The organism is Gelidibacter sp. (assembly GCF_053579655.1).
On record NZ_JBMDWE010000014.1, the window covers coordinates 1 to 57,671 of the forward strand.

The 57,671-nt window shown below is 37.5% G+C and carries 56 protein-coding genes, 2 pseudogenes and 1 riboswitch (1 of these 59 running past the window's edge); of the genes and pseudogenes, 21 read left to right on the plus strand and 37 right to left on the minus strand.

Annotated elements, in window-relative coordinates; all coding sequences use genetic code 11:
- The 7 genes from ACOH2D_RS08720 to ACOH2D_RS08750 all read left to right on the plus strand — a co-directional run.
- A partial coding sequence (locus ACOH2D_RS08720; protein WP_449534984.1) for a type 1 glutamine amidotransferase domain-containing protein occupies positions 1-550 on the plus strand: 550 nt, incomplete at its 5' end.
- A gap of 185 nt (positions 551-735) precedes the next feature.
- Positions 736-1,293, plus strand: a complete 558-nt coding sequence (locus tag ACOH2D_RS08725) for a Crp/Fnr family transcriptional regulator (RefSeq protein ID WP_449534985.1) — start codon at positions 736-738, stop codon at positions 1,291-1,293.
- A gap of 388 nt (positions 1,294-1,681) precedes the next feature.
- Positions 1,682-3,055, plus strand: a complete 1,374-nt coding sequence (locus ACOH2D_RS08730) for a TolC family protein (RefSeq protein WP_449534986.1) — start codon at positions 1,682-1,684, stop codon at positions 3,053-3,055.
- A 19-nt stretch (positions 3,056-3,074) separates the two neighbouring features.
- Positions 3,075-4,034 (plus strand): HlyD family secretion protein, encoded by a 960-nt coding sequence (locus tag ACOH2D_RS08735; protein ID WP_449534987.1) that lies wholly within the window; start codon positions 3,075-3,077, stop codon positions 4,032-4,034.
- Between the two features lie 3 nt (positions 4,035-4,037).
- Positions 4,038-5,207: an ABC transporter permease gene (locus ACOH2D_RS08740; protein WP_449534988.1), complete on the plus strand. Its 1,170-nt coding sequence runs from the start codon at positions 4,038-4,040 to the stop codon at positions 5,205-5,207.
- 56 nt (positions 5,208-5,263) lie between these two features.
- Positions 5,264-5,821, plus strand: a complete 558-nt coding sequence (locus ACOH2D_RS08745; protein WP_348037294.1) for an REP-associated tyrosine transposase — start codon at positions 5,264-5,266, stop codon at positions 5,819-5,821.
- 205 nt (positions 5,822-6,026) lie between these two features.
- Positions 6,027-6,123, plus strand: a riboswitch (SAM-I-IV-variant riboswitch).
- Positions 6,124-6,176: 53 nt separating this feature from the next.
- Complete coding sequence (locus tag ACOH2D_RS08750) at positions 6,177-7,469, plus strand: Na+/H+ antiporter NhaC family protein (protein ID WP_348037292.1); 1,293 nt, start codon at positions 6,177-6,179, stop codon at positions 7,467-7,469.
- Between the two features lie 1,025 nt (positions 7,470-8,494).
- On the opposite strand, the gene ACOH2D_RS08755 is transcribed toward ACOH2D_RS08750, so the two are convergent.
- From ACOH2D_RS08755 to ACOH2D_RS08765, 3 genes are all read right to left on the minus strand, one after another.
- The gene (locus tag ACOH2D_RS08755) at positions 8,495-9,187 is read right to left on the minus strand and encodes a hypothetical protein (RefSeq protein ID WP_449534989.1); all 693 of its coding nucleotides are present in this window, start codon (positions 9,185-9,187) and stop codon (positions 8,495-8,497) included.
- Positions 9,188-9,371: 184 nt separating this feature from the next.
- Positions 9,372-11,867: an ABC transporter permease gene (locus ACOH2D_RS08760; protein WP_449535034.1), complete on the minus strand. Its 2,496-nt coding sequence runs from the start codon at positions 11,865-11,867 to the stop codon at positions 9,372-9,374.
- 41 nt (positions 11,868-11,908) lie between these two features.
- The gene (locus tag ACOH2D_RS08765; RefSeq protein ID WP_348037286.1) at positions 11,909-12,598 is read right to left on the minus strand and encodes an ABC transporter ATP-binding protein; all 690 of its coding nucleotides are present in this window, start codon (positions 12,596-12,598) and stop codon (positions 11,909-11,911) included.
- Between the two features lie 25 nt (positions 12,599-12,623).
- On the opposite strand from ACOH2D_RS08765, the gene ACOH2D_RS08770 reads away from it, so the two are divergent.
- A complete protein-coding gene (locus ACOH2D_RS08770; protein ID WP_348037284.1) occupies positions 12,624-13,367 on the plus strand; it encodes an arylesterase in 744 nt (247 codons plus the stop codon).
- An 809-nt stretch (positions 13,368-14,176) separates the two neighbouring features.
- Here ACOH2D_RS08770 and ACOH2D_RS08775 read toward each other — a convergent pair.
- The 13 genes from ACOH2D_RS08775 to ACOH2D_RS08835 all read right to left on the minus strand — a co-directional run bounded on the left by ACOH2D_RS08775 (position 14,177) and on the right by ACOH2D_RS08835 (position 30,306).
- A complete protein-coding gene (locus tag ACOH2D_RS08775) occupies positions 14,177-14,947 on the minus strand; it encodes a 3-hydroxybutyrate dehydrogenase (protein ID WP_449534990.1) in 771 nt (256 codons plus the stop codon).
- A complete protein-coding gene (locus ACOH2D_RS08780; protein WP_449534991.1) occupies positions 14,940-15,722 on the minus strand; it encodes an alpha/beta fold hydrolase in 783 nt (260 codons plus the stop codon). The genes ACOH2D_RS08775 and ACOH2D_RS08780 overlap by 8 nt, the downstream gene beginning before the upstream one ends.
- 29 nt (positions 15,723-15,751) lie before the next feature.
- Positions 15,752-18,220 (minus strand): TonB-dependent receptor, encoded by a 2,469-nt coding sequence (locus tag ACOH2D_RS08785; RefSeq protein ID WP_449534992.1) that lies wholly within the window; start codon positions 18,218-18,220, stop codon positions 15,752-15,754.
- A gap of 157 nt (positions 18,221-18,377) precedes the next feature.
- Positions 18,378-19,793, minus strand: coding sequence for a hypothetical protein (locus ACOH2D_RS08790; RefSeq protein WP_449534993.1), 1,416 nt, complete (start codon positions 19,791-19,793; stop codon positions 18,378-18,380).
- On the minus strand, positions 19,790-20,734 hold the full coding sequence (locus tag ACOH2D_RS08795) for an alpha/beta fold hydrolase (RefSeq protein WP_449534994.1): 945 nt from the start codon (positions 20,732-20,734) through the stop codon (positions 19,790-19,792). The genes ACOH2D_RS08790 and ACOH2D_RS08795 overlap by 4 nt, the downstream gene beginning before the upstream one ends.
- A complete protein-coding gene (locus ACOH2D_RS08800; protein ID WP_449534995.1) occupies positions 20,734-22,236 on the minus strand; it encodes a class I adenylate-forming enzyme family protein in 1,503 nt (500 codons plus the stop codon). The genes ACOH2D_RS08795 and ACOH2D_RS08800 overlap by 1 nt, the downstream gene beginning before the upstream one ends.
- Entirely contained in the window at positions 22,211-23,719 is a 1,509-nt protein-coding gene (locus ACOH2D_RS08805; protein WP_449534996.1) for a sodium:solute symporter family transporter, read from the minus strand. Before ACOH2D_RS08805 ends, ACOH2D_RS08800 begins: the two co-directional genes overlap by 26 nt.
- A gap of 371 nt (positions 23,720-24,090) precedes the next feature.
- The gene (locus ACOH2D_RS08810; protein ID WP_449534997.1) at positions 24,091-24,963 is read right to left on the minus strand and encodes a PTS sugar transporter subunit IIC; all 873 of its coding nucleotides are present in this window, start codon (positions 24,961-24,963) and stop codon (positions 24,091-24,093) included.
- Positions 24,964-25,844: 881 nt separating this feature from the next.
- The gene (locus ACOH2D_RS08815) at positions 25,845-27,191 is read right to left on the minus strand and encodes a coiled-coil domain-containing protein (RefSeq protein ID WP_348036241.1); all 1,347 of its coding nucleotides are present in this window, start codon (positions 27,189-27,191) and stop codon (positions 25,845-25,847) included.
- Positions 27,192-27,593: 402 nt separating this feature from the next.
- Positions 27,594-27,998 carry a hypothetical protein gene (locus ACOH2D_RS08820; RefSeq protein ID WP_348036240.1) on the minus strand — a complete coding sequence of 135 codons (405 nt, stop codon included), beginning with the start codon at positions 27,996-27,998 and terminating at the stop codon, positions 27,594-27,596.
- Between the two features lie 64 nt (positions 27,999-28,062).
- Complete coding sequence (locus ACOH2D_RS08825; protein ID WP_348036239.1) at positions 28,063-28,725, minus strand: CPBP family intramembrane glutamic endopeptidase; 663 nt, start codon at positions 28,723-28,725, stop codon at positions 28,063-28,065.
- 125 nt (positions 28,726-28,850) lie between these two features.
- Positions 28,851-29,687, minus strand: a complete 837-nt coding sequence (locus ACOH2D_RS08830) for a LytR/AlgR family response regulator transcription factor (protein ID WP_449534998.1) — start codon at positions 29,685-29,687, stop codon at positions 28,851-28,853.
- Positions 29,688-30,168: 481 nt separating this feature from the next.
- Complete coding sequence (locus ACOH2D_RS08835) at positions 30,169-30,306, minus strand: hypothetical protein (protein WP_348036236.1); 138 nt, start codon at positions 30,304-30,306, stop codon at positions 30,169-30,171.
- A 65-nt stretch (positions 30,307-30,371) separates the two neighbouring features.
- Here ACOH2D_RS08835 and ACOH2D_RS08840 point away from each other — a divergent pair, with 65 nt between their 5' ends.
- Positions 30,372-30,941 carry a Crp/Fnr family transcriptional regulator gene (locus ACOH2D_RS08840; protein WP_348036235.1) on the plus strand — a complete coding sequence of 190 codons (570 nt, stop codon included), beginning with the start codon at positions 30,372-30,374 and terminating at the stop codon, positions 30,939-30,941.
- A 541-nt stretch (positions 30,942-31,482) separates the two neighbouring features.
- On the plus strand, positions 31,483-32,223 hold the full coding sequence (locus ACOH2D_RS08845; protein WP_348036234.1) for an acyl-CoA desaturase: 741 nt from the start codon (positions 31,483-31,485) through the stop codon (positions 32,221-32,223).
- A 124-nt stretch (positions 32,224-32,347) separates the two neighbouring features.
- On the opposite strand, the gene ACOH2D_RS08850 is transcribed toward ACOH2D_RS08845, so the two are convergent.
- The 5 genes and pseudogenes from ACOH2D_RS08850 to ACOH2D_RS08870 all read right to left on the minus strand — a co-directional run bounded on the left by ACOH2D_RS08850 (position 32,348) and on the right by ACOH2D_RS08870 (position 37,921).
- Positions 32,348-33,304 (minus strand): WaaS/CpsH family glycosyltransferase, encoded by a 957-nt coding sequence (locus ACOH2D_RS08850; RefSeq protein ID WP_348036233.1) that lies wholly within the window; start codon positions 33,302-33,304, stop codon positions 32,348-32,350.
- Positions 33,305-33,487: 183 nt separating this feature from the next.
- On the minus strand, positions 33,488-34,801 hold the full coding sequence (locus ACOH2D_RS08855) for a DEAD/DEAH box helicase (RefSeq protein ID WP_348036232.1): 1,314 nt from the start codon (positions 34,799-34,801) through the stop codon (positions 33,488-33,490).
- A gap of 5 nt (positions 34,802-34,806) precedes the next feature.
- A complete protein-coding gene (locus ACOH2D_RS08860; RefSeq protein WP_449534999.1) occupies positions 34,807-36,147 on the minus strand; it encodes a DEAD/DEAH box helicase in 1,341 nt (446 codons plus the stop codon).
- A 199-nt stretch (positions 36,148-36,346) separates the two neighbouring features.
- Positions 36,347-36,846 (minus strand): annotated as a pseudogene (locus tag ACOH2D_RS08865) (CIA30 family protein).
- A gap of 61 nt (positions 36,847-36,907) precedes the next feature.
- Positions 36,908-37,921 (minus strand): LLM class flavin-dependent oxidoreductase, encoded by a 1,014-nt coding sequence (locus ACOH2D_RS08870; RefSeq protein WP_449535000.1) that lies wholly within the window; start codon positions 37,919-37,921, stop codon positions 36,908-36,910.
- A gap of 410 nt (positions 37,922-38,331) precedes the next feature.
- Here ACOH2D_RS08870 and ACOH2D_RS08875 point away from each other — a divergent pair, with 410 nt between their 5' ends.
- On the plus strand, positions 38,332-38,553 hold the full coding sequence (locus ACOH2D_RS08875) for a CDGSH iron-sulfur domain-containing protein (protein WP_348036228.1): 222 nt from the start codon (positions 38,332-38,334) through the stop codon (positions 38,551-38,553).
- A 207-nt stretch (positions 38,554-38,760) separates the two neighbouring features.
- On the opposite strand, the gene ACOH2D_RS08880 is transcribed toward ACOH2D_RS08875, so the two are convergent.
- Positions 38,761-39,132 (minus strand): hypothetical protein, encoded by a 372-nt coding sequence (locus tag ACOH2D_RS08880; RefSeq protein ID WP_348036227.1) that lies wholly within the window; start codon positions 39,130-39,132, stop codon positions 38,761-38,763.
- Between the two features lie 200 nt (positions 39,133-39,332).
- Between ACOH2D_RS08880 and ACOH2D_RS08885 the strand changes: the two genes are divergently transcribed.
- Positions 39,333-39,482: a hypothetical protein gene (locus ACOH2D_RS08885; RefSeq protein ID WP_348036226.1), complete on the plus strand. Its 150-nt coding sequence runs from the start codon at positions 39,333-39,335 to the stop codon at positions 39,480-39,482.
- 171 nt (positions 39,483-39,653) lie between these two features.
- Here ACOH2D_RS08885 and ACOH2D_RS08890 read toward each other — a convergent pair whose 3' ends face one another.
- Positions 39,654-40,097: a GNAT family N-acetyltransferase gene (locus tag ACOH2D_RS08890; protein ID WP_449535001.1), complete on the minus strand. Its 444-nt coding sequence runs from the start codon at positions 40,095-40,097 to the stop codon at positions 39,654-39,656.
- 253 nt (positions 40,098-40,350) lie between these two features.
- Between ACOH2D_RS08890 and ACOH2D_RS08895 the strand changes: the two genes are divergently transcribed.
- A complete protein-coding gene (locus ACOH2D_RS08895) occupies positions 40,351-40,587 on the plus strand; it encodes a YtxH domain-containing protein (RefSeq protein ID WP_348036224.1) in 237 nt (78 codons plus the stop codon).
- Positions 40,588-40,652: 65 nt separating this feature from the next.
- On the opposite strand, the gene ACOH2D_RS08900 is transcribed toward ACOH2D_RS08895, so the two are convergent.
- From ACOH2D_RS08900 to ACOH2D_RS08925, 6 genes are all read right to left on the minus strand, one after another.
- Positions 40,653-41,273 (minus strand): hypothetical protein, encoded by a 621-nt coding sequence (locus tag ACOH2D_RS08900; RefSeq protein WP_348036223.1) that lies wholly within the window; start codon positions 41,271-41,273, stop codon positions 40,653-40,655.
- A 141-nt stretch (positions 41,274-41,414) separates the two neighbouring features.
- The gene (locus tag ACOH2D_RS08905; protein WP_449535002.1) at positions 41,415-42,353 is read right to left on the minus strand and encodes a pyridoxal-phosphate dependent enzyme; all 939 of its coding nucleotides are present in this window, start codon (positions 42,351-42,353) and stop codon (positions 41,415-41,417) included.
- Between the two features lie 30 nt (positions 42,354-42,383).
- On the minus strand, positions 42,384-43,301 hold the full coding sequence (locus ACOH2D_RS08910; RefSeq protein WP_348036220.1) for an EamA family transporter: 918 nt from the start codon (positions 43,299-43,301) through the stop codon (positions 42,384-42,386).
- A 101-nt stretch (positions 43,302-43,402) separates the two neighbouring features.
- Positions 43,403-44,455 (minus strand): NAD(P)-dependent alcohol dehydrogenase, encoded by a 1,053-nt coding sequence (locus ACOH2D_RS08915; protein ID WP_449535003.1) that lies wholly within the window; start codon positions 44,453-44,455, stop codon positions 43,403-43,405.
- 352 nt (positions 44,456-44,807) lie between these two features.
- Positions 44,808-45,227, minus strand: a complete 420-nt coding sequence (locus ACOH2D_RS08920; protein WP_348036218.1) for an OsmC family protein — start codon at positions 45,225-45,227, stop codon at positions 44,808-44,810.
- A 100-nt stretch (positions 45,228-45,327) separates the two neighbouring features.
- Positions 45,328-46,425, minus strand: coding sequence for an alkene reductase (locus tag ACOH2D_RS08925; protein ID WP_449535004.1), 1,098 nt, complete (start codon positions 46,423-46,425; stop codon positions 45,328-45,330).
- Between the two features lie 459 nt (positions 46,426-46,884).
- Here ACOH2D_RS08925 and ACOH2D_RS08930 point away from each other — a divergent pair, with 459 nt between their 5' ends.
- The 4 genes from ACOH2D_RS08930 to ACOH2D_RS08945 all read left to right on the plus strand — a co-directional run bounded on the left by ACOH2D_RS08930 (position 46,885) and on the right by ACOH2D_RS08945 (position 50,078).
- Positions 46,885-47,718: an OmpA/MotB family protein gene (locus ACOH2D_RS08930; RefSeq protein ID WP_348036215.1), complete on the plus strand. Its 834-nt coding sequence runs from the start codon at positions 46,885-46,887 to the stop codon at positions 47,716-47,718.
- Positions 47,719-47,842: 124 nt separating this feature from the next.
- Entirely contained in the window at positions 47,843-49,138 is a 1,296-nt protein-coding gene (locus ACOH2D_RS08935) for a phosphoribosylamine--glycine ligase (protein ID WP_449535005.1), read from the plus strand.
- 6 nt (positions 49,139-49,144) lie between these two features.
- A complete protein-coding gene (locus ACOH2D_RS08940) occupies positions 49,145-49,609 on the plus strand; it encodes a hypothetical protein (protein WP_449535006.1) in 465 nt (154 codons plus the stop codon).
- Between the two features lie 172 nt (positions 49,610-49,781).
- The gene (locus ACOH2D_RS08945; RefSeq protein WP_348036212.1) at positions 49,782-50,078 is read left to right on the plus strand and encodes a DUF3817 domain-containing protein; all 297 of its coding nucleotides are present in this window, start codon (positions 49,782-49,784) and stop codon (positions 50,076-50,078) included.
- A gap of 493 nt (positions 50,079-50,571) precedes the next feature.
- Here the strand turns inward: ACOH2D_RS08945 and ACOH2D_RS08950 are convergent, their stop codons facing one another.
- The 5 genes and pseudogenes from ACOH2D_RS08950 to ACOH2D_RS08970 all read right to left on the minus strand — a co-directional run bounded on the left by ACOH2D_RS08950 (position 50,572) and on the right by ACOH2D_RS08970 (position 53,457).
- A complete protein-coding gene (locus ACOH2D_RS08950; RefSeq protein ID WP_449535007.1) occupies positions 50,572-50,775 on the minus strand; it encodes a hypothetical protein in 204 nt (67 codons plus the stop codon).
- 95 nt (positions 50,776-50,870) lie between these two features.
- The gene (locus ACOH2D_RS08955) at positions 50,871-51,563 is read right to left on the minus strand and encodes a YiaD family glycine zipper/OmpA-like lipoprotein (RefSeq protein ID WP_348037670.1); all 693 of its coding nucleotides are present in this window, start codon (positions 51,561-51,563) and stop codon (positions 50,871-50,873) included.
- Positions 51,564-51,573: 10 nt separating this feature from the next.
- Positions 51,574-52,056, minus strand: a complete 483-nt coding sequence (locus ACOH2D_RS08960; RefSeq protein ID WP_348037668.1) for a lipocalin family protein — start codon at positions 52,054-52,056, stop codon at positions 51,574-51,576.
- Positions 52,057-52,158: 102 nt separating this feature from the next.
- Positions 52,159-52,544: pseudogene (locus ACOH2D_RS08965) on the minus strand (acyl-CoA thioesterase).
- A 25-nt stretch (positions 52,545-52,569) separates the two neighbouring features.
- Positions 52,570-53,457, minus strand: coding sequence for a DUF72 domain-containing protein (locus tag ACOH2D_RS08970; protein ID WP_449535008.1), 888 nt, complete (start codon positions 53,455-53,457; stop codon positions 52,570-52,572).
- A 183-nt stretch (positions 53,458-53,640) separates the two neighbouring features.
- Here ACOH2D_RS08970 and ACOH2D_RS08975 point away from each other — a divergent pair, with 183 nt between their 5' ends.
- A complete protein-coding gene (locus ACOH2D_RS08975; RefSeq protein WP_449535009.1) occupies positions 53,641-54,054 on the plus strand; it encodes a glyoxalase in 414 nt (137 codons plus the stop codon).
- Positions 54,051-54,497: a transcription elongation factor gene (locus ACOH2D_RS08980; RefSeq protein WP_449535010.1), complete on the plus strand. Its 447-nt coding sequence runs from the start codon at positions 54,051-54,053 to the stop codon at positions 54,495-54,497. Before ACOH2D_RS08975 ends, ACOH2D_RS08980 begins: the two co-directional genes overlap by 4 nt.
- Here ACOH2D_RS08980 and ACOH2D_RS08985 read toward each other — a convergent pair.
- From ACOH2D_RS08985 to corA, 3 genes are all read right to left on the minus strand, one after another.
- A complete protein-coding gene (locus ACOH2D_RS08985; protein WP_449535011.1) occupies positions 54,490-55,173 on the minus strand; it encodes a DUF2461 domain-containing protein in 684 nt (227 codons plus the stop codon). The two genes, ACOH2D_RS08980 and ACOH2D_RS08985, sit on opposite strands and share 8 nt — an antisense overlap.
- A gap of 107 nt (positions 55,174-55,280) precedes the next feature.
- On the minus strand, positions 55,281-55,763 hold the full coding sequence (locus tag ACOH2D_RS08990) for a Dps family protein (protein ID WP_449535012.1): 483 nt from the start codon (positions 55,761-55,763) through the stop codon (positions 55,281-55,283).
- A 117-nt stretch (positions 55,764-55,880) separates the two neighbouring features.
- Positions 55,881-56,948, minus strand: a complete 1,068-nt coding sequence (corA, locus tag ACOH2D_RS08995; protein WP_348037655.1) for a magnesium/cobalt transporter CorA — start codon at positions 56,946-56,948, stop codon at positions 55,881-55,883.
- 205 nt (positions 56,949-57,153) lie between these two features.
- On the opposite strand from corA, the gene ACOH2D_RS09000 reads away from it, so the two are divergent.
- Both ACOH2D_RS09000 and ACOH2D_RS09005 read left to right on the plus strand, forming a co-directional pair.
- Complete coding sequence (locus ACOH2D_RS09000; protein ID WP_348037653.1) at positions 57,154-57,381, plus strand: hypothetical protein; 228 nt, start codon at positions 57,154-57,156, stop codon at positions 57,379-57,381.
- Positions 57,382-57,474: 93 nt separating this feature from the next.
- A protein-coding gene (locus tag ACOH2D_RS09005) for a hypothetical protein (RefSeq protein ID WP_449535013.1) crosses the window boundary here: on the plus strand, positions 57,475-57,671 show its beginning. It continues 223 nt past the right edge of the window; 197 of the gene's 420 nt are visible here — the first part of the coding sequence; its start codon is at positions 57,475-57,477; its stop codon lies off the right edge, out of view.

Here is a 57,671-nt window from a genome sequence, read left to right on the forward strand (position 1 = left end):
TGCTACGCCAAAAGGTGGCGCTGCACCTATTGATCCAAGTAGCGCTACGCCAGATGCTGCAACAGAAGCAACTAAGCGTTTCAACGAAGACGGTGAAGCCAAGGCATTAATAGCGAACACCAAAGTATTGGCAGATATGAATCCCGACGATTTTGATGCGGTATTTTATCCAGGTGGTCACGGACCGTTATGGGATTTAGCAAACGATAAAAATTCGATTGCCTTGATCGAGAAGTTCAACAGTCAAAACAAACCTATTGCTTTTGTTTGTCACGCTCCAGCAGCCTTAAAAGGGGTTAAAGGCACCGATAAAAATCCATTAGTGAAAGGTAAAAAAGTGACTGGATTTTCTAATAAAGAAGAAGCGGCGGTCGGATTAACGGAAGTTGTGCCTTTATTAGTCGAAGATATGCTCATTGAGAATGGTGCTTTTTATTCCAATGTTGATAATTGGCAACCTTATGTCATTCAAGACGGCAATTTAATCACAGGTCAAAATCCTGCCTCTTCTGAGTTGGTTGCCGAAAAATTATTGGAGAACTTGAATTAATTTAAAATTACAACTATTTAAAAGGCTGTTCGATATGGGCAGCCTTTTTCCGTTTTAAACATCCTTTAAAAGCAGGCTTTCCATTGGAATTTGAAATTTACATTTTGGAATTTCATTAGTAATGCACTCTAGTTTTTTACCTATATTGTAAAAAACTTCAACAGTTCCACAATAGCCACGAATTTATGAATATTACCGACTTCCTAAGCACTTTAGTCCCATTCACAACAGAAGAATTAAACGACATCATTTCTCATTTCAAGAAGGAATCTGTGGCAAATAATCAGATTTTAGTTCCTCAAGGCGAAGTCTGTAAATCCCTCTATTTTGTTGAACAAGGCATGGGCAGAAGTTACTATCTCAATGAAAACGGCAAGGATATTACGCAATGGTTTTTTGGGGTTGGAAAATTCATGTCCAGCGTCGATAGCTTTTTTCAGCAAACACCGAGTTTATACTATCTGGAGGTGCTACAAGATTCGGTGTTATACAGTATTTCAAAGGAAGACCTCGATCAGCTCTTCGCCAAATACCATAAAATGGAAAAATTGGGTCGACTTGTTACTGTTGAAATGCTTACAAAATTGGGCAATAAACTCAATGCCATTCAGTTTCAAACAGCTAAGGAACGATACGATTATATGCTTACCGAATTCCCAGATATTGCCTACCAAGTGCCGTTAGGTCATATCGCGTCTTACTTAGGAATGACTCAAGAAACCTTAAGTAGGATCAGAAAATAATTCCCAAGCACCAAATTATAAATTTCCAACGCCACAACCTAAATATCATTACTTCTCTGTGAATCCCTGTGTTTTCTCGGCAAAACTCTGTGCTACAACGTCACACTAATCCCTAATTCCTACTACTACCCTTTTGTTAATTACCCAAGATGTTTCACGCAGATTACGCTGATTCTTGAAATCAATTTTCAAATGTTTTTGAATAACCTTTCATAGCTACCAATTCTTCCAAATCATAACTTCAAAAATCGTTAATCTTCAATCACATTTCCTAACTACTCACCACCCACTACCCTCTTAAAATCCATTTCCCTATTTTTTGACCTATGTCAAAATAAATCGTCCCTTTTAGTAATATCTTTGCCTTGTATTTATAAAACTATCTACAATGAACCTAAACAAAGTAGCCCTAAAAATGCTTCTGATCGTCATTACCATCTCCATGCCGACTGTAATCACAGCCCAGCAATTGGATCCGGTGTTGACCGATTTAATTCATAAAGGACTGAACAAAAGCCATCAATTAAATAGCAATCGGATGGATGCCGAACAGGCAAGAGTAGATCAGCAATTGGCTAAATCGGTATTCTTGCCGAAAATCACTTTAAATGGAAGTTTTACCAGACTGAACGATGATATTACCTTTGATGAGGATACTCAAAACTTATTGATCGCCACTCAAAAACTGGTCATTAAGGATGCCATAGGCTTGCCGTTCAACGCTCCTTTTCCTGATAATATTCCATTAACGGATGTTCCAAATCTGCAGAACAAAAACATTTTGAAATCGTCCGTCGATTTGGATTGGGTGTTATTCAGCGGACTAGAAGCCACTAACGCCTTGAAAGCAAGTCAGCATAAAGAAACCTCACTGAACTACGTCGGCCTAGCAGAAAAAGATAAAATAGCCTTGAAAATTATCGAAGCTTATGATAAATTAGCATTGGTCCAGGCCTCTAAAAAAGTGTTGTCCACTTCAGAAGACTACTTAAACGAACAAGTATTCTATGTAAAAAAAGCCATTGAAAACGGATTAGCCACACCCATAAGTCGGAAGAAAATCGAATTGGCACAACAGCAATTAGCAGCGAAACAATTGGAATTCGAACACAACAATATTTTGCTGATTGAGGTGCTCCACCAACTTACTGGAGAACCAAAAGAGAATCTGAGATTGCTGGAGCCTCAGCTGCAATCCTTCTCAGTTGCTGAATCTGCCACTGCCGAAAAACGCAACGAAGTTAAAGCCTTGGAAGAAGCTGAAAAAGCAACCCTCTATCAAGCCAAAATGGCGAAAAGTAATTTTATTCCGAAAGTGGCGGTCAAAGGCCATTATGAATTTATTGAGGATGATTTATCACTGTTAGATCCCAAATGGTTTATTGGCGCTGGTATCCGATGGAACATTTTTGACGGAAATCAATCCCATTTAAAAAGTAAAAAAGCGCACTTAGAAAGTCAGAAATACAGAGATCAGATTGAAGATGCCGAAGAAATGATTGCGCTGAGCGTCATTAAAGCGGAATTGTCCTACCAATCGGCACAACAAAACACCAAAATAGTTGAAAAGGAAATTGAGCTTGCCAACGACACCTATGAGCTGGTCAACAAACAATATAAAAACGACCTGGCGTCCATCAATGATGTGCTTGATGCATTGAATGATGTTGAAAAAGCTAACTTTAAATTACAGGAATTCTATTTTAACCAACGCCGTGCTGTGGCCGAATTGCTGCACGCTAAAGGAATTCTGACTTACTAATTCTACAAAATAATACAACATGAAAACATATACTCACCTCGTTTTATCTGCCTTTGCTCTGCTCTCATTAAATGCTTGTAAAAACGAACAGATCACACCTAACCGTGGAAAAGTGAAATTTGAAACCATTTCCGTCAGCAGTAAATTGGGCGGACGGATTGCTGAAATCTATGTCGAAGAAGGCCAACAAGTCAAAAAAGGCGATACGCTAGCGTTAGTGGACATTCCCGAAGTGAGCGCAAAAATGATGCAAGCCGAAGGAGCCATTACTGCTGCCCAAGGTCAATTGAACATGGCCTATAATGGTGCAACCGCAGAACAATTGAGCCAGATTGACGGCCAATTAAATTCAGCAAAAGCACAAATGGAATTTGCCCAGGAATCATACAACAGACTTCAAAACATGTTTCAGGATTCTTTGGTAAGCCAACAGCAATTTGATGAAGTAAAAATGAAACTCAACATGGCAAAAGCCCAAGTTTCAGGACTGCAAGCCAAACGTGATGAAGTCAAAAAAGGAACCCGTTCTGAACAAATAGACCAAGCCAAAGGCCAATTGGACCGTGCACTGGGTGCTAAAAAAGAAGTCCTTTCGGCATCCGATGAGCAATATGTTATAGCGCCTGCGGATATGTCGGTAGAGACCATCAGCTTAGCTGAAGGTGAATTGCTTACACCTGGTTACACGCTATTTAATGGCTATAAAAGCAACAGTGTTTATTTCAGATTTACCATTCCGGAATCAAAAATATATGATTATGAAGTGGGCAAAGCCCTGACCTTGGTCAATCCATATACCAAAGAAGAGATACCTGCTAAAATTGTTGCCATTAAACAATTGGCCCAATATGCGGATATCACGAGTACATCGCCTTTATATGAGCTCTCTGAGTCCATTTATGAATTGAAAGTCGTGCCAACAGGAGATGTGTCAAAGCAAAAATTTTATACCAACGCGACGATTCTTATAAAACAATAACCCATGAAAAATTTCATAAGCTTAGTTAAGGTAGAATTCAAGCGTATTTTTTCAAATGGCGTCTTGATGGCTATCTTTTTTGGCGCCCCAATTGGCTATGGTATTTTGTTTGGTTATGTGTACCAACAAGCAAAAGTCAAGAACTTACCCATTGTTATTGTCGATCAGGATCGCACCCCGACCACCGACAAAATCATTGATGCTTTTGAAGATAATGAAGGCTTGAAAGTGGTAGACGTTCGGTCAACGCCTGGTAATATCGTCGCCGAAATGCCTACTGAGCAATACGCCGCAGTCATTACTTTGCCTGTAGGATTTGAAAAAGATGTGTTACAAAAAAGACATCCTGAAATTCGTGTAGATTTGAATATGGCGAATATTTTAAATGCGAATACCGCCAGTAATAATATCAATGTCGTGTTGATGACCATGAATGCTGGCTTCGAAATGGAAGGCCTTAAAAAACAGGGTATGCATCCCGATCAAGCCAAAGCGTCTTACGAAAGTTTTAAAATTAACTTCAACAAACTCTACAACTCAGCGGGCAACTATGTCACGTTTATGTTACCGGGTATTTTGGCGGCGATTATGCAACAGATCATATTTTTAGCCATGGCCTTGGCGTTTTCAAGAGATTATGAAGATGGATATTTTGCGACGCTGGTGCAAAACAAAAGGTCGTCGTTGTATCTTATTTTATTGAAGGCCACCCCATTTTTGATCATGCTACCATTCATGTGGTTGATTGTTGCGTCATTCTTCTCTTATTTCAAGATAACTGCCGACATTTTAAATTTCCCGATGTTAGTATTAACCGTGCTTTTAACCTTGGCGTCCATATGCATTGGGATGCTATTCTCGATCGCCATTCCGAGCCAATTGAAAGCCACCGAATTATTAATGGTCATCTCCACGCCTGCCTTTATCTTAAGTGGATTTACCTGGCCAACAGAAGCGATTCCTTCGCTAATTACCAATGTGGCACAATTCATTCCAGTAACTCAGTTCTTAAGCGGATTTCGAAAAGTCGCCTTTTATGGTGGCGATTTAGCGTCGATATCTCATGAAATAGGCATTTTGTCGTTAATCATTGGCGTTGCATTTATAGCAATGGTCATATTGCTGCAATTGAAGATTAATAAAACGCTAGCGCGAGCGTGCCGCTCGTGCTAGCGTAAATCCAAAAATCCAAACCAATTTTGTCATATCTTTAGGTTTTACCTAAAGCCATGAGTAGAAAGTATAAGTTTAATAATCCCTCTGCGGCCTATTTTGTGTCGTTTGCCGTAGTCAATTGGGTTGCTGTATTTACGCGTGAAACTCATTTCAAGGTCATCACGGACAGCCTAAGTTTTTGTCGGAACCACAAAGGAATGTTATTATTTGCATACTGTATCATGCCAAATCATGTACATCTTTTGTTTCAGGATAAAAACGAAGATCCGGGTGGATTGTTAAGAGATTTTAAAGGTTTTACTTCCAAGAAAATGATTGCAAATATTAAGGAATATCCTAAGGAGAGCCGACGCGAATGGATGCTAGAGATGTTTAAAAAGGCAGGCGAAAAGAACAGCAATGTCAAAGAATATCAGTTTTGGCAACAAAACAACCAGCCTATAGAGTTATGTAGTACCCCAGTAATAAAGCAAAAGTTTGATTATATCCACAAGAATCCTGTAAAAGCAGGCTTAGTAACTGAACCCTGGGGATGGAAATACAGTAGTGCTCGAAATTATGTCGAACTCGATGCAGTTATTCCAATCGACGAAATTGGGTTTATTGGATGACTTTGTACTTCTTTTAAATTTAGTATTGTTTATAATGGGCACGGGCGGGACGCCCGCGCCAACAGATTTTAGATAATTTATTTTTTATCTATAAAGGCTAGCGCGAGCGTTAATTTATAGCTAGCGCGAGCGTCCCGCTCGTGTTAGCGTAAATAAAAACCTCAACTTTGTCTTTTAATACTATAAAATCCCTTAGTTTTGCACACTTAATTATCAAGAATCTTCAAAAGAGATAGCAACCTGCAAAACGAGCAAGGTGCTGAAATCGATAAGCCAAATACTTTGGAAAAAACGTTGCCTATCTTCCTAAATATTTGCTGCGATACTCTTTTTGTGGTTCTGCAAAACAAGACTCATGACAAAGATTACACCAAGTTTTAAAGCTTTAGTACCTTTTTTTGTATTTATCATCACCTTTTTAAGTGTTGGTACCATTCAAAATGATTTCTATGCGCTCCCTGCTCCTATTGCTGTCATTGCAGGGATTATTGTAGCGTTTGTGATGTTTAAACAATCCATAAACTCAAAGATCGATATACTTTTAGAAGGCTGTGGCGACAGTAAAATCCTGACCATGTGCTTGATTTACCTATTGGCCGGTGCGTTTGCCACCGTCACAAATGCCACTGGCAGCGTAGATACCATTGTGCACTTGGGATTGGATCTCATTAATATCCAATACATTTATGTGGGCGTTTTTGTAATTGCCGCTTTTTTATCGGTATCTACCGGAACTTCAGTGGGATCTATTGTAGCCCTGATACCCATTGTTATAGGTTTCGGCGAGGCTGCCGATTTTTCGCTTGGTATTCTATGCGGCGCACTATTGGGCGGCGCTATGTTTGGTGATAATTTATCGGTCATCTCCGACACCACCATTGCAGCCACACAATCTTTGGGGGTAAATATGAGCGATAAATTTAAAGCGAACATTAAGATAGCCGCACCCGCAGCACTGGCCACGATTGGCATTCTCATTTATCAGGGTTTACATTTGGAAACGGATACTTCAGAAACAGTGACCTATACCTATTCTATTCTAAAAATTGTGCCGTATTTGATAGTGATTACATTATCCGTCATCGGGATAAATGTATTTGCGACTTTGGTCTTAGGTGTTATTTCGGCAGGCTTATTAGGTTTGTTCTATGGCGACTTTTCAGTTATTGAATTTACACAATTAGCTTACACAGGATTTACCAGCATGACCGAAATATTTCTTCTTTCTTTATTAACTGGCGGCTTGGCAGCTTTAGTGGCTTATAATGGAGGTATTGAATTTATTTTAACCAAAATAAAAACCTTGATAAAGAACAAGAAGTCCGCACAATTAGGGGTTGCAGCTCTGGTTTCTAGCATTAATATGGCCATTGCCAATAATACCGTGTCTATCATTATTTCCGGTTCTATTGCAAAATCCATAAATGACGAATACGGATTGGAAAATAAACGCACCGCCTCTATTCTAGATATTTTTGCCTGTATTACCCAAGGTCTTTTACCTTATGGCGCGCAAGTATTAATGATTTTAAGTTTTGCCAAAGGAAACCTCAGCTACTTTGATTTGGTGGGAAATGCGTGGTATTTGGTATTGCTTTTGGTCTCTACTATCCTGTTTATTGCGTTTAAAAAAGAGGTTCAAGTTTAAAAACTAACACGAGTCGAAAACTCCAGCCAACTTATGGTTTTTATAGATGCTTTATAGAACAGACTAAGAAAATTATTTCGTAAATTGACTTATTAATATTCAAATTTAACTATGGTAAATTCAATATATCCATTACTTCTACAATCCCCAACAGGCACACCGAATTCTGCAGATGATATTCCTCTTGATTTTACAACACCATTTGATGTGATTGTCTTTATTATTCTGCCAATTGTTATTATCATCTTATATTTTTATTGGAGACGGACGAAGAATAATGGACGAAAATAGAGAAAAACATATTTTTTTTTATTACAAGATTTTGACATGGCGTTGACACCAAGAAGACCAGGATTAAGAAAAAGTTCGGCGTCATGTTAACAGCAACACCTTTCGAATCATACGAGCCACAGCGGGCGCTAACTAAAAGAATACTGCCATCTCAAAGAATAATTTAAAAACCAAAATATTAATCATAATAAGTAAATTATCATGAAAAATTTTCATCCTTTTTTTACCATCGGAACAGTAGGAATTATTATAAGCTCATGTCTACATATGTTTTTAGCATTGGGAATATTATTAACCTCAATTCACACGACGTTTTTTGTGCTGTATACTGTTTTCCTAACCTTTCTAATACTCGGAGTTATTCTAACTGTTAAAGAGCAAAAAACACTAGTTTAATTTACAGGAAGCATTCTTTACCTCACATTATCGTTGAGCCTTTCTGAAAATCGCTCATACTAACCGATATTAATATTATGCCACCCTGTGGCTAATAAAATTCCTTATTGCTTTGGCTTTGTATGTGGCGGAACGCTGTGGCTGATTTTATGAGTTAGTTGGTTTCATATAGATATATCGCTAATAGTGCACGAGTATAACGATGGTTATTCTTAGTTAGAAAAGGTCAGAAAAGCATATTTAACTTTCCTAGGTATTTATCTGTTTTATCTACTTCCAAAGTGCTTTATTAGCCACTTCAAGAAAGAAAATCAAATTTACCCATCCTCAACATTCCCCTATTCCGCTTCCTCCCAAAGCAATTTTCTAGCCGTCCCATAATTCCCCAATTGATAAACGCTAACGCCCGTGGCTTGAAACTTCGTAGCGCGAAAAGTGTTCTGTTCTAAACTATCTAACAAAGTGGTTTTAGCAACCCCCAAGCTGATGTGCGGATTAAAATTATCATAGCTGTAGTGACTGACAAACTTGGGTACATAGTCTATGGTAAATTGATCTATCGGCGTGCCATCGGCATTTTGCACATAGGCTTCTTGAGTGCCTTTGGTAATGATATATGGTTCTAAAAGAGCGATGGTCTTTTTGTGAAGAGTCATAAGCGCTTTACTTTTCTCAATGCCTATGGACGCGAAACTTTCGGTCTTGTCCTTATTGTATTGCAGTTCATTCGCGAACAAGCTGTCCTTTTTTATCGTTTTATAGAGGCCGGTTAATAATTGCTCTACTTTAGGTAAATCACTTTCTACAATATAGCACTGCAACAACGTGATGTGCGGGATATGATTCTCGTCCAGCGTCAAATTATCAGGATTCTTTTCAAGGATCGCACGATTTAATTGAATGGCTTGATCGTAAACATCCGCAGGAAGTGTCAGCAGCACATCGATGGCTAAGACATTTGGTTTCTTTTCATCACAGGAAATGGTCAGCATGAGGATTAAAAAGGTAATTATTAGATTAATTGATTTCATTTTGTTGGTTGTTTGAAATTAGTTTAAGATTTTTTATAGACATTGGAATTGACTTAGGACTGGTTGACCTAGGACATATGACTAATTATTATTTACTTTAAGATACTATTTTGACAAAAAATGAAGGTCATACCTCTTAAGTCTTTTCGTTATAAGTCGGTTTTAACTTGGCGGCCTACTGCAACTACCCTTCACGACGCAACACTTCCAACGGCGAACTTCTTAAAACACTCTGGATATTACTCAGTCCAATGGCTAAAACCAAGATTGTAATCCCCGGTAAAAACACCACAAATGGAATCAACGACGGGATAAAAGGTTCTTTAAATACAAATAAGGCCAAGCCCAAACTGCACAATAAGGCCAGGACAATCCCAACCAAACTTCCTAATAATCCTAAAAAGACGTATTCAAAAGCGGAGATTGTTAAGATTTGGGAGTTTTTGGCACCCAAAGTTCGGAGCAACACGCTTTCTTTAATGCGTTGGTATTTACTCGTCCGGACGGAACCAATTAAAACGATGATTCCCGTAAGAATGCTGAAAAACGCCATGAAATTGATAACCCACGACACTTGATCCAAGATTTCTTCCACGAGGCTAAACACCTGTCGCAAATCAATAATGGTCACGTTCGGATATTTGGAAACCAAATCCCGCTGCAAGGTTGCGGAGCTAGCTTCGTCGGGTACATTAGTCGTAAAAACGTTGAATTGCGGGGCGTGCTCAAGTACGCCGTCAGGAAAGACGACGGTAAAGTTGATCTGCATTTGGGCCCAATCGACCTTACGAATACTACCTACCGTGGTCGGCATCAACACGCCTTGCACATTGAACACCACCGGATCGCCCACTTTGAGTTTGGCATCTGCCGCGAGATTATCAGAAATCGAAATGACCACTGGATCGCCAGGTTTTAAACGCGGAGTCCACTTCCCATCTATCAACTCTTCCGAATCGGTCAACGCATCCCGATAAGTGGTTCTAAATTCATGATTCAAGATCCAACCCCGCACTTGTCGCGTGCTGTCCTGACGCAGCTCATTGACCGTCGTTCCGTTGATGCTCTGCATCCGCATGGTAACCATCGGAATATTATTGAGCACAGGCAAGTGATTGGCAACAATACTTTGAGCCACGGCCGCGGTCTGTTGCGGTTGTACATCCAAGATGATGATATTGGCTTTTTCAGAACTTTCGGATAATTCTGTTTTTGCCAGCAGCATATCCTTGGTAAAATACAAGGTGCTGATTAAAAAAGTTCCCAGACCAATGGCCACAATTAATACCACCGTTTGATTGTTTGGTCGGAACAGGTTAAGCAAACTTTGGCGTGCCGTAAAACTCCAGTGTTTTGGAAAAAAGCGTTTAATGGCGCTTATAGATCCAATAGCGACGGCGGCTAGAATAGCAAAAGTCAGCGCGGTTGCCACGACAAATACCAAGGCATATAGGGCATTCCCAATCAGCCAGAGCGCAAATAAAAACAGAAACACTAAAATCCCTATAAAGACTAAAACGCATATCATTTTTGGTTCTTGAGCCTCGTTGTCATCCACCCGTAGCACATCTAAAGGCGAAACATACCAAGTACGCAATAAAGGCAAGAGCGCAAATAAAACAGACATAAACAAACCGAGGAATACCCCAATGAAAATAGGCTGTGCGGTAATCGTAATCTGTAGTGTAAACGGTAAAAAGTCTTTCAAAAGATATGGGAACAACTCTTGAACGCCAACACCAATCAGCGATCCGATAAGACCACCCACAATTCCAATCCCTGCTACTTGAATCCCGAAAATCAGGAAACTTTGCAATCGGGACGCGCCCATACATTTTAAAACCGCAATGGCGCGTAGTTTTTCTTTGATATAAATATGCACTGAACTGGCGATACCGATACAACCTAACAACAACGCAATAAAAGCGGCCAGATTTAAGAACTTGCCCACATTGTCATAACGTTTGCCCAAGCTTTTGGTGGCGTTGAGGTGTGTATTTAAATTGGCATTATCGACATCCAATAAGGGTTGCACCTTGTCTTCAAGACGTTTTAAGTTAACGGTATCCGATACCTTATAGAAATACTGATATTCGTTGCGACTTCCAAACTGCAACAATTGCGTGGCATCGAGCAAACGCTTCGGAATAATAACGGGCGGTGCCACAGAACTCGAAATCGCTGAAGTGCCTGGAATCGATTTTAAAGCGCCGGCAATGGGAAGCGTCAACTCCCCTATTTTTATGGAATCGCCTGGCTGGACATCAAATTGCAACATCAAGGTCGCATCCACCAAAGCACCTCCTGAGGCTTGATAGGTTTTTGCTACGGCGGATGGATTGGTGTCCATCTTCCCATAAAACGGAAAGTTACCTTCCAAGCCACGCACCTGCACTAACTTGGTGCCGCCATTTTTTGGAAAAGCAATCATGGACACAAAGTTGACTTCAGAAGCGGCAGGCCTTAACGAATCGATGATGGCTTGTCCACGCGCTGTCGGTACTTGTCTGGAATTGATGATGTAATCTGCACCCATCAAGGTTTTGGATTGGCGCTGGATGTTATCTTTTAAATTCGTGCTGAATAATTGGATGGATACCACAGCCGCAATGCCCAGAATAATCGAGGCCATAAATAAGAGCAGCCGGACTTTGCTGGCTTTGGCATCGCGCCAAGCCATTTTAAAGAGCCAAGGTATTTGTAAGGAAGGATTAGAGTTCTTCACAGTACAGAAGTCAGTTCATTAGTTACTATTTTTCCGCCTTTAAGTTTCAGGATCTGTTGCGTCCTATTGGCCAATTCTAAATCGTGGGTAATGATGACCAAAGTGGTGCCGTTTTCTTTGTTGAGATCTAACAAGAGCTGAATGACCTTTTCGCCGGTTTCCTGATCTAAATTGCCCGTAGGTTCATCCGCAAATAAGATTGACGGCGAATTTGCAAAAGCGCGCGCTAAGGCCACACGCTGCTGCTCGCCACCCGAAAGTTGCGACGGATAATGATGCTCGCGATCTTTCAAGCCTACTTTTTCCAATAGGATTCTGCTTTTCTTAGTCGCGTCTTTAGCGCCTTGCAATTCGAGCGGCACACTAACATTTTCCAATGCCGTCAGCGTAGGTAATAATTGAAAATTCTGAAATATAAATCCGACTTCCTTATTGCGTAATTGGGCACGTTGGTCTTCATTTAAGCTCTGCAAATCCTGTCCGCATAACTCGACACTACCTGAATTTGGCTGATCTAATCCGGCACATAGGCCCAGCAAGGTGGTCTTCCCACTTCCTGACGGGCCGACGATAGAAAAGGTTTGGCCTTTTTCAACCTCAAAAGAGATGTCGTGTAAGACGGTTAATTGTTTGTTACCACTGAGATATGTCTTTTCCAACCCGGTAATCTTTAATATCTTTGACATGTAATTTTAATTTAAAAAGCGACTTATGTCCAAGGCTGAAAATAATCAATTGCATTCATATCTACCAACCGCAACCGTGCCTAAACTCTTAAAGTTTTGTTATATTATATTACCGCTATTTCTTTACTCCTGCGGCGATACGAAAACTGAAAAACCAACTGAAAACCAACAAGCTGTGGAACAAACCGAAGAAGCTGTAACTCCAGAAACCAAAAACAAAACTATTTTGTGCTTTGGCGATAGCATTACTGCTGGCTATGGATTAGACGATACTACCGAAGCCTTCCCTGCGCTTTTACAACAAAAGATTGATTCCTCACACTTGAATTATACGGTGGTTAATTCGGGCGTCAGTGGGGAAACCACGGCTGGCGGGAAAAGCCGCATTGACTGGATCATGAAACAACCCGTGGACATCTTCTTGTTGGAACTTGGCGCGAATGATGGGTTGCGTGGGGTGGCCTTGTCTGAAACGCGCGCTAATTTGCAGGCGATTATTGATGTGGTTAAAGAAAAAAGTCCGAAGACCACCATTATTCTTGCTGGTATGGAATTGCCTCCTAACATGGGGCAAGCCTATACCAATGAATTTAGACAGCTTTTTGCGGATTTAGCGAAAAAGAATAACTTAAAATTCATCCCTTTTCTGTTGAAAGATGTCGGGGGGATTCCGACGTTAAATCAAGGCGATGGAATTCATCCGAATGTTGAAGGGCATAAGATTGTGGCGGAGACGGTTTGGGAGACTTTGAAACCTTTGCTAAATTGAGACTTTAGGATTGGAGATTAACTACCCGCCCGAACGTGCCTTTTCGGTACGGGCGGGTTGTTGACTTGCCCGAACGTACTTTTTTGTACGGGCGGGTTTTTGAAGTTTGGATTTGGACTGGGTGTTAGTGATGGAGGTAATAAGTTTTCGGGTTCTTTAAAGCTGTGACTTAGAAGTTATGACACAAAGTTGCACAAAGGAAACCCAAAGTTCCGCGAAGAGTGGATTAATTATATTTATAAAACAACTCGATTCTAGCTCTATTTTTAAAAATAGCCGAGTCAAAAAGCTCCTGCCTTCGGTAACTGAACTTGTCGAAGTGAAGGTGGATTTAAGCTCAGAATAGAGCTTAAAGACGGAAGGGTTTTAAATTATAATTTCACACTTCAGAAAATTTTAAAAACCACCTCGTCTTCTGCTTTTTTCCTGAAGCAGAAGCCACTCCTCCTTCAAAAGGAGGAGAAGTTTGGTTTGAATCTCTATTTTTGAATGTTGCCAAATCACAAAGCTCCTTCCCTTATTTTCAAGGGAAGGTGGATTTAAGCTCAGAATAGAGCTTAAAGACGGAAGGGTTTTAAATTATAATTTCACACTTCAGAAAATTTTAAAAACCACCTCGTCTTCTGCTTCTTTCCTGAAACAGAAGCCACTCCTCCTTCAAAAGGAGGAGAAGTTTGGTTTGAGCTTTATTTTTAAATATAGCAAAAGACGGAAGGGTTATAACCAAAAAACTCCCCAAAGCTATCGCTTCAGGGAGTCTCTATTAAATAATTCAATTTCTCTTTTAATACTCAAATTCGGCTCAGCCGTTATTGCGCACTCCAGCCGCCATCCAAAGCAAATGAGGTTCCTGTGATGGTTGTTGAGGTATCTTTTGCTAATAATAGCGCCATGTCGGCAATAGCTTTTACGGGCACAAATTGCTTGACGGCCTGTTTGGAGAGCATCACTTTTTCAACGACCTCTGCTTCGGTCATATGATGGGCTTTGGCTTGGTCTTTAATCTGACCTTCCACCAAAGGCGTTTTTACATAACCTGGGCAAATAGCATTACAAGTAATATTATACGGTGCACCTTCTAATGCCAATGTTTTGGTCATTCCTATTACGCCATGTTTTGCGGTTACATACGCCGATTTAAATTCGGAAGCGCGCAAACCGTGAACGGAGGAAATGTTGATAATACGTCCGAAGTTCTGTTTTTTCATCTGTTTCCAAGCTGCTTTCGAGGCATAAAAAAAAGCATTCATATTGATGGCGATGATGTTTTCGTATTTATCATTTGGAAAATCTTCAATAGGCGACACAAACTGGATCCCTGCATTGTTGACTAAAACGTGAAGATCCCCAAACGTTGCAATGGTTTCCGCGACTAGACCTTCAACAGCTTCTGATTGTAATAAGTTCGCCTTGGAAAAAGCTACTTTTACGTTGTTCTCCTCTCCTATTGATTTAGCAATCTCGTCGCCATTGGATTCCAAGCCATGAAACATAATGTTATAACCTTCCTTCGCAAATTGTGTGGCTATAGCCAACCCAATACCGCTGGTGCTTCCTGTAATTAAAACCGTTTTATTCATCTTCTAAAAATTTTTCAAGTGCAACATTAAATGCATCTGGCTGATCAATGACCACACCGTGCCTGGAGTTTTCAATGATGGTTAATTTGGCATTTGGCATCCGATTCACATAGGCTTGTTTAAAGGCCACAGGTGTATAATCCATATCGGAACCGATGACAAGGGTTCTTGCTTTTATGTTTTCTAAATCATGTCCCAAGCCCCAGTTCATTAAGGTCACGAAGGATTTGTAATAGGCATTGTAATCATTGTCTTTACAGCGCGCTTCAAAGGCATTCCTTAAATCTAATTGATGGTCTTCAGGAAACATATTAAACGAAATTTCCTTGGCCAATGGCTTTAAACCTTTGGTTTCCAAAAATTCGGTCCTGTTTTTTAAAAGCTCTTCGCCAATGCTGCCCATAGCATTAAAATCAGGGGCACTGTTGACAATCACTAGGTTATCGACATATTCTGGATAGCTGGCAGCCATCTGAAACGCTACGGCACCACCCATTGAAAAGCCGATCAATGTTGCTTTCTTGATTTTTAATTGATCTAAAAACGCCTTGACGTCTTCGGTCATCAATTCGACACCATAAGCATCTGCTGGTTTTGAAGAACTGCCATGACCTCTCAAATCTAAAGTTATGACGCGATATCTCTTAGAAAAGAAAGGGACTTGTGAGTCCCAATCTTTTTTTGTTGATCCCAAACCATGAAGCATGAGCAGCACTTTTCCGTCGCCATGATCTTCATAATCAAGTTCAATATTATTAACATGTATTTTTGACATGGTATAGAAACTTAATTGGTTTGTGATATTTATTTCTTAAAGAAGTTGATGTTATACTTTAATTCAAAAGAAACCAATGTGCTTATGACTGGCGAGGCCACAAACTCTCTGATTTCAGCGTTGAATAAGTTGGTAACGTTAACACCTAACGATAAGTTGTCATTAAAGTGATAACCTGCGTTGGCATCTACCGTGAATCCACCTAACTGACCGTAGTTCCATGTTCTTCCAACACGTGCATTTTCAACAATTTCATTGACCCCATCGCCATTCATATCTTGTGTTTTTGCAGCAACATTGATCCCTGAGAAGAAATCATATTTTTGTACATAACGGCCATAAGCAGCTGCATAAAACTTTCCTTTATTGTAATGAAGTCCTAAGCTGAATTTGTTGTTTGGCGTATTGATAGGCAATTCACTTTCTAATACGATACCATCTAAATTTCCATCATTTGCCATATCATTTAAATCAAGTGTACGACCAAAGTAGGAATAGTTAAAAACACCTCTGAAGCTATCATTAAAATAATAATTGAATCCAACATCAAATCCGTAAGTATCCACATGGCCAAAGTTTAAATAGGTTAAGACAAGCGCACCATTACTTCCTGGAACAACATCTCCTATTGGTTTAGCTCCTACATGTGTTACAGGGCTGCTAGCGGCAACGTTAACCAATGGACTGATAAAATTATCAGAGACGTTGTAATAAGCGTTCGTATCAATAAACAATTTGTCAGACAGTTTCCCTTTATATCCAATTTCGTATGAATTGATGGTCTCTACATCCAACCTAGGAATTTTAGTACCGTTAGCCAATGTAAATCCTTCACCATTACCTAATACCAATCCTCCGAATAGTTTTCCTTTTAGATTTAAAATTGATGGCACTGCAATACCTTTTCCATAGGTAATTCTGAAAGTTCCATTATTAACTTTTTTGGTAATCGCTAATTTTGGGATAAAGTTGGTGCCATATAAATCATGATTATCTATACGTCCACCTGCCAAGAATCCCCAACCGGTTTCTTCTAACTTATATTCCAATTGGGTATAAACGCCTGTTTGTCCTAAATCGATTCCGCCTTCATCCAAAAGATACGTCCCTTTGGAGTCTGCCATGTCTTTTTGGTATTGTGCACCTGCCGTTAAATAGAAATCATCCCAATTGTTATTATACTGGGCTTCTGCATTAAATCGTCTAGAATCATCCACAAACAATGCGCCTCGCTGCAATGCGATCCCATTGCCCTGACCTTGGCCTAATTGAAACCATTGTTCCAAATATGAACGCTCACTTGCCTCTTGCTCAGAAAAACCATTGTTTATAAACGACACATAATTCTGTGTACGCTGGTTCATAGCATAAGTGTCATCGGTTTTACTCCAGGTGTAGTAAGTATTTGCGAAAAAGTTTTTAGAAACAAATTTTAATTGCGCTTCCGTAATTCTCCAATCCTTAATTTGATTGCGACCCGCACTGGTTACTCCAATATTGCTACTGTTACTGTGACCATAATATCCGGTAAGCTCAGAACCTTCGGTTGGTTTATAGTTTAAGGTAGCACCATATTTTTGCGAGGTAAAATCACGATCTAAATCCAACTCCTTGTAACCTTTTGTCCCTACATAAACTGAATCCGTATAATCGAATTCAGTCCCTTGAGCTCTTTCAAAGTGAACTTTGTAGGCAAACTTATCATCAATGATTTGAGCATGTCTGACACGTCCTGTGAATACATTTTGATTTCCTGCGCCTATTGCAAACGTTGTTCCTTCAGAAGTTCTTGGGTTTTTAGTGATTGTACTTACCAATCCGTTATGTGCATTCGGCCCGTATAGTGTTCCGTTTGGACCAAGAAGGATTTCAACACGTTCAATATCATCCTTAGAAATGGTGGTAAAAGAACCCATAGGTAATCCCGTGGCAATCAATGTAGATAAACGATCATCCGTAACTTGTAAATTCTTTGAATTGAATGCTGAGTTAAAACCTCTAATATTGATACCAGTACCTAAAACACCAGCTCTCACAAAATCAACCCCTTTTTGTCTTGCAGCCAACTCGCCAATGTTGAAGCTTGGGAATTCTTCAATATCTCGCGCAGTAATAACGTTTACCGTCGCTGGTACATCTGTAATTTTCTGTGGTTTTTTATTGGCCGTTAAGATCACTTCATCCAAAACGGTATCTGAATCTTTTAACGACGCATCTAGCTTTGTCGTCTGGCCAGAATTTACCATAACACTTTTGGTCGACGTTTCGTAACCAATGTAGGACACCGCCACATTATAAGTGCCAGCAGCAACGCTTTCAATAGAATAGCGACCGTCAAAATCAGTCATGGCGCCTTTATTTAAACTTCTAATAGATACAGTTGCTCCAGATAAAGGCATCCCCTTCGCATCTGTAATTAATCCACTGATACTCCCAGTGTCTTGTGCGTTGACCAAAAAAGAACCGAAAAGAGTTAATAATAAGAGTAGTTTTTTCATAATGAAGAAATATTGATTGAGTTATTTATACGGCAATCTATTATGAATTAGAAGACCATGCTTTGTGAAAACTAAAGCTTTTAAGTGTGACTATTATAGGTGTTTACGAACATGTTGAATCACAATATACTGTTAATCAACAAGTTATACTTAAAAATTATATGTATGACTTTAGTTTTAAAAAAGCCTCAGGTAAATTTTTAGAAAGCTTATCAATGACCTTGATCATCAATTGTTTTTGATTGGTAGTCGCCTGAATCCCTATGATGGGTGCTTTAATTTCATCCAATAATCGCGTGGAATTGATCTTGCCTTCCATATATCTGGACAAGGAAATGCTCCATGAGATATTAGGAACATAGTTGTTTTGCTTTTGACGTTCTTTCTCTTTCTCGATGAGGTCGAATTTAGCAGCTATTGTCAGCACTTCTTCGTAATTTTCCTGGGCGATCAGGGTACTGATATAGGACGTAAAAAAGTGATGCCAACGGTGTTTGAGGACTTCATTTTTGTATTTTCTCAAAAATGTCTTGGCGGTTGCTTCGGCTATACTGTTTTTTTGAAGTTCAGATAAGACGCGGATTTGGTACGAACAATAACCGATTTTTTGATGGTAATTATGGGTTTCCTTATACAGATCCTTGTGCTTTTCCAATAAGGAAAAGGCTTTTTCGGGTTTGTTATTTCGCAATAAAATCGCCACCAAATTATTCAAATACATCAAGGTGTCGTTGTTGTCCTGACGGATGGACAAATAGCCATAAAACTCAGCTTCCTTAAACTCATCCTGTTTGGAATGCAACAAAACCCGATTCGCATAATAATTAGATAATAAACGTCTGGAGTACATGGAACCTTCACTAAAGTAAACATCAATTTGGTCAAAAAGCGCTTTTAATTTTACGTTTTCATTATAATTAGTGTACATAAAAGCCAACAAAACAAAGGCCTGATACCTATTCTTCCCGTTGATGGAATCATCTTTAAAAACCTTTAACAGCCACTTTTCCAAATGCTTGGTTTCGTTGTTGTTTGAGGTATATTGATTGGTAATTTCAGTGGTGGCATCGTAGAGCTTTTCTTTGATCTCATGTACTTTATTATAATGCGCTTTGTAGGTTTTTATAAAGTCGGCCACGATTTGATGATCCTTATACCGCATCCGTACCAAAAGATAGGATTTGTATTCTTTGGCAAGATCATAGAGGTTGTGAAAGCTAAAGTCGATCGTTTTATACGATGCGATATAGTTCAGGAATTGGCGTTCTTCATCGGAAGCAATCGCATCGGTCAGGATTTTTTGGTTTAAAGACATGATCCAATTAATATTGGCGTCCACATCGATACTTTCCAATTTCTTTTCAACCCAATCCTTTATATAGGAATATTTTCGCTTATCGATGCTGGTATCAAAATCTTTAGGCGCGTTTTGAGACAAGGCATTGGCGATGACCAACTGAATGATTTGAAGCTTTTCATCTTCTACAAACTGATATTGCGTTTCGAGGTATTTGGCTTCGTTTGGAAGAATGGATTTACTAAACTCTGTGAATTTTTTAAGCTTTGTTTTCATTTCTCATCTACAAATTTCTGGATGAGGGCGTTAACTTCCTTTGGTTTTTCAAACTGTACAAAATGTCCGGCATCTTTTATAAATTCCAATTTCGAATTTTTAATTTTCTCTAAGGCGATATTTCCAACCGCCACGGTCGTCAAGGTCGGATTAAAATAGCGATTCGGAATCAGCATGTCCTGAACGCCAAAAATGACGAGTGTATGTTGCGAGATATGCTCCAAATCCTTATAAACAGGATCATCGAGCATCCCCGAAACACTTTTTACGATGGCTTCACAATTGGCGTCAAAATCTGACGCTTCCTTGATTTGTTTTCGGTCTTCAATCATCTTGGAAACCTCTTCGGGCTGCACATAAAAATTTAAAGCATAGTTTTTCTCAATCTGCGCATCCGTGGTGTTTTTAACCGAGGCTACGGTAAAAAAGGATTTCATGACCCCAGCACTCGCTTCAGAAAACTGCTCCAATCCAGCAGGTGCCACGAGAATCAGCTTTTGAATATCCTGAGGATAAGTGGTTGCCAACTTAACACTCGCCTGTCCACCCATCGAATGTCCGATCAAAACCACGTTTTTCAACTCCAATTTTTGGATGAACTGATGGATGATTTCTGCAAAATACGAAGCGGTATAATCGGCATCAGGTTTTGATGATTTTCCATAGCCTGGCAAATCCAAAGCGATACAGGTATAATCGTTTTTCAAGACGGCAATGTTTTTTGACCAAGCATCGGAGTTGCTGCTTAAACCATGCACAAACAGCAAGGTTGGCTGTCCTGTTCCTTCTTTTACATAGCTTATTTCCAATCCGTCCAAAGTGGTCGTACAGGTTTTAAATTCGTAGTCTGAAAGCAGTTCTTTCATGGTTTTTTGGTGGTTTTGTGAAAATACAGCCGTTTTAAATAGGATGAAAATGAGTAAAAAGCTAAAGTGTTTCATTAGTCTGATTTTATGGCGTTAAAATAAGTAAAGAGCTTTTTCCGGGATACTTTACCTAAACTTGTGAGTGGGATTTCATCTAAAATAAAAATATATTTGGGATGCTTGAATGCTACTAGATTTATTTTTAAATAGTCTCGGATTTCTGTTACCGAAAGCTGTTTGTTGTCGGTGGCGACAAAGGCGATGCCACATTCTCCCCATTTGTCATCCTTCACACTTAAAACCACAGCTTTAGTAATGTCCTCCAAATTTTCGAGTTGTGTTTCTATTTCCTGCGGATAGATATTCTCGCCTCCAGAAATATACATGTCGTTTTTACGGCCTTTCATATACAGAAAACCTTCCGCATCATAATAGGCGAAATCGCCCGTAAAAAGCCAACCTTTCTTTATTTTAGTGCTCGTTTTAACTGAATTGTTCCAGTAGCCAGGCGTTACGATGTCGCCTTTAATGCACAACTCGCCTACTTCGTCGGCCTTGACAGCTTCTCCGTTTTTATCCACGATTTTTACATCCAAATAAAAGTTGGGCTTCCCGATGGAATTTGGTTTTAATTCGGCCATTTTATGATGCAATGAAGTGATGCTCGGCCCAGCTTCCGTTAAACCATAGCCTGGTCGGATATAAATGTTTTTCTCTTCCTTCCAGTAGGTCACGAGTTCAGACGGTACTTTTTCGCCGCCAGAAATGATATAGCGCAACTTTTTCAGGTTGACGTCCTTAAAAACGGCAGACTTTTGCATCATCAATAACATCGTAGGCAAGGCCATAAACAAGGTGGTTTTGTTGAGTTCCAACAAGCACAATGTTTTATCGGCATCAAATTTTTCCAACATCCCAATGTGCGCACCTTTGTGCAATAAGGGCGTCACAAAAATATTCCAGCCCGACGTGTGATAAGGTGGTAGCACGTTGATTGTGGAATCCCTGAACGTAATCCCCAATTGCATAGAGGTGTTTAAGCTGTTCCAAAATAACATCTTGTTGGTATAGATGACGCCTTTTGGAGTGCCAGTCGTTCCCGAGGTATAGAATATAAACAAGGGATTATCCGCTTTGATCTGAAAGGTTTTAACTGCTGGGGTTTCTGTCTTTTGATAAACCTGCTTTAGGCTATCAAAAGAAACCGTCGTTAGATTTTGAAGTGATAATTCCTCAACTTGGTGGTGATGATTTTCATTGTAGATCAATAAACTTGGCGTACAATCGATGATCAGATTTGCTATTTCCTTTAGAGACAACCGATAATTTAAAGGCACGATCACAATGCCCATCCGTTGGCAAGCCACAAAAAGCACGATATAGTCCAAACTGTGCTCGGCCAAAACAGCGATTCGGTCGCCTTCTTCCAAATGAAGCTCCGCAAACTTATTCGTTAACCGATTGGCATAGCTATTTAAATCACTATACGTATAACTTTGATTCGAGTCATACGATGTAATGGCAATTTTATCTGGCGTATAATCCGCCCATTTAGCTGTCCAATCGAGTGTGTCCAATTTGTTTCTTTTCGTCTAATTTATAAAATATATAACCTACAATAAGCGAAGTTACAATCCCTATCGCTGCAGAAACTCCTGGATTGTTCACAGGTTCTTGCATATAAGGCGTAATCCTTCCGTAATATATACCAAAATGCACGACAATGGCTGTGATGCTCGCAATAAAAACCGAGCGCGTAGACACATGCTTTAAAAATGTTCCGAAAAGCACCGGCACAAAAGCTGCTGCAAAATAGGCATAAACGCCATTTTGGGCGAAAATAGCCACGCTCACCGCTGGATTTTTAATCTGATTCGAACTTAATAAAAAGCTCACAATGGCCAATACCACAATGACCATTTTGTTAATGGTAATGGTTTGTTCCGTAAACTTATTCTTAAACAACGGATTGATGATATCGGAAGTGATCGTGATGGACAAGGACTGAATTAAACTTTCTAAAGTGGATAGTCCCGCCGAAATCAATCCCACAACGATGACCAAGCCTACTCCTACCGAGAATTTGGTAACCACATAGGTTGGAATAATTTCGTCCATTTTTAAGGCTTTTCCGTTGACCATAAAATCAGGGAAACTGAGGCGTGCATACAAGCCAACAATAACCACTAAAAAGAAAATGACCATGAACGCAATCCCACTAAATAAATAGGTATTCACTTTACTCGAATCCTTGAGCAACAAGGATTTTGTAATGATATGCGGCTGACAAACAATGGCCACCCCAATAACAATCTGAGTAAATATAATTTCGAAATAATCACGAAACAGAAAGCTGGACGGATTGGTCGCTTTGGTCAAATTCGGATCAATCGCGTTCAGTTTAGCCATAAAGCCAGTGATGCCATCGGTAAAATATTCTGCGCCAGATCCAATCAAAATAATCGCCACAATGGCCATAATAATCGCCTGAATCGTATTGGTATACACCATGGAATTTGCGCCACCAAACATCATATAGCCAAATACAAAGGCGGTAATGCCCATCAATACATAAAACGGATCGGCATTAAGTGATTTGGAGATGACTTGTGTCAACCCGACGTTAATCAACACAATAAAAGTATTGAGCAAAAGTGCGGCAATAGCGAAGAAAAATGAATAGTTCTTGCTGTCATACCGCTTCCCTATCCACTGCGCCATGGTGGTTGCTTTCACTGCCTTTCCTTGTTTGGCAAAACCTTTAGTAAAAACAATCAACGACACAAATGCCGCAATGGGCATTACCAAACCAAAAGAAATAACCCCTGAAATCCCGTAGAGCGCTATAAACCCCGGGTTGATGATAAAAGTTGCTGCACTGGTCATGGAAGCCGCTAACGACAAACCGACCACCCAAGACGGAAAACCAATGTTACCAACCGCATAATCCTGAATGTTTTTATTTTTCCGAGCACCACGAATGACGAAAAATAAAATGACACCAGCGTAAACCGCTAATAAAACCCACATATAAGTCACTAAAGTATCTGATGCAATCATTGGAATGAAGTTGTTTAAAAACAAATAACAAACTTTAAGTTATTATAGTTCCTATAGTTTGTGATTCTTAGGGTGTGACTATGGATTGGAATTAAGTAAATATATGTAAAACATAGAGATATCAATACTTATAATAACTATGACTACTATATAAACTAATTATAGGGAAGTGAATTTTAGAAAGTTGTTGGTGGAAAAACCAACAAGGGCAAGTTTCTTTTCAAAAACCTCATATTTTCAAATCGCCAGCTTTAATCCAATTCCATTTTTTCATTAAGTAATAAAAGAAATAAGACAATAATGCTGGAAGTAGAAACTGTAATATCACAATATTCAGTATGATGGTAGTGGATGCCATTTCAGATTTCATTTTATGAACCGATTTGACCAACCAATCCACACGTGCCCATCCCCGATTCTAACGCTGTATTTTTCATGTTAAAAAACACAATAGCAATCGGACCAATAATAGCCGAAGCCAATGTAGGCGGAATCCAGATTTTCCAATTCTTATAGATATTGGGCATTTGCAACATGCTTGTTCCTATGCCTTGAGCCAAAAATCCTTTGATGCCGTTATCTTTATAGCTAATGGTTGCAAAACCGATCATTTGGGCACAACAACCAATGGTCGCAGCTCCTGCAGCCAGGCCATCAAGTTCCAACATCAAACACAAAGCTGCCGAAGAAATGGGCAAGGTTAGTGCCATTCCCACCACTACGGCGACAACGATTCCCATGATAATGGGGCGAGACAATGTTGCCAAGGTAATAAGTTCGCCAATACTTTGCATTAAAAACTGGACGGTTGATCCGATAATAACAGCCAATAAAACGCCTGTAAGAACGGTTACAATGGGTGTGACTATAATATCTATTCGGGTTTCGTTGAAAATCAATTTGCCTACTTCCGTGGCCATTATGGCTGCCAAAAAAACCGTTAGCGGCCCGCCCATCTGATAAGCAGCCACGCCCACAACCGCAGATGAAAACAGCACCAATTGTGGCGCTCGCAAACTATAGGCTATCGCAATGGCAATGGCCGGTCCTGTGGCTTGTTGCGCCACTGGCCAAAGGACATCCTTCAAGAAATAAATGTTCAGCTCCTCTCCTATTGTTTTTAATATGGTACCCACCAAAAGCGTCGCAAATAAACCATAAGCCATCGCACCCATGGCCTCTACAAAATATTTTCTTGCAGAAAAATCGACATCTTTACGATGAAGAAAAGCTTTTAAATTCATTTCATTGGTTTCTGTTCCAAATTAACGAAAAAATCACGGAGTAGTTAAGCGCTTATTAGAAAAGCCCTTGAGAAGGGCTTAAATCAGTTGGATTTTTATCAATTTATGAGGTTGTGCAACGGTTACCGGTGTTGTGCATAGTGTTTTCTATCCGTTTTGTTTATAATTCCGTCCAGTTTTAAATCCGCAATAAGTTAGGAAAATCAGTAATAATATTTGAATTAAAAACAGAACATTTGCCAATATTTCAAAATTACTTTCCTTCGGCTCAATTTCAGTTTTATTTTTTCCAGCACTCAAAGGTGGATAAATTGTCCAACTTGAAGTTTGTTGGATTAGAGCGCCTACTATTGAATCAATTCTGATTAACACTAAAATGAGCAGAATTGTAGAATTCATTAGAATTAGATTTGTCGTCAAATTCTTAAAATTCCGTTTTAATGTTCGGAAGAGGTAAACGCCGAAAAAGATTAGAACTGAAAATAATAGCACAAAATGAACATTCGCAATTACAAAATAAGTATCGTGAATGTTTAAATCAAGAGTAGAGTCCGATTTAAATCCGTCATTTCCGAAAAGAACAAAATTCATAATCAGCACGAAGACGATTGTTCCAATTAGCCTATAAATTTCTTTTCTTTTCAAATTTCGGTTTAGTTATATTTAGTCCGCTTTCAATTCAGACGTATTTTTCTCGTTTGCAGAATGTTGGTTTACATTATGAACAACGCTTATGTATATGAGATGCGGCGTGTTTTAGCACGAACCTCTCCAAATAAAAACTGGCTTTGGAAAATCCGCAGGGTTTTCCAAGTGAGGACAGACCAAGCCAAAGCTTATATACCACTGTAGTGCGTAGTTTTTATTACTTATAATTTTCTTCAACTATTAACTATATCACTTTCTATTTCATCAGCTGCTTTTACAATAATATCTTTTGTACTGTCTTTTAATGTTTCAATTATTGTTTTATCATTTTTCTTATCTCTATCAAAAAAGTTCAATATCGGATTGTCTGACTTTTGATAGTTTGAAATTAATTTACCCGGGTTTTCACTTGTTACATTTAAGAAACTGTTTAAAAGTTTTATTCTTAACTCCTCTGACATATCAGAGTCTTCGATATTCTCAATTTGTTTAGAAAGTCCTTCAATTGTCATACTCAATACTTGTTTATGGGAGTATTCTTCTATTAATCTTTTTGATAGGTTTACTTTTTTATTAGCTGAAATTGTAATCCAAATTAATGGAATATACAATGGAAGAAAAGCTAGCATTATTTTTGGTGCTCTTTCAATAGTTTCTGTTAAAGTTGAGTTTTCAGATAAAAAGTAAAAAACACTTATTCCAATTGGCAATAAGGCTGACAATGAAATCCAAAGAATACCATTTTTAAAATTTACTTTGTATTCATTGTATAATTGTTCTTCTTCATTCTTTTTAGTAACAAAAGCAGAACTTAATCCAGCTGTTAAAGCATTTGGAAGTAAAGATTCAATTTGTTTGCTAATCTTATCGTATTCCTTTTTTGAATTTGTCTTTAGACTATCTAAATCATCTTGATTTATCTTAACAAAATTATCATACTGTTCTTTACTTGTTTCTTTCAGCTGCTTCAAATTAATTTCTAAATTTTCAGCTGTTTCGTTAAGTTTGTCATATGACGTTTGCAATTCGCTCTGTAGGCCTTCTACACTGATTATTTCTCCGTCTTCATTTTCATCTTCATAGCCAAGTATTTCGCGATGAAGTTCATCTATTTCAGTTTTTTTGGATAAAATTCCTTTATACGTTGTATTAGCTTTACTAGAGTTTTCTTCTATTTTGATAATTAACTCATCTAATTGTTCTATTTCTTCTTCTATTTCTGGATGTTCTTCTAATACTTCACTTATTCTTGTTATAATAGTTGATAGTTTAATACCATTTTCCAATAATTCACTATTGGCTTCTATTGCCTTTAAGTGATTTGAAGTTATGTCAATTAATTTATTATCAATTTCAGCTTCTATATTGACTAACCTTGAATGTATTTCGTTGGCTTCGTTTAGTCGAGCTTCTGCTTTGTTTCTATATTCAGCAACTTTTCTTGATGCTTGTTTAGCTTCTTTTTCAATGTCTGACGGTTTTTCAGCGACTTGTTTTTCAAGTTCAGAAAGTCTTCCCCAGAGCTTTTTTCTTTCTTCCTCTAGGTATTCAATTTTTTTTGTATTTTTTCCATCAAACATTTTTTTCGGTTTTTAGGGTTACGTACTACAACTTATTTACATCTCTACTAAATCCGTTCCATCCTACTTCAAGAGCAGGATACAAGAATCTTTATTATTCTTACATTTAACACCACTAGCCCACATTTCCAGACAGTACTTACAATCCTCAATATCCGCTAAAAGTACATCAACCGCAATCCCAAACCATGCGGAAACCCGCACCCGCAAAAACTGACAATCAAATCCCTAAGGCAACTCCTACAAACATAATATAATTTTAACATTTCTTAACATTCTTGTTAAAAAAATACAAATCTCCACTAGCGCTCGTTTGCAACGAGTGCTTTCAATCATCAATATCCGCTAAAAGCACATCAACCCCACACCAAAGGAAGGGTTCCGTCAACATTAAAAAACAATTTACCCAGAAACCGCCACTTTCATGACGCTGCCACTAGCAAGTTCATAAAGACCGCTATTGATCTCCTGGTAAAAGCTGATCCCAATCCCCACCACCGTCACATCTAGAGGAATCGTAGCACCCGTGGCCAGGACAATCTCAAGGGCTATCAACGGTGATAGCGCATCACTCAATAGCAAGGGGTCCGAAAGTACAGTCCCACTCATCCCTTCAAATTCGGGAGTGAGGACCTTATAGGAATTTTCAGCAGGGTTATAGGCAAAATCACTCATATAACCTGCCCAGAATACCATCCTAAAATGCGTCGCGCCCTCTATTATTTTAACCGACGTATCGGGGCTAAACGGGTCAAGATCCCAAGCTACTGAATTACGGTCGGGACGGATCACGGGCAGCTGGACCACCCGGAAAAAACGGGAATTATTTTAGTGGGTAACTTCAAGTTACAGGTGTAGTACCTTAGAATCGTTATGCCAAACCAAAGTAAATACAAATTAAAGCAATGGTGTCAAAAAAACCATGTACAGAAACAATAAACCACATATCGTATTTACGCAAATAGAATATCAGGGCTAAGAGTGCTCCGACAATCCCTGTAACAAGTTGCCCTGTAATTCCTTGTTGACTATGCATAAAACCAAAGAAACAAGCAAATAGGACAATATTGAGCACAATGCTGACTTTACTTTCTCCTAGGAATTTCACAAACTGTCGCATAAAATAACCGCGAAAGATAATTTCTTCTCCAAACGCCGTAGCACTCCACACTAATAATAAAGCAACTAAACAGACTGGGAGATTTCCTCTCAATTGATCGAAACTTGAATAATCTATAGGAGTGCCTGTGAGTTTTGTAATTCCAGGAACCAATGCAAAGACATAAAAAGCAAAGAGTCCTAGTGCAACTAATGGAGCAAGTAGGAAGATGTTATTGAATGTGAATTTTTCACGTTGAAATCCAAGTGCTAAAAATGGTTTTCCTTTGTGTTCTATATAATTCGCTAAAATGATTAATATAGAAATAATGATATTTTCTATGTAACTAATTTGTATTGGTCCAAACCATAAAAAGCAGATGCTTGTAAAGGTTATTAAAGGAATTAATGTTTGTCTTAAGGTAATTTTATTCATTGTTTTCTGATTTTAAATTCTAATCGAAATAATGAACAAATTCTCTAAAAACTCCTTTAAATACTTATGTTTTTACTGAATGGTCGTTAATTTATAACTGAATAGTCGATAGTTTTTGGCAGCTTTTATTCAAACCAATCCATAAATGCTTTTCGCTTGTAACGACTGATATTGATTTCAGCAATCGTATCGTTTACAATGGAAGCTTGTAACCTTATACGTAACTTGCCGTTTTCAATTTTTTCAATTTGGTCTACAGCATCTTTGTGAATGATAATTTGCCTATTGGCTCTAAAAAACAATTGATCGTTTATTTTTTCTTCGAGCTCGTTCAATGTAAAATCGGTGTTAATTGTTGTGCCATCACTTTGATCAGTATATACAATTTTGTTTTCGCTGTAAAAGCACGCAATATCTTCATAGGTAAGCTTCGTTATTTTCGCGCCACTTTCAATTATAATTTCAGCATCTTTTATGGATAACTTATATAAATTGTATAGGTCTTGTGCATAGAATAAACCTATGAGAATAAAACTCAATAATAAGGTAATTAGCAATCCGATTAATAAATAATAGAACTCTGTCTGTCCACCAACAACTATATTGAAAATAATATTTACAGGAAAATACATGATTGTAATATATCCTAGGGTAGAAGCCATATACCATATGATAATGACAATTTCTACTTTTTTAGAGAAATACTTTTTCTTGTAAAATTTAAAATTAAGATGTGCTATGATTCCAATGAGAATACATAAAACAATAGACGACAGAAATCCTTCTATAGGAAATCTATACGATTCGCCATCTGGAAAACTTTCGCGCTTAGTTAAATGATTCGTCACTAAAAAGAAAATCATCAATACAATTGCTTTCTGAAACCAACGCCAAGCAGAACTAAAGATAAATGTATGCCATGCTTTTTTTTGTATATCCTTGGTTGGCTGTTTATTATTCATGAATAGCGGTTATTTTTTTGTCAGAAGAAGTTTGAATTAGAATGCTTTTTTACCATTGCAGTTAACTCGTTCAGATTCACGCTTATCCCACTTTATGGGTCACATACAAATCATTTTCAATGCACCCGTAAAAAAATAACTTTCAAATCACCAAACCTAGTTCAACAAACATAATATTATTATAACATTTATTAACATTTCTGTAATCAAATACAAATCCTCTGTCCGCTTGCGCTCGTTTGCAACGAGTGCTTTCAATCATCAAAATTCAAAATCTTAGATCAGGTCCACCGAATCGGAAATCAATATCTCGCGCTCGCCTCACAATCCGGGACCGCCGTTCACGATACGCTTCATGATGCTGGTCATTCGACTACGCCCAAATCATCAGACGGAAGTTTTAGCGCAACGCATAAAAGAATACTGAAACATAACGGCACGTGAAAGGGTGTTAGTGGAAAACACTAGCAATTCCCGAATGTTAAAAAATATTCGCACCAGAGAGCGTTTGTTGGTGGAAAACACCAACCACGACAGATAAAATAAACGGCAGCGAAGCTCTGAAAACAGTCACACCCAAAATCGCGAATCCCGCACTTAACTCATATAATATGCTCATGTAGGATAAAACTAAGACTAAGAATATCCTTATCTTTGTGTGTATAACTATTAGGATTAAAAGATTTGCAACAAATAAAAAACTACCTTGATCAAATAGCAACCATTTCTCAAGCAGACTGGGATTTTTTTACTTCTAAATTAATTCGACGCGTCATTCCAAAGAAAGCTGTTTTTTTAAAGCTTAATGAGGTGGAAAATTATATCTCGTTTATTGAATCGGGCGTGGTTCGTGTGTTTATTCCCAAAGAAGATCCAGATAAAGAAATCACATTTGGCTTTAGTTTCAAGGATCAGTTTATTAGTGCTTATGACTCCTTTCTAACACGAAAACCTTCTGCATATCAACTGCAAGCCCTCACTGAAACCACTATTTTAAGCATCACTTATGATGATTTGCAGGCGGTTTATAAAACAACCCAAATCGGAAATCTTATTGGCCGATTGGCTGTCGAACGGCTCTTTTTGATAAAATCCAGCCGCGAACAAAACCTCTTGAATCTTAACGCAGAAGAACGCTATTTGAAGTTATTTAAGGAGCGTCCTGAACTCCTGAAAGTGATCCCCTTAAAATACATCAGTTCTTATATTGGTGTGACGCCGCAAGCGTTGAGCAGGATTAGGAAGCGGATTTGATGACGAATTAGGGATGAGAAATTAGGGATTAGTAGATGGATTGAAGATTAGCGATTAACGATTGTTGATTTTTGAAGTTTTGATTCGGACAAGTTGGCAAGCTTTGAAAGATTGCAAAAACATGTTAATTATTTGCTATCAACAATCCGAAAATATCTGCGGAAAACCTTTAAGCTATGACGCATTAGTTATGAAGCATCAGTACATGCTATTAAGATTAACGATTGAAGATTAACGATTGTAGATTTTTGAAGTTTTGATTCGGACGAGTTGGTGCACTTTGAAAGATTCCATGTAAAGTATTTGACATCAACAATCCGCGAATATCTGCGAAATCTGCGGGAAACCTTTCTTTTATGCGAAGTAGTTGCATCTACCTAAAAGCTATTACGCAAAGCTCCACAAAGGAGACACAAAGTTTCACTAAATCACTGGATTTTTAATCTTTGCACTTTATAAAATAGCGAAAAACCTCGCTGTTTTATTGACTTAGGTTCATTGTTTGCCCCTGCTTATCACTTTATCTTTGCAAAAAAAAGTTATGATTATTGTTATTTTTGTTTTGGTACTGTGGTATGGAGGCTTGTTTTTCCAATCGTTCTTTTTACATCGTTATGCAGCGCATCAGGTTTTTACCATGTCCAAAACGATGGAACGCATTACCTTTGTCCTGACCTGGATTTTTCAAGGCTCAAGTTATTTAAGCGCTTATGGTTATGGAGTTATGCACCGCATGCACCACGCTTATACCGACACAGAGTTGGATCCGCATTCGCCATCTTATGATGACAATATGTTTGCAATGATGTGGAAAACGAAAACTATTTATCAGGATATCAACACCCAACGCATTGAAGTCGATCAGCGCTTTACCAAAAACGTTCCGCAATGGACAGCTTTTGATAGATTTGCGAGCTCTCGTATTTCACGAGTACTTTGGATGGCCCTTTATGTACTATTCTTTGTTTATTTTGTAACCGCTTGGTGGCAATGGCTATTATTGCCCTTAACCTTTATGATGGCGCCTGTTCATGGCGTAATCATCAACTGGTTTGGACATATCTACGGCTATGTCAATTACCAAATGAAAAACACCAGTAAGAACCTCTTTCGTTTTGACTTTTTAATGATGGGCGAAGGTTATCACAATAACCACCATAAATTCGCAAGTCGCGCCAACTTCGGTGTCAAATGGTATGAGATTGATATGACTTATTTAATCATAAAAGTGTTGGATGCCGTTGGGGTGATTCAGTTGAAGGCAGTTCCTGTTAAGAAATAGAAATATTCATTTTTATCGATTTCCTGTACTTAAAAATCTGCATCTGATGCCTATCTTAAAACGTATTTTAATGTGAATGTATAGGATTTACTTTATATCGCATAGAAAGTACAAGGTCTTTAATTTAAACCACTTCTTTAAATACGGTTTTAACCCAGCTTTCTAAGGTATACTTCTTTAGGATGTCATCAGGGATTGGTGCATAGGATGAATTTAAAAAGCTATTAGGAATAGCTATATTTTGCTCATCAATTATCAAAATATTTTGCGGATTATAAAAGTCATAAGTCGCAATTTCAGAATTGTTTGTAATGATTTTTTTTTGATAACCCATCGCTTCAAAAACTCTAAAGGTCAGTCCTTTGTGCTTTTTTATTACCCCTAAATCGAGCATACAAGCAGATTGTTTTATATAACGTTTTACTGCTTCTAGGGGAATAGGCTTCTCAGTAATTTCTATCAAATCATTGGAAGAAAGGTCCTTGCTCGTTTTTACAATAATTTTAAACTTGTTTTGCTGTTCCTTCAATGTTTTGGCTATTTCAAGTAATATCGGAAATCTTTTTCTGTCATAACTCGTAATGTTAAAGACACTGTATTTTAGAGGTATCTCATCAATAGTTGGAGGCTCTAGTTCATAAATGAAGTTAGTGATGAACTTAAATCCAAATGTTTTGCAATCGTTCGGTTCAAAACTATAAATTTCATCAAACAAATGAATGGTCTTCTTTTTTCTAGGAAAACGGTCTACACCATCAAAAAAATAGGTTTTAAATAATTTTGTTCTAGCCTTTAATTCTGCCAACGTCTTAATCGAAAGCATATCGGGACGAATTATTAAAATGATATCAAAATGGTCATCTTTAATTATCGGTTTAATATAATCTTCTCGGTAATCGAATTTTAAATCTTTTGAAAATTGCTTGTAAAAAAAGTTCTTAATTTTTGTACTTAAGCTATCGTATTTATAGGAAGGAATATGGATATCAGTAACTTCAATATCGCTATATTTTCTGAGTTCGTCCGCAACTTTTACAATATAACCCATATATTCGGGAGCGATAATCAAAGCTTTCTTCATACTTATAAGCAAATATTAACTGAGTTTGTCACGAAATTACATAAGTACGAACTATATCCATGCTTTGATAACAAAATGTTTTATTCGAACAAATTGATAATAGCTCGCTATTCTGATGATGTAATAATTATCGTTGTTAGTGGAAACCACGAAAAATGGCAATTTCATTTTAGACTATAATGTTTACAAAACCCTAATCCGTACTTTTTTCTTCTTCAATCGTGAGTTGTCCAAAGCATTAACGATACGTTTTGATTCCGTTAGCGGCACGGCAACAAAAGCACAATCTTGCTTGAGTTCAATAGTTCCCAATTGCTCCTGGGTAAGACCACCTTGTTTCATAAAAAGACCAACGATATCTCCTTTTGAGATTTTATCCTTACGTCCTCCCGAAATGAATAAGGTTTCCCAAAAAGGTGCTGCACTTGGCGCTTTTGTGGAAATTCTGATAGGTGGAGTTTCTTTTATAAAGTCAGGTAATTGCTCATCACTTCCTTTAAGCACATAAGCAGTTCCTTTCGCATTGACTCGGGCCGTCCGTCCGTTTCTATGGATAAATTCCTCTTTATGGTTGGGCAATTCATAATGAATGATAAAGCTGAGCTCTGGAATATCGATGCCTCTTGCTGCCAGATCGGTTGCTAGAAGTATTTGACTTGTCCCGTTTCTAAAGGTAATAAGCGACCGTTCACGTTCTTGCTGCTCCATTCCTCCCGAAAAACAAGAGTGATTGATTTTGTTTCGCGTGAGATAGTTGCTCACTTTGTCAATGCTCTCTCTTAAATTACAAAACACGATGCCTTGGTGATTGCCAATATGGTGCAGCAACTCCAGTAAAGTTGGCAGCTTGTTTGGCTTTTGTGACACCACCGTTTTGATGGCTAACGTAGATTTCTTCTTTTCTGTGAGATAATCCACAGTCGTCGGTTTATTCAAACGGACAAACCCTGGGATTTTCTCCAGTTGCGTGGCAGACGTTAAAATGCGTTTATTAATGCTTGGCAATTGACCGATAATCGCTTTCATTTCGTCTTCAAAACCATCTTCGAGCGATTTATCAAACTCATCTAAAATAAGGGTTTTGATGCTCGTTTTCGGAAAACGATCGGCTTCAAAATGATCTAAAATACGTCCAGGCGTACCGATTAAAATAGCTGGCACATGCTTGATCTCTATTTTGTCCTTGGACATTGGTCTGCCACCATATACGGCATTCACCTTAAATCCAGAACCCATATCTCTGGCCACTTGCTCAATTTGAATGGCCAATTCGCGCGATGGTACAATTATCAAGGCTTGGACTTCCTTAATATCTGGGTCTAAAACATCCAATAAAGGTAGTAAAAAAGCCAAAGTTTTACCACTCCCCGTTGGCGATAGCAATATGGTATTGGTGGTTGATCCAATGACATCAATGGCTTCCCTTTGCATGGGATGCAAGGTTTGGATATTTAACTTATCTAAAATATCCTGTTGATCTTTAATATTATTTGCCATTGGAATTAATTCTTTTTATGTTTTTTAGAAGGCTCTGGTTTTGCAGTGTCCATGCCTGATTCTATTAAGTAATTGGCCAATATTTTATCGACCAATTCGTCTTTTGTTAAATGATGAAATACCGTTTTTATCTTGGCTTTAAAATCTTCTGAAACCTCACGATTGGGTTTCGTCTTGAATATCTTTTTAGCCCATAAAAGCCCATTATTTTCTTCAATGCTTTGTGCATCTGCTTTTTTAAATTCATGAAACACAATCCCCAATTCGTTTTCAAATTCGGCAATCTCATAAACTTCTTCTTTTTGCAATATGGTTAAGGATAATCCTTTGGCTCCTGCCCTAGCCGTTCGTCCACTGCGATGCACATAAGCTTCATAGGTATCAGGCAAATGGTAATTGACCACAAAGGACACTTCCTTGACGTCAATACCACGTGCTGCCAAATCGGTAGCCACTAGAATATTAATATGGCCTTCTCTAAATTGTCCCATTATTCGATCGCGAATGCCTTGGGTCAAACTCCCATGAAGCGCACCCGATGAGAATTTATTGATGGCCAAGTTTTTAGCCAATTTATTAACCGCAGCTTTGGTTTTACAGAAGATTATGCCACGCTCGCCTTCTCTACTATTTAAAAAATGAAGGAGTACGTCTAATTTCTCAATCGGCTCCACCACTACATATTGATGATCGATGCCTTGATGCCCAACCGTTGCCATATCCGCCTCGATGTGCACCACATGTTTTGACATGTAGTTTTGAACCAACTGCTTTATTGATCCCGGCATAGTGGCCGTAAACAATAAGGTTCGTCTCGATTTTGGAATGTCCTTTATAATGACATCGACCTCATCTTTTAATGCGCTAACCATTTCGTCCGCTTCATCCAGAACAAAATATTGAACAGCTTTAATATTAATAGCCTCACGTTTCATCAAATCGACCAATCGTCCTGGAGTTGCCACCACGATATGTGTCGTCGTTTTTAAACGTTCCATTTGAGGTTTTATAGGAATTCCACCACATAAGGAGGCGATGGAGATTTCGGGAGTTTCTACAGCAAAAGACACCAAATTGTTATAAATCTGTTGTCCCAATTCGCGCGTTGGCGCTAAAATTAACGCTTGAATATTGGTATTTGTGATGTCAACCAATTGCAGCAAAGGCAACCCAAACGCGGCTGTTTTCCCTGTTCCCGTTTTTGCCAAAACCACTACATCTTCTTTTTGATTTAGAACTACGGGAATCGTCTTTTCTTGTATATCTGTAGGAACAGAAATTCCTAAATTTTCTAAACTCTTTTGTAGTTGATCATTAATCCCTAAATCTGAAAACTGTTTTGACATAAAATATATTTTGCGCAAAGATAACCACACTTTCGCAGGGAATAACGACAATCCCCTTATTAATACACTGCGAATTGCGATAAATAGCAGGAGAGCATTTCAAGATATAATGTTTAACTTGATAATTAAGGTTTTTATGATAATGGTTGAGATCATGAAGTTGATTTCAGCGAGCAAAAACAACTTTAAAAAAGAGTCGTCATTCTAACCAAATGCGTTCGATCTCTAAGGCAAAATACTCTTTCTTTTTATTTCCTATCAGAAATGTGACTTCTTCCATAATTTCGCCATTATAATTGGGCATATTTTGAGTATGACCTCTAAAACTAGGATAAAACGCCGCCAACGGAATGCGGATAGTTTCCCATTCGCCAGAGGTTTGAAATTCGTGGATGTATGAAAAAGGTTGCTCTAAACGTTCTTTGATTCGGAATTGATACATTTTACCATCGCCCTTAATGCGCAATAAACGGACTTATAATTAGAGACCAATTTTTCAGGAAATGCATGTTTAACCGAAGAGAATCCGCCGCTGTTTTCGGTAGTTATAAAGCCTTCAAAAAGAGCATTGCCAGCAGCATTGATGGCCATTTTTCCTTTAGAAAATCCACCCATAACCCCGTCATTCACAATATGCCAAGCCTCAGAATTTAAGTGCTGTGAAAAATCATAAATGACGGAATCAGCTTGAGGATTCATATTTTCAATAATTATCTAACAAAAAGATAGGCATTCTATTAATAAAAATAATTGATATTACTTATTTTTCGACATTCAACTCGTCCATGATCTCCGCAAATAATTCATACGAACGAATTCTATCCTTAACATCAAAGATATTCGTGACCGCAATGACTTCATCAGCTTTGGTGTGATCCAAAAATGCTTTGACCTGTGCTTTTACAGTGGCTTTACTACCTATAAATGAATATTTCAGCATTTGGTGCACTTGAGGATGCTGCATAATTTCCCTAAGTTCTTGCGTCATTGCCGTTGGCGGTTGTAAATATTCTCTTTTGCCCGTGAAAATGCCCACAAACATGCGTATTAACGAGGTTGCAAAACGATCCGCTTCCTCGTCGGTTTCAGCTATAATAATGTTCACACCTGCCATCACATAAGGCACCTCTAAAATTTCAGAAGGTTGAAATTCTTTTCTATAAGTGTCGATGGCATTTTCTAAATGCTGTGTGGCAAAGTGGCTGGCAAAAGCATAGGGCATTCCTTTTTTAGCAGCCAAATGCGCACTATCGGTACTGGAGCCTAAAATATAAATCGGTACTTCTACGCCTTCTGCTACAGTGGCGCGAATTTTAGAATGCACATTGTCTATTGAAAAATATTTTTGAATTTCTTCTATATCACTAGGGAACGAATGCGCAGCCTGCATAAAATCAGAACGAATGGCCTGAGCAGTTTCACGATCAGTTCCTGGTGCTCTACCCAATCCTAAATCAATACGGTTGGGATATAAAGATCCTAAAGTTCCAAACTGTTCGGCAACAATTAAAGGTGAATGGTTAGGCAGCATAATTCCGCCAGAGCCTACGCGAATTGTCGTTGTGCCTTCGGCAATATAACCGATAAGAATGGCCGTGGCACTACTGCCAATATTAACGGCATTGTGATGTTCTGCCAGCCAAAACCGTTCGTAACCTAAGCTTTCGGCTTCTTGCGCCAAGGCTAAGGAATTATTAAAAGTTTGTTTGAGACTATGACCTTCAGAGACTAGAGCGAGTTCTAAAAGAGAGTATGTTGTTTTTTGGGAATTCATATAGTGTTAACTGATAGTGTGTTGAAATTAGACTATGGATTTAGTCCTAAATCACAAAATTACTGCATAATTTGCTGGCTTACTGTTAGAGCTTTGTTAATCCGAATAAACAGATTCCAACAACCTAGAAGAGGAAGACATGAATTTCTTTTATTACTACAAGCTGAACCCGTTCTCACTATTATTATGTTTTGTATTTATAAAACTTTTTTTTTGTGATTAAAAAAACGAAGGTTTGGAGCAATAAAACCCAAATATCGAAGGATTTGCAAATTGATTTTTTTGATTTAAAATTGGTTTGCTTTTATTGCGAAACTTAATTTAAAATAGTTCTTAACATGAATACAACTATGTTTGCCGTGTTGGACACCATCTAGTGGAACCAAAATAACCAATAAAAATTAATAGCTATGAGTAAAACAACCCTAAAAGTAAATAACAACGGATCATTAAGAATAAGTGGCGATTTTGAAATTGTTGATAAGGACGGCAATGCCTATGACCTTGGTGGTCGTGATGTCATTTCTTTATGTAGATGTGGACTTTCAGCCAATAAACCTTTTTGCGATGGCGCACACCGAAATCACTTTGAGCATGATGCCGTAGCTTTTGCTTTGCCTCCAAAGGCATAATTTGCAAACCATAATTTTGCTGTCTAACTTAATGTAGAAAGCATTTAATAAACGAAGCTTAAGTTACTTTAATACGACTTTTAAAGTGACTTAGGCTTTTTAAACCGGATTGTTAGGTATCTAAGTAAACTCAATGCTTCTTCCCAAATAGCCCTTCAGCCTTACCGCTAACTAATTTTAAAACAATAGTGTTCAGAATTTACAAAATCAATTATTCCGTAAGCTCTTCACATCTTCATTAGCCAGCACCAAATCGTTGATTAAAGTCGTCAAATAAACGGTGGCATTAGTATTTGCAATGGCATTGGCTTCAATCTGTTGATTGATTGCGGCTAATTGTTCCTCTTTTTCAGCATCTGAACGACGAATTTTGAAACTTTGGATGTCTGCAAGTTTGGCATTTAAACTCTGTCTTTGCTTCCTTAATTGATCCAGTTTTACGCGATGATTTCTTATAGTATTTTCAATAATACATACTTTGTGTACTGTGGTTAAGCTGTCAAGCTGCCTTTTATAATCAGTTTGTGCAACTAATTCTATCGAAAAAAATAATGTAATTAATAAGAAATATGGTTTCATTTTATTTTAGTTTAAAACGCTGCAAAATTATACAATTTTCACATCTTAAAATGTTGTTTTCTAGGATTTTTGCACATGAAAATCAAATATTTATCGCATATATTGCGCTTTTCGCCTAAAACCCACAAATAGTGATATAAATCATGTATTTTGAAAGCCATATGATATAGTTTTACTTTTAACAATCAAAACAAATAACCATGTACCAACCTATACTTTTAGATGCCAAATGGAATAACGGTGTCTTTATGATCGTCATTTTTGCTGTCGTTTGTATTGCCTTAGTAGGCATCGTCGTTAATTTAATGAAGAATGATAAAAAGAAAAGTGATTCAGAAACCACGGAATAAACTCCTTTAATTCATTTTTTGAATGAAATTTACTGGGGAGCCTAATCATTTCAAAAGTGGTTGAGCTCCCACTAGTACTTCCCTTTCTTGTTTTAGCTCCTGACTAAATTTAAATGTTTTTCCCATTCTGCATTTCTGAAAAATCCTTTGGGTTAAATACTTTTTGATATTCTAAAAAGACCGTTTCATTTCAAAGTTGAACTCATTTTCAGAGGTTTTTTTAAATTCGAGATCTTGATAAAACTTTTGAGCCTTTGTATTGATCTTAAAAACCTGTAATCGAATATTTTTCTTTTCTGAAATGGATTTTTGAATCATACGTTGCATGACTTCTGTTCCAATTCCTAAATTTTGAAAGGTTTGATCGATCAACAAATTCTCTATATAAAACTCCTTCTCCTTTTCAGATAAAACCATAAATCCAACGATTTGCTCTTCAAATTCAATTAAGTTTGTTTTTGAGGGCTTGAATTTTTTTTTGTGAATCTTTCGCTGATGCACCTCATCCCAATCCCATAATTTTTCAAGATAAGGCTTGAGGGAAGTGCAAAAGATCTTATAAGTAATTTCAAGATCAGATGCTTTTGCTTGGATCAAATGAACTGCTGTTTTCAAGACGTTTTTAATGGATTGTGAGCTCGCAAATATAATTAAATCTATGGATCCAAAATTTCAATTGATCCTTGCTGTTAATTTGTTATGCTGGCGCACGTAACCAAGAATGGACACAAATAGAACTTTTGCGTTTTCAAAAAAATATCATAATAACGTATTAAAATTATCATAATGTGGACATAAACGTTCCGATTAAAATCAAAATCCATTATCTTTAATAAAAATCACATTATCTTAATAAAAATCAAACGACATGAAAAAACAACAAGGAACAGGGCTTTTGGCCTTATTAGGAATTGGAGCTGGTGTTTATGCCTGGTGGAAATATAAAAACCTATCTCCAGAAAAGAAAGAACAACTTCACGCCAAAGTGAATGATGTTGGTCAAAAAGTAAAAGACACTTATAATGACGTCGAATCAACAGTCAAGTCTAAATATGACGACTTTAAAAGTGGCGTGCAAAAGGAAGTCAATAATATGAACCAATAGAATCGGAAAATAGAAATCAAAAAAAAATCCCACTAACGTGGGATTTTTTCATAGTGTTAAATAGTTTAATTCTTTGCATATTCAACGCGATGTGTATCGAGGACAATATTTTTAATAGCCACAAGTAATCCGCCTTCTTTTACTGGATGTAGAATATTATCTACACCGTTTTTTTCAAGTCTTTTACGACAGAAGTCCGTAAGACGAGGATCATTATCAAAAAGAAATTCATTGCCAGCATACTCCATCTGATTAGGTTCTTTGATGGTTAAGTTAATAGCTTTTAAATCTCTGCTAATTCTGTCTGTTCCTGGTATAAATGTATAAAATGTGTATTGCCCTTCAGCATTAGTTTTTACCCATCCTCTGTGATGCACATAACGTTTTTTCAAATGCGTCATGACCTCATAATTCCCATTGTCATCAGGTTGACTGATAAAAAGAATCACATCTTTTGCAGGCGTAAAACCGTCACTTAAAAAAACAGTTCCCGTAATTTTTATTGGATTTTCTTTTGATGCGAAATCAGGAATGGAATCGGTATCACTTAATGGGTGTGAATAATCATAAATTGCATTGCGTTTCTTATAATCGCCTGGTAGATTTTCAGCTGATTCTTGAGCACTTAACGTACTGAAATTGCTTAAAAAAAACGTAATTGACAGAAGGTAAACTACTTTTTTCATGTGACGAACAATTATTAATTACCTCAAAACTAATCAATTGCCATCTTTCTGAACAAAAAAACATATAAACGCTTGAATTAAACGATGAAAGGTAGGACGATTATACGAACGTCAAGTTTCATCGGCAAAAGGAATTGCAAATCAAGAGAATTTGATCGTTTCCAAGTCCACATTTCCTCCAGAAAGAATAATTCCTACCTGCTTTCCCTTAAAATATTCCTTTTCCTTTAATACGGCTGCGAAACCTACAGCACTTGAAGGTTCCACCACAATTTTAAGTCGTTCCCACAATATCTTCATCGCCTTAATAATCTCCTGTTCTTCCACACAAATAATATGATCGACATGCTTTTGTAGGATTGGAAAATTGATATCTCCTAACTGGGTTCTTAATCCGTCAGCAACAGTATCTGCTGAATCATTCGTTTCAATCTGACCGCTTTTCAAAGATCGAAAAGCATCATCAGCCACTTGAGGTTCTGCGCCAATAACTAAACAGTGGTTGCCAAAATAATGAGCCGCTAAAGCCGTACCGGCAAGTAAACCGCCACCGCCTACTGGACTAAGGATAACATCCAAATCAGGGTGCACTTCAAGTAGCTCCATTGCCGCGGTAGCATTTCCCAAAATAACATCTAAGTCGTTGGAAGGATGGATAAATGTTGCCCCTTTTTCATCAACAATTTGCTGTGCTGCTTGTTCGCGCGCTGCGATGTTAGGCTCACAATCCGTAACGATGCCACCATAAGCTAAAACGGCTTCTTTTTTTACTTTTGGCGCATTATTGGGCATGACGATATAGGCGGTAACACCCAAATTTTTCGCCGCTAAAGATAATGCTTGCGCAAAATTTCCTGAGGAATGTGTGACCACACCTTGCTCCTGCTGCTCTTTGGAAAGTTGCATGATGGCGTTGGTTGCTCCACGCATTTTGAAAGCGCCCATTTTCTGGAAGTTCTCACATTTAAAAAACAATTTACTTCCGGACATTACGTCCAGTAATGAAGATGTAAAAATTGAGGTGTTGTGAATGTAAGGTGAAACTCGTTCTCTGGTTTCTAAAAGCACTTGTTTATCCATATCAAATCAAAAATTAAAGGTATTTTAAATCTATCTACCAAACCTGGAGAAAATGACCAATTTCCTTTTGGTGCTGATAAAATAGACGCCGGTTAGCAAAACAATCGCCGCAATAATGGATTGGGTCGTAATCTCTTCGTTCAAAAAGTACCAGCCTAACAACAATGCAATTATAGGATTGACATAGGTTGAAGTTGCCACCTTATCTGGCGATACCTTTTTTAAAAGAAAATTAAACGAAGTGAAGGCCACTATACTTCCGAAAATAACTAAGAGCACCATGGACACTTGTACTTTTTGGCTCCATTCACTTGGAAAACTCCAAACTTCCCCAAAAATCAAACTTCCCAATAGCAGCATCAATCCTCCAATAAGCATCTGATACCCCGTATTCACAAAATAGTTAGAAGGTAAATCGGCCTTTCCAACAAACAAACTGCCCGAAGCCCAACTTACCATACAAAAGAAAATCATGATCATGCCAATAATAGAATCTTCTTGACTGACCACTTCCTTTTGACTGACCAGTAAAAATATTCCTATAACGCCTAAAATAACGCCCAACACCGACATGGCCTCAATTTTTTTACCTTGAAAAATACGCATTAGAATCAAAACTACTAAGGGCTGTGAAGAGATCTCCAACGCCGCAAATCCACTATCGACGTATTTTAGTGCCCAAACCACCACGCCATTGCCAATAGTCAAAAATAAAAATCCAGCAATAGCCGTATTGACAAGCTGTCGTTTTGTGATGGCTAAAGATTTACCCATCAGTTTGACAATTATAAAAATGAGGATACCCGCTGTCATAAATCGCATGGAAGCCAGCATAAAGGGAGGCAATTCAGATACCGCAATTTTATTCAGCAAATAGGTAGAACCCCAGATGACATAAATAGAAAAGAAGGCAAGTATAATTAAGATCGTATTTTTTGAATTGCTCATGGGTTATTTTACTGGTCTTGTAATGGAAAAAGGAATCTACAAAAATAAGAAAAGAGGCATCGTAACGCCTCTTATAATCTTGTTATTTTGCTCAAGGATATTTAGCCCTTTAAAGAGGCCATATCAATCACAAATCGGTATTTGACATCGGAATCAATGACACGCTCATAGGCTTTATTGATATCAAACATATCAATGAGTTCAATATCTGAAACGATATTATGTTCGCCACAGAAATCCAACATTTCTTGAGTTTCTTTGATGCCACCAATCAAGGAGCCAGCGATTCGCTTGCGTCCACCAATGAGGCCGCCACCATGAAATGGTTTTAGTGGCTCAACAGCGCCTACAAGCACCATGGTCGCATCACGTTTTAACAACGCAATATACGGATCCATCTCATGCCCTACCGGAATGGTATTTAAGATAAAATCAAAACTGTTTTTATGCTTTTTCATGTCGTCTTCATTTTTTGAAATCAGGACTTCATGCGCACCAAGAGCTTTCGCATCTTGAGCTTTATCTGGCGAGGTGGTAATCATGACCACGTGTGCACCGAGGGCATGCGCAAACTTCACACCCATATGCCCAAGACCACCCAAGCCAATAACACCTACCTTGTCTCCTTTTTTAACCTTCCAATGACGTAAAGGCGACCACGTGGTAATTCCTGCGCACAACAAAGGCGCTGCCCCTTTTGGATCAATATTTTTAGGAATGCTTAAAACAAATTCTTTGTTAACCACTATAGATGTCGAATATCCGCCAAAGGTATGTCCGCCCAAATGCTTTTCCTTCCCATTATAAGTGCCCACCATGCCTTTTTCGCAAAACTGTTCCAAATCTTCTTTACAGGATGCACATTCCTGGCAAGAATCGACCATGCAGCCAACCCCTACCAAATCGCCTTTTTTAAACTTCTTCACATTTTTCCCAACTTCGATCACGTGACCAACAATTTCATGTCCTGGCACCACGGGATATTTTGAGTTTTTCCAATCATTTCTGACCGTGTGAATATCACTGTGGCAAACGCCGCAATAGGTAATATCAATTTTGACATCATCATTGCCACAAGCTCTGCGCTCAATGCTCATGGGTTTCAAATGTGCTTTGGCATCTTCCGCGCCATAGGCTTTTATAGTTGTACTCATAAATTTTTTGTTTTTATATTCGTTGTTTGAAATGAGAAAAAAGAATTAAGAATTAAGAATTAAGAAGAAATTTAAAATTTTGAATCGACTGCACAATGAACATCGGCTGATTTCAATGATTTATTTTAATTCTATGAACGTCATTCAACGCTGGCTTTCATAACAGAATACTAAGAACCCTTATATCATCAAAAGGCTATCCGTCATAGGAATCAGTCCGAGTGAGAACTTCAAAAATCAAAAATCATCAATCGTTAATCTTAAATGCTTCTAAACTTCCTTATTAAACAAACCTGATATTGTGCAGCAAGTTTACCTCTATGTTCTATTCTCTAAGTTCTATTTTCTTATTTTAACTCTCAAAAGTTGTGGTCAATGAAATATCCGCATTCAATAATTTTGATACCGGACAATTTTCTTTTGCTTTAGTAGCAATGTCTTTAAATTTACTCTCACTCATTCCAGGCACCTTTCCTTTTAGCACTAATTCAATTTTCGGAATGCTGCCATCCTCGAAATAGACTTTCGCGGTAGTATCTAGGCTTTGTGCAGTAAATCCTTCTTCAACTAAAAAGAAACTTAACTGCATGGTAAAACATCCGGCATGTGCGGCTCCAATTAATTCTTCAGGATTTGTTCCAACGGCATCCTCAAAACGTGTTTTATAAGCGTAAGGCGAGTTTTTTAATACGCCACTTTCTGTCGTTAATGCACCTTTCCCGTCTTTCCCGCCACCTTCCCAGTGGGCTTTTGCTGTTCTATCAAATTTCATAATTATCAATTTTAGTATTAATTGTTCTTTTAAACTTTTGAAGTGCTGGAACTATTCCAACATCACCATTTGAATTCTGTTATATGTTTGGATTGTAATTTTAAGTTATTGTTTCATAAGTCGTATATCCCTCTTTTCCTAAGGTATAAAACGTGTCGGCATCCCATTTTGAAATGGGTATGTGCTCTCTAAAACGGCCTACCAAGTCTGGATTGGAAATATAAAGTTTAGCGAAAGAAACCAAATCGGCATAACCATCCGCAATGATCTTATTACCTGAATTTTCATTAAATCCGCCATTGATCATCAAGGTGCCCTTGTATTTTGGACGATAGCGTTTTGCTATGTGTGGCTCGGCAAACGCTACTTTGGAAACATCATTAAATGGTTCAGATAAATGAATATAAGCCAAATCATAGTCATTACTCAGTTTTTCTATGATATAATCAAATGTCGGAATCGTATCTTTATCTAAGGTCATTCCATAAAGATTGTGGAGCGACGGATTAAAACGTGCCCCAATTCTGTTCTGCGGAATAACTTGTTTAATGGCTTCTAAAGTGTCGAAGAACAAACGCGCTCTATTTTCAATGCTACCACCATAATGATCTTTTCGATGATTGCTGGTGCCATTAAAAAACTGATGAAACAAGTAGCCGTTGGAAGAATGAATTTCAACGCCATCAAATCCAGCTTCCACAGCGTTTTTAGCAGCCTTCTGAAAATCGGCAATCGTCATTTTAATATCCTCCAAGGTCATTTCTTTTGGTGTTACTGTGTCTTTAAACCCCTCAGGAGTGAATGATTTTGCATTCGGATTTATAGCCGAAGGCGCCACAGGTAAATCGCCATTATGAAAATCAGGATGTGATATACGTCCTACATGCCAGAGTTGGATAAAAATCCTCCCGCCAGCATCATGCACTGATTTTGTCACTTTCCCCCAACCTTTTACTTGCTCCTGAGAATAGATGCCTGGCGTATGGATATAACCAACGGCCTGTTTTGAAACCTGCGAGCCTTCGGTAATGATTAATCCTGCAGTGGCTCTTTGAGTGTAGTAAAGCACATGGAGATCTTCTGTTGGTGCACGCGCCACGTTCCCAGCACGACTCCGTGTCATTGGCGCCATGACTATCCTGTTGGGTAAGTGCAGATCGCCCATGGTATACGGTTGTAATAAAGCTTGTTTTGACATATGCTCAGGTGTTAAGAAGAAAGGTTTAACTAGCGGACTAAAATTCAGAATCCAGCCATTGCCATCCGTGAAATTTCAGTATTTGCAAAGCGGCGTGAGTTTCAAAATTAGAGGAATAAATAATTGAAAGTTACTTCTTCCCAATTTAATATGAACCCATTTAAATAAATAGTGGTCCTTGCTAGGAAATGCCTTTTCTTATTTGAATTAACATTTATTTCAAACAGGTCAAGAGCGGAATCTAATTGAAAGTAATTTTGATTTAATAATTCGGATATTGATGATAAGGCTTTGAATGTTAATTTAAGAGACTGATCATTAGGTCAAAGTAACTTTTGTTCGACTAAAAACATGGTCTCACAAACAACTTTCAAATGTTAAAATAATCTAAAAACTCAAGTAACAAGAGTCTAGATCCGCGTTATAAGCGTAAGTATGTTAAACCAATAATCTAATATTATGAAAAAAATTTCAATTGTAATCGTTACCGCTATACTCATTACATCATGTGTATCAAAAAAGAAATATGTTGCTTTAGAGCACGAAAACGGTCAAATTAAAAGTGAACTTACCAAAACAAGAGTTGAAAAAGAAGACCTTGAAAATAAGTTTGCAGCCATTCAATCGAGAGTTGATAGCTACAATCAAAAAATCAATTCTCTTACCAAAGAAAATGACGCCATGTTGGTCAACGTTGACAATATTGCAGTGATTTCTAACGATACTAAAAAAGCAATGCGTAAAACCTTGCAAAATGTTGATCAATCAAAACTTGCTGAAGCTAAGACTTTAAAGGATTCAATGAATCTTGCATTGTCTTATAACCTAACCAAGTCCTTGGACAACAGCAATCTTAACGAAAATGATGACATTTCAATTGACATCAATGAAACTGTGGTTATGATCTCAATTTCTGACAAAATGTTGTTCAACACTGCTAGTTATAAAGTAAGCCCGAAAGCGAATGACATTTTAAAAAAATTGGCCGATGTGATCAATTCTGAGCCAAGTGTTGAAGTTATGGTAGAAGGTCATACAGATTCTAGAAGCATCAGTACAAGTAAAATTGCAGATAACTGGGATTTAAGCGTCATGCGTGCGACTTCAGTAGTTAGAAAATTACAAAAAGATTACGGCGTTGCTCCTGAAAAAATGATTGCTTCAGGTAGAAGCTCTTACAAGCCTCTTGCTGAAAACGATAACAATGAAAACAGAGCAAAAAACAGAAGAACACGTATCGTGATCCTTCCAAACTTAGATAAATTCTTTGCATTAATGGATTCAAACCAATAGCATTTGAATTTAATTAATTAATCCGAAAAAGGACTGTTAGAAATAACGGTCTTTTTCTATTTTAAATGCTTTTTGCATATAAAAAAAAACTAATTTCGTTTCACATAATCTATCGAAAACCATCGTGAAAAAGCACAGCAGCTTACCTAAAAACTTCTTATTTATTTCCCGTTGGGGAGAAATTCTTGACCTAGCCTACGCGATAAAAAACGAAGGCAATGATGTTAAATTATATATAGCGGACAAGGACTCGAAAGAGATTGGCGATGGCTTTGTACAAAAAGTCAAAGATTGGAAAAAACATATCGATTGGGCTGATATTCTTATTTTCGATTACACGGGTTATGGTGAAGAGTGTGAGCAATTAAGAGCCGCAGGCAAAATTGTATTTGGAGGAAGCACCTATACCGACCTTCTTGAATTGGATCGAAATTTCGGTCAGAACGAGCTCAAAAAACATAAAATAAAGACCTTACCTTTTAAAGAGTTTTTGAGCTTCCAGGATGCCATTACGTATGTGGAAAAAAATCCAGACGCCTATGTCATTAAACCTTGTGGGGAAACGCAAGAACTCAAGCAACTCTTGTTTGTAGGAAGTGATGATGAAGGCTTGGATGTTATTCGTGTGTTAAAGGCTTATGACAAATCATGGGGCGATGATTTCGGCAATTTTCAATTGCAGAAAAAAGTGAAAGGTGTTGAAATTTCAGTCTCTGCATTTTTTAATGGAAAGGAATTTTTAAAACCCATCAATGTCACGTTCGAACATAAAAAATTATTCCCAAAGGAATTAGGCGTATCTACTGGCGAAATGGGCTCCAGTATGTTTTGGGTCAATCGATCCCCCATTTTTGATGCTACTTTGAAAAAATTTGAGCAAACCTTGATTAAGCACAATTTCCTGGGCCATATTGATATCAATTGTATTGTCAATGGCAACGGGATTTATCCCTTGGAGTTTACCTCGCGTTTTGGCTATCCCCAAGTTTTTATTCAGCGCGCTGGTATTACAGGACCAATTGGCGAAATGCTGTACAAAGTGGCTTCTGGCCAAACCTTTGATATCAGCACAAAAAAGGGTTTTCAAGTAGGCGCTTTTATTGTCGTCCCTCCGTTTCCTTATGAAGACAAAAAGACCTTTGAATTATTTTCAAAAGATGCCGTCGTAGTCTTTAAGAAAGATATGAAAGAAGGTATCCATCCCATGCATCTCAAAAAAGTGAATGACGAATGGTTGATTACCGGAAATATAGGCATCGCACTTTTGGTTACAGGAACGGGAATTACCATGAAAGATGCGCAAAAAATGATGAACAATAGAATAGGTAGTGTCATTGTGAACAATTGTTATTACAGAACTGATATTGGCGACAGATGGCTTGAGGATTCAGACCGCTTATGGTCTTGGGGATTATTATAACCATTTATGGAAGACTTTATTTTCAGAGAATTAACCGATGATCCACAGGCCTTTTTTGAGATGCTTCCTCAGGATTGGCAGGATGAGATTGTTCCTTTTTGGGACGATTATAAAGCTGAATCCAAAATTTATATCCTTGAAAAACATTTAGCCATTATTGGTGGTGGTATCGTTTTTTACAAGTCGCCTCCTCATTTTGAGTATTTTGAAAGCGAAGCCAGCTCCTTTTTCAATAAGGGCTATTTGTATCTAGGATTTATTTGGATTACAGAAGACCAGCGCAATAAGAACTTAGGAAGTGTTTGGCTGCAGCAACTCAAAACACAAAATCCTAATCAAAAATATTTCTTGCTGACTGAAGAGGATTATCTCCAACATTTTTACGAGAAAAACGACTTTTATCGTATCAAACAAGTTCAAAATCAAGAGCATCAAGAATGGTTGTACTTAACCAAAAGCCATCCCAACTAAAGTAATCCTGATTTTAAATCGTATGCTTTCTAAACTTATAAAAAATCAAGATTGCTTTTACTCGGCACTACATTTCATAAGTTTTTCAAGCAAGAGCTTTCCTTTAAAAATTTCGATAAAAATTCGTTAATATAGGATATCATGGGTATTTTTGCATAAAAATTTAGAATTCATGTTTACTCTATTAAGAAGTTTCAAAGCTGTTGCCATTTTAGAAGGCATTTCCTACTTGGTCCTGTTTGCCAACATGTTATTTATCAAACCTTTCAATCCAGAAGTTTACCAAACCCTACTTTACCCAATTGGTATGAGCCACGGTTTACTATTTATAGCCTACGTGCTCCTAGCGTTACTGGTCGGATCCAAATTAAAATGGTCGTTTAAAACTCTAGGTATTGTGTTGTTGGCGTCGTTGCTTCCTTTTGCTACATTTTTTATTGAGAAGAGATATTTAAGCACCACAGCATAAGGTCTGAATACGGCACTACTTTCAAGATTGCTTTGTCAAGTTAGGTCTTTCTGAGCCCTGGGCAATATTCTTGAATATGCTGGTGCTGTTTTTCATTTTGTATGTCAATTTGTTGTTTCATATGCCATTGCTCGAAAAGTATTAGGGCGACTGTTCAATAGATTTTCATCAATCACAAAACATAATTTGTCGATTTTTTAATCGCTCATAACACCGCTTCGGAACATCGCCCATTTGGTTCCTTTATTACTGAGCATTACGTTGTTTCGATTTGGTCGTATAAAAAGATCCATATTTATCAGTTCAAAAAGTTTCCATTATCTTACGGATGATAAGATTGAAAATTTAAAAAAAATCCAAACCAAAACTACCTATCTCGAGGGTAAACAACAAGAACCAAAGCTTATAATACGGCTAACAATATTGATAAAAGGATCTTGATACTCGGACGTAACCTGACTAACTTAGGTGTTTTTAGAAAAAATATCCAAATTTATATTGGGGCCATTCGGGCATTAATAAAGACATCACGATTATGGGCCGACAATTGGTACAAACTACACAATGCATTCCATTGGATATCTATGCTTTCAGCAGCAATAAACGTTGGGTGAATTATGAATATATCATGTCTGATTTCTTTGATCATCTCCTTTAGTCCATTAGCTATTTTATTTGGAACTTTTTGAATTGACACCAACCATTTTTGATGCTTCCAAAAATTAAGTCATAAAAAAAGCAGCCTTATTATTATAAATAAGACTGCCGAAATTATCTTGAAATAGCAAGTTATTAATTACCTGCTTTTTCCTTTGCTTCTTTTTTCATTTGGTCATTAGCAATAATAGCTAACTCCACACGTCTATTTTTTGCTCTTCCTTCAACGGTTGAGTTATCATATTTAGGCTGATTTGGGCCGTACCAGTTGGTGGTAAAACGACCAGATGAAATGCCCTGCCCAGATAAATAAGACGTTACTGCTTGCGCACGTTGTTTAGAAAGTGTCATGTTAAAATCAGCTGGACCTGTACTATCTGTATGACCTTCCACTAAGATATTAGTATCTGGATATTCTTTAAAAATACCTGCTAATTTAGCTAGCGTTGAAGCAGAGGCACTGTTGATATTGTATTTATTGGTAGCAAAGTACACCCCACTACTTTCATCAAAAACAACATTTATTCCTTCTCCAACACGCTCCACTTGGGCTCCTGGGATTACTTCCTCAATACGTTCAGCCTGTCTGTCCATGCGGTCGCCAATATAATTACCAGCAACTCCACCTACAACAGCTCCAATAATAGCGCCTAAGGCTGAATTATTTTTACTTCCAACGTTATTGCCTATAATGCCACCGATTACGGCGCCACCACCAGCACCGATAACGGTTCCTTTTTGTTTGTTGTTAGCATTTCTTGTGGCATCGCAACTCACTAATGCACATACCATAAATAATAGAGCTATTGTTTTTATCGTGTTTTTCATAATTCAAGTTTTATAAAGTTGTTCTTGTAAAGTTTAAGTTGATATTAAAGGGTTTGCCTTCAAATTGAATAGTTTGGGTGATTTGCATGGTGTTATCATTCAAGTATCTCAAATTCATTCGGAATCCTGTATTTTTATCGAGATCCTTTTTCTTTGCATCTGTAAATTTCATGGTAAAATCAAAATTACCTGAATTTTTACCCATTTCATTTGCCGCCCATCTAAAGTTTCTTACGCCAGTTGAACAGTCAGAATTTGTAATATTATAGGTGCCGGTGCTGTTATTGGACCTAAAAAACCATTGGCTATCTGTAAAACAGGATGCTGTGGCATCATTAAATAATTGTGTGTTAAATTTCCCTTGTGCGTCATAAGTTACAGAATTGAGTACCCAATTGCCGTCAACTGTTTTTCTTGCAGATTTTTCAACCTTTGAGAGTGAGCAGGATACAAATAGCGTGGCTATAAGTAGTATTATTCCTAATTTTTTCATTGTGATAAGTGTTAAATTGGTTTATACAAAGATACGATTCTTACTACAGAATGGTTGTTAACGGTTTCCCATAATTTGTAAGAAATTATAAATTAAAAGTTATTATTTTAGTCTATCTTTAACATACTCAATGGTTGTTTTTCCATGTGCTGCGGCTTTCCGTCCTCTCCTAAATTGACCATAATAATATTATCCACCGTTAGAATAGTCTCTCGAGTCATCATATTTCGTGCTTCACACTTGAGAATCAATGAGGTGTGTCCAAACTTGACAACTTCCATTCCTATTTCAATAATGTCACCTTGTTTGGCTGAGCTCATAAAGTTGATTTCAGAAATATATTTGGTAACAATCTTTGAGTTTTCGACTTGTATTACAGTATATAAAGCCGCTTCTTCGTCGATCCAAGCTAAAAGTCGGCCTCCAAATAATGTTCCGTTTGGATTTAAATCTTCCGGTTTCACCCATTTTCGGGTATGAAATCTCATCATAAATTTTGTTTTTTTAAGTTGGTTAAAATAATTCAGGAGCGTAATCTTTGTTCGGAATTTTCAAATCCGTTTTCAATTCCGCATTTAGTTTTTTTATAAAATAGGACGCCAATAGTGGTGATTCCATTTCAATATTTTGATGCACAAAGAAATTAATTTCCTTAATTCCTTGTTGCTGCCATTCTTTAAGACGCTCGACCCATTGGTCTAATCTGTTATAATCGCTCTCATGGTTAGCGCCAACAAATCTTATAAATCCAGTACCATTGGTTAAGCGCATGTGCATTAAATCCCGTCTTCCAGCGGTATCCACAATGACGTTTGAAATGTTATGGGATTCCAATAAATCATATAACCTTTCCGCTATAACCATATCATTATACCAATCCGTATGGCGAAACTCAATGGCGAGTGGGATATCTATTGGCCATGCTTTTACGAAAGCTTCCACTTTATCCAAATCCTTGGGCGCAAAATTAATGTGCATTTGCAGGAATATCGTTCCTAATTTTTCTTTGAGCTGAACGGCATTGTTCAGGTAATCATCCACTACCTTTTCCACCGCATGCAACCGTTTCCAATGACTAATTTCCTGAAATAGTTTCGGGAAAAACTTGAATCCAGGAGGTGTTTTTTCATACCAAGTATTAAATGTATCTGGCGAAAAAATACGGTAAAAAGTAGCATTGAGTTCTATGGCATTAAACTGTTGGGAATAATAAGTCAATTCATCTTTAGTTCCCTTTGGATAAAAGCCTTTTAAATCAGCCTTGCTCCATTTGGCGCAACCGACGTAAACTTCTATTTGATTGTTGTTTTTATAATGACTCAAAACACCTGCAGTATCCTGATGGTCAAGCGGTAGCGTAAAGTCGATTTCCTGAGGATTATCAACACTTCCAAATTTCATAATCTTAAGTTTTGAACTTGAAATCAAAGGTACTTCAATCCCATCAAAATTCATTTATAAAAGAATTCAAACCTTCGATAAAGACATCAACAAAACGCATTTGTTGATAAAAAAGTTAACAACATCTCTTCGGATTGCCTTATAAGAAATTCATTATGCTTAATTTTAAGAAAATATGACGCTATGAAAACTAGAACCCATGTTTTGCTTCGCATCAGACCTGCACTCTCTAACGCAAGAATATACGATGCCATGAGTAGTGAAGAGCGTTTTCAAAACACCATTTTACGTCCCATATTGATGCTTCAAAATGACCTTCTGATTGAAGTTTTTAAAAATTATATTGCAAAGCATAAAAATGTCTTTTATGGGCTATCTTTGCCGAAACAATTGGACTATATAGAAAACGTTATCCATAAGGATATGAAGTTCAGAAACTCAATTAAAGGAATGATCATTGGTCAATTTACCGTTGAGGAGTACGTTATTTATATTGAATATTTATCGGCCTTAAACAAGCGCATGATGAATCTGGTGAGAGAACGTTTTATTAGTCATATCCAACTATTTGAGCCACACATGGCAAAAGTTATATGAAAATAAAAAGTGATGTTTTGCAAGCTTGTTATGACTACGCCAATAAGCGCATTGCCAACTATAAAAATGAAATCGAAACCATTAAAGAATCCATCGAAAGCAATGACAAAAGCGGCGATGATGATGACGATTCTGGAAATGGAAAACTCTTTAATGATCTAGAGAAAAACTCGCAACATCTCACAGATGCCCAAAAAATGTTGGATAGCTTAAAAGCAATCAGTCCGAAAATGGTTTCTGAAACCATAGTATTGGGGAGTTTGGTAAAAACAACCTCAAATAACTTTTTCATCTCTATTAGTGCTGGGAAGATTGACCTCGATGAGATGAGTGTTTTTGCCATTTCATTAGGCTCTCCGATTGGCTTGCTTCTTAAAAACAAAACCAAAGGAGATCAGGTGGAGTTTAACGGCAACACCTTTACCATTACCGAAGTTATATAAGCGGTTCGCCATTAATATTGGTCGTCAATACGCTGCTCATATAATTAAAATAAGGCCTGACCGCTTTATACGATGTGTTGACCTCTTCTAAAAAATTTGGCGAGGCTACTTGTTGATCGGAATACTTTCTCGTAAATACAAACTGCTTTTTGCGGATTAAATCAATGGCTTTGTGTTCCTTATCAAAGCCTTTTGGAGCTGTTTTTAACTCATCGCCCGCAAATTCGCCCCAAATGGTTTTGAATTTTTTCTCATTAATGATGGAACGAATCTCATCATCATACATTTCAAATTCTTTTCTGATTCTCAATAAATCGTCTTTGGAAGGATCCCAAAATCCAACCGCAATGAACGATTCATTATTGGGCTGGATGTGCAAATAATAACCACCTCTCAACTCGGGTTTCCTTCTGCTGAAAGAGCCACTAAAATGAGTTTTATAAGGCGCTTTGTTTTTTGAAAAGCGGACGTCTCTATATATTCGAAACATCTTTACGCGATCCACATCATCATGCACTTTCAAAGCATCAAACACCGTGTTGAAGCACTTTTTAGCCTCCGCTTCAAGTTCTTTAAATTCACTTTTATGGTCGTTGAACCAATCTCTATCATTATTTTCTTTCAGCAGTTTGAGAAATTCCAATAAGTCATTGGAGAATGCATTTGTTTCGGGCATATTCATGTGTTTTTTCAAGTTTTAAAGGTACAAAAAAGCTCAGCAGACTCGCGTATATCATTAGGAAGGATAAGGCGATGAAATGCACTTAAAAAGAGTTTCGACTCCTAATAACGTCCGGAGGTTCGTTTAGTCCAAGCATCGAGCATCCAGCTCGATTTTTCTAAATCTCTGATGTATGACCCCATTAAATCATTGGTGCCTTCATCTTTGGCGGCAACGGCCTTTTCGATAACTTTTGACAATTGTCTTAGAATGATTTTATGGTCATTTAAAAGCTCCGTAATCATCTCAATGTCCGATTGCATTGGAGAAACTTCCTTAAGAGAGGATATCTTTAGATAATCTTCCAAATTGCTCATTGGATGAAAGCGCAACGTTAGAATGCGTTCGGCAATGTCATCAATTTTGACACGCGCATCGTTATAAAGGTCTTCAAATTTAACATGAAGGTCAAAAAAGTTTTTCCCCAATATATTCCAATGGAAATTTCTTAGTTTTTGATAATAAATATGATAATCAGCCAATAGTGTATTGAGTTCAATAACTATTGGAAGTAGTTTTTCGTCTTTAATATTTAAGTAGCTCATGGTCGTATATTTTAAGAATTCTTCACTGATATCCTTTTAATATACGTTTAAATTAAAAAGCTTAGGATCTGGTTAACAGATTTTAACGTGATTTAAATTTTATTAACGTAAATCATGTTAAAGCCATTTCTTTCTTTTAAAATAAATTAACATCATCAAAAAGATGAAAACCATGATACCCATAAGGATGAAATAACTGTGTTTATAATGTAATTCTGGCATGTTGTCAAAATTCATCCCATAAATCCCGGCAATGAAGGTTAAGGGTATAAAAACCGTGGCAATAATGGTCAGCAGTTTCATGACTTCATTCATTTTATTGCTGATGATGCTCATATACATATCCAACAAACCCCAAACCATTTCCCGATACATTTCAATACTTTCATTGACCTGTACGATATGATCGTATAAATCCCTTAAAAAATTGTGTGTTTTTTCGTCAATAATATGATGTTCCATTTTATCAAGATGGCTAATAACCTCCCGTAATGGAAATACTGAGCGTCTAATCTTCAAGACTTCACGTTTTAGACTTTGGATGGTTGTCGCTGTTTCGTTATTATCAGAATTACCCTCAAAAACCCGGTCTTCAATGTCTTCAATTTTATCTCCGAAGGCCTCAATAACGGTTATATAGTGATCGACTACAGCATCAATAATGGCATACATCAAGTAATCAGGTCCCAAACTACGTACGCGACCTTTTCCAGAATAAATACGCGCTCTCAAATCATTAAAAACATCGCCATCAGCTTCCTGAAAAGTCAATAGATAATCTTCTCCCACAACCATACTGACTTGTTCATAAACAAGCTCTTCATTTTTTAAATAGAGCATCTTTAGAATAACAAACAAATAATCCTCAAATTCATCGATTTTAGGACGGTGCGTGGTATTTACAATATCCTCTAAAGTCAAAGGATGTAAACCATAATTATTGCCTAATTTCTCAATTTCTGAAGTATTATTCAGTCCGTTGATATTAATCCAGGTGACATGCTGAGTGCCCTTAAAATGTAAAGCTTCCTCTACATTTTGAGTTTCTATGGTAGTGTAAGCCTCTTTGTTATAATTAATAATATCAATAGCAGTTACGGCATTTTGCTTTTTACCTCTATAGTAAACTGAACCGGGGGAACGGTTAACAGTTTGGTAAGATTTTTTTTTCTTTTTAGATTTCATTTGTGAATGCGAGTGGTCAAGATGGGTTTAAAAGTAGAAAAACTTTTCCTTATAGTATAGCTCAATTTATGAATATAAAATTACTATCGATTTAAGCGCTGCCAGACTTAAAAATCATTTATATTTGAATAATTGAATTTAGGCTTGCTTTTTGATATTATTTTGTCTAATATGCAAGTTAATTTTTTACAAACAGTTAATTAAAATGGGAAGACCACCTACAAGACCGATCAAATTTAGAGACGGCTTCTATATAGAAATAAGAAATAAAGGAAAAACTACTGGAATTAAAATCCATAGAGACACTAAGGAACACATGATGCGTACTATTAAAGAGTATGAATTGACAAAGGAAGTGATCATTTTGGGTGAATCTAAAAACGGAAAATGGGTAAATAAAAACCCTATACTTCATGTGGTCGAAGAAGAATAAAACCTCCTTTTCATCAACCTTCTTAAAAAATATTACTACTTCTAAATAAAAAATTCATAAATTGTTGTGTTTTTAATTAAAAACCAATGATTTATGAATTTTTCTTCTTCAAATAATCCTCCAGTTTATTTTTGGGTCACTGGCCTTACTGCATTGGTTTGGAATATATTTGCTGTTTACAGCTATGTCCTGCAGGATTATTCAAACTCAGGGCAATTTAATGAACTTTCTGACGCTGATCAAATCTTAGCAGATGATTTTCCAGCGTGGTATATTTCTGCATTTGCCAT

Excerpts from the sequence above, each read along its gene's own strand:
- ACOH2D_RS08790 (WP_449534993.1), bottom strand. The coding sequence starts at position 19,793 with ATGAAAACAAAGCTTAAAAAATTCACAGAGTTTAGTAAATCCATTCTT.
- ACOH2D_RS08875 (WP_348036228.1), top strand. The coding sequence starts at position 38,332 with ATGAGTAAAACAACCCTAAAAGTAAATAACAACGGATCATTAAGAATA.
- corA (WP_348037655.1), bottom strand. The coding sequence starts at position 56,948 with ATGAAATCTAAAAAGAAAAAAAAATCTTACCAAACTGTTAACCGTTCC.
- ACOH2D_RS08895 (WP_348036224.1), top strand. The coding sequence starts at position 40,351 with ATGAAAAAACAACAAGGAACAGGGCTTTTGGCCTTATTAGGAATTGGA.
- ACOH2D_RS08795 (WP_449534994.1), bottom strand. The coding sequence starts at position 20,734 with ATGAAACACTTTAGCTTTTTACTCATTTTCATCCTATTTAAAACGGCT.
- ACOH2D_RS08750 (WP_348037292.1), top strand. The coding sequence starts at position 6,177 with ATGACAAAGATTACACCAAGTTTTAAAGCTTTAGTACCTTTTTTTGTA.
- ACOH2D_RS08960 (WP_348037668.1), bottom strand. The coding sequence starts at position 52,056 with ATGAAAAAATTAGGAATAATACTACTTATAGCCACGCTATTTGTATCC.
- ACOH2D_RS08780 (WP_449534991.1), bottom strand. The coding sequence starts at position 15,722 with ATGTCAAAAATACATGTTAATAATATTGAACTTGATTATGAAGATCAT.
- ACOH2D_RS08850 (WP_348036233.1), bottom strand. The coding sequence starts at position 33,304 with ATGAAGAAAGCTTTGATTATCGCTCCCGAATATATGGGTTATATTGTA.
- ACOH2D_RS08845 (WP_348036234.1), top strand. The coding sequence starts at position 31,483 with ATGATTATTGTTATTTTTGTTTTGGTACTGTGGTATGGAGGCTTGTTT.
- ACOH2D_RS08785 (WP_449534992.1), bottom strand. The coding sequence starts at position 18,220 with ATGAAAAAACTACTCTTATTATTAACTCTTTTCGGTTCTTTTTTGGTC.
- ACOH2D_RS08855 (WP_348036232.1), bottom strand. The coding sequence starts at position 34,801 with ATGGCAAATAATATTAAAGATCAACAGGATATTTTAGATAAGTTAAAT.
- ACOH2D_RS08985 (WP_449535011.1), bottom strand. The coding sequence starts at position 55,173 with ATGCCCGAAACAAATGCATTCTCCAATGACTTATTGGAATTTCTCAAA.
- ACOH2D_RS08955 (WP_348037670.1), bottom strand. The coding sequence starts at position 51,563 with ATGAAAAACACGATAAAAACAATAGCTCTATTATTTATGGTATGTGCA.
- ACOH2D_RS08885 (WP_348036226.1), top strand. The coding sequence starts at position 39,333 with ATGTACCAACCTATACTTTTAGATGCCAAATGGAATAACGGTGTCTTT.
- ACOH2D_RS08725 (WP_449534985.1), top strand. The coding sequence starts at position 736 with ATGAATATTACCGACTTCCTAAGCACTTTAGTCCCATTCACAACAGAA.
- ACOH2D_RS08900 (WP_348036223.1), bottom strand. The coding sequence starts at position 41,273 with ATGAAAAAAGTAGTTTACCTTCTGTCAATTACGTTTTTTTTAAGCAAT.
- ACOH2D_RS08870 (WP_449535000.1), bottom strand. The coding sequence starts at position 37,921 with ATGAATTCCCAAAAAACAACATACTCTCTTTTAGAACTCGCTCTAGTC.
- ACOH2D_RS08815 (WP_348036241.1), bottom strand. The coding sequence starts at position 27,191 with ATGTTTGATGGAAAAAATACAAAAAAAATTGAATACCTAGAGGAAGAA.
- ACOH2D_RS08910 (WP_348036220.1), bottom strand. The coding sequence starts at position 43,301 with ATGAGCAATTCAAAAAATACGATCTTAATTATACTTGCCTTCTTTTCT.
- ACOH2D_RS08915 (WP_449535003.1), bottom strand. The coding sequence starts at position 44,455 with ATGAGTACAACTATAAAAGCCTATGGCGCGGAAGATGCCAAAGCACAT.
- ACOH2D_RS08735 (WP_449534987.1), top strand. The coding sequence starts at position 3,075 with ATGAAAACATATACTCACCTCGTTTTATCTGCCTTTGCTCTGCTCTCA.
- ACOH2D_RS08860 (WP_449534999.1), bottom strand. The coding sequence starts at position 36,147 with ATGTCAAAACAGTTTTCAGATTTAGGGATTAATGATCAACTACAAAAG.
- ACOH2D_RS08905 (WP_449535002.1), bottom strand. The coding sequence starts at position 42,353 with ATGGATAAACAAGTGCTTTTAGAAACCAGAGAACGAGTTTCACCTTAC.
- ACOH2D_RS08975 (WP_449535009.1), top strand. The coding sequence starts at position 53,641 with ATGAAAACTAGAACCCATGTTTTGCTTCGCATCAGACCTGCACTCTCT.
- ACOH2D_RS08925 (WP_449535004.1), bottom strand. The coding sequence starts at position 46,425 with ATGTCAAAACAAGCTTTATTACAACCGTATACCATGGGCGATCTGCAC.
- ACOH2D_RS08755 (WP_449534989.1), bottom strand. The coding sequence starts at position 9,187 with ATGAAATCAATTAATCTAATAATTACCTTTTTAATCCTCATGCTGACC.
- ACOH2D_RS08940 (WP_449535006.1), top strand. The coding sequence starts at position 49,145 with ATGGAAGACTTTATTTTCAGAGAATTAACCGATGATCCACAGGCCTTT.
- ACOH2D_RS08830 (WP_449534998.1), bottom strand. The coding sequence starts at position 29,687 with ATGAATAATAAACAGCCAACCAAGGATATACAAAAAAAAGCATGGCAT.
- ACOH2D_RS08805 (WP_449534996.1), bottom strand. The coding sequence starts at position 23,719 with ATGATTGCATCAGATACTTTAGTGACTTATATGTGGGTTTTATTAGCG.
- ACOH2D_RS08775 (WP_449534990.1), bottom strand. The coding sequence starts at position 14,947 with ATGAATAAAACGGTTTTAATTACAGGAAGCACCAGCGGTATTGGGTTG.
- ACOH2D_RS08920 (WP_348036218.1), bottom strand. The coding sequence starts at position 45,227 with ATGAAATTTGATAGAACAGCAAAAGCCCACTGGGAAGGTGGCGGGAAA.
- ACOH2D_RS08945 (WP_348036212.1), top strand. The coding sequence starts at position 49,782 with ATGTTTACTCTATTAAGAAGTTTCAAAGCTGTTGCCATTTTAGAAGGC.
- ACOH2D_RS08730 (WP_449534986.1), top strand. The coding sequence starts at position 1,682 with ATGAACCTAAACAAAGTAGCCCTAAAAATGCTTCTGATCGTCATTACC.
- ACOH2D_RS08765 (WP_348037286.1), bottom strand. The coding sequence starts at position 12,598 with ATGTCAAAGATATTAAAGATTACCGGGTTGGAAAAGACATATCTCAGT.
- ACOH2D_RS08930 (WP_348036215.1), top strand. The coding sequence starts at position 46,885 with ATGAAAAAAATTTCAATTGTAATCGTTACCGCTATACTCATTACATCA.
- ACOH2D_RS08970 (WP_449535008.1), bottom strand. The coding sequence starts at position 53,457 with ATGAAATTTGGAAGTGTTGATAATCCTCAGGAAATCGACTTTACGCTA.
- ACOH2D_RS08990 (WP_449535012.1), bottom strand. The coding sequence starts at position 55,763 with ATGAGCTACTTAAATATTAAAGACGAAAAACTACTTCCAATAGTTATT.
- ACOH2D_RS08740 (WP_449534988.1), top strand. The coding sequence starts at position 4,038 with ATGAAAAATTTCATAAGCTTAGTTAAGGTAGAATTCAAGCGTATTTTT.
- ACOH2D_RS09000 (WP_348037653.1), top strand. The coding sequence starts at position 57,154 with ATGGGAAGACCACCTACAAGACCGATCAAATTTAGAGACGGCTTCTAT.
- ACOH2D_RS08745 (WP_348037294.1), top strand. The coding sequence starts at position 5,264 with ATGAGTAGAAAGTATAAGTTTAATAATCCCTCTGCGGCCTATTTTGTG.
- ACOH2D_RS08835 (WP_348036236.1), bottom strand. The coding sequence starts at position 30,306 with ATGAGCATATTATATGAGTTAAGTGCGGGATTCGCGATTTTGGGTGTG.
- ACOH2D_RS08810 (WP_449534997.1), bottom strand. The coding sequence starts at position 24,963 with ATGAATTTAAAAGCTTTTCTTCATCGTAAAGATGTCGATTTTTCTGCA.
- ACOH2D_RS08980 (WP_449535010.1), top strand. The coding sequence starts at position 54,051 with ATGAAAATAAAAAGTGATGTTTTGCAAGCTTGTTATGACTACGCCAAT.
- ACOH2D_RS08880 (WP_348036227.1), bottom strand. The coding sequence starts at position 39,132 with ATGAAACCATATTTCTTATTAATTACATTATTTTTTTCGATAGAATTA.
- ACOH2D_RS08770 (WP_348037284.1), top strand. The coding sequence starts at position 12,624 with ATGTCCAAGGCTGAAAATAATCAATTGCATTCATATCTACCAACCGCA.
- ACOH2D_RS08760 (WP_449535034.1), bottom strand. The coding sequence starts at position 11,867 with ATGGCTTGGCGCGATGCCAAAGCCAGCAAAGTCCGGCTGCTCTTATTT.
- ACOH2D_RS08825 (WP_348036239.1), bottom strand. The coding sequence starts at position 28,725 with ATGAATAAAATTACCTTAAGACAAACATTAATTCCTTTAATAACCTTT.